Source organism: Paenibacillus sp. FSL R7-0163, assembly GCF_037969975.1.
GTDB lineage: Bacteria > Bacillota > Bacilli > Paenibacillales > Paenibacillaceae > Paenibacillus_AQ > Paenibacillus_AQ odorifer.
Genome location: NZ_CP150224.1, coordinates 980,414 through 1,038,084 on the forward strand (window position 1 = coordinate 980,414; position 57,671 = coordinate 1,038,084).

47 protein-coding genes, 2 tRNA genes and 1 other annotated feature (1 of these 50 cut by a window edge) are annotated in these 57,671 nt (G+C 46.0%); of the genes, 48 read left to right on the forward strand and 1 reads right to left on the reverse strand.

Annotated features, from left to right (window positions below; genetic code table 11):
• From NST45_RS04190 to NST45_RS04355, 34 genes are all read left to right on the forward strand, one after another.
• Positions 1-1,338, forward strand: the 3' portion of a protein-coding gene (locus tag NST45_RS04190) for a peptide ABC transporter substrate-binding protein (RefSeq protein ID WP_036683694.1). It extends 372 nt beyond the left edge of the window; 1,338 of the gene's 1,710 nt are visible here — the last part of the coding sequence; its start codon lies off the left edge, out of view; its stop codon occupies positions 1,336-1,338.
• Positions 1,339-1,559: 221 nt separating this feature from the next.
• Entirely contained in the window at positions 1,560-2,492 is a 933-nt protein-coding gene (locus tag NST45_RS04195) for an ABC transporter permease (RefSeq protein ID WP_036683691.1), read from the forward strand.
• Between the two features lie 3 nt (positions 2,493-2,495).
• Positions 2,496-3,431 (forward strand): ABC transporter permease, encoded by a 936-nt coding sequence (locus tag NST45_RS04200; protein ID WP_036683689.1) that lies wholly within the window; start codon positions 2,496-2,498, stop codon positions 3,429-3,431.
• A gap of 11 nt (positions 3,432-3,442) precedes the next feature.
• Complete coding sequence (locus tag NST45_RS04205) at positions 3,443-4,438, forward strand: ABC transporter ATP-binding protein (RefSeq protein WP_036683686.1); 996 nt, start codon at positions 3,443-3,445, stop codon at positions 4,436-4,438.
• Complete coding sequence (locus NST45_RS04210) at positions 4,435-5,355, forward strand: ATP-binding cassette domain-containing protein (protein WP_036683682.1); 921 nt, start codon at positions 4,435-4,437, stop codon at positions 5,353-5,355. Before NST45_RS04205 ends, NST45_RS04210 begins: the two co-directional genes overlap by 4 nt.
• 230 nt (positions 5,356-5,585) lie before the next feature.
• The gene (gene bshC / locus NST45_RS04215) at positions 5,586-7,217 is read left to right on the forward strand and encodes a bacillithiol biosynthesis cysteine-adding enzyme BshC (protein WP_036683679.1); all 1,632 of its coding nucleotides are present in this window, start codon (positions 5,586-5,588) and stop codon (positions 7,215-7,217) included.
• A 165-nt stretch (positions 7,218-7,382) separates the two neighbouring features.
• Entirely contained in the window at positions 7,383-8,654 is a 1,272-nt protein-coding gene (locus NST45_RS04220) for an adenosylhomocysteinase (protein WP_170914265.1), read from the forward strand.
• A 263-nt stretch (positions 8,655-8,917) separates the two neighbouring features.
• The gene (mraZ, locus tag NST45_RS04225; RefSeq protein ID WP_036683674.1) at positions 8,918-9,355 is read left to right on the forward strand and encodes a division/cell wall cluster transcriptional repressor MraZ; all 438 of its coding nucleotides are present in this window, start codon (positions 8,918-8,920) and stop codon (positions 9,353-9,355) included.
• Between the two features lie 36 nt (positions 9,356-9,391).
• Positions 9,392-10,345: a 16S rRNA (cytosine(1402)-N(4))-methyltransferase RsmH gene (gene rsmH / locus NST45_RS04230; protein ID WP_339824973.1), complete on the forward strand. Its 954-nt coding sequence runs from the start codon at positions 9,392-9,394 to the stop codon at positions 10,343-10,345.
• A 23-nt stretch (positions 10,346-10,368) separates the two neighbouring features.
• Positions 10,369-10,761 carry a septum formation initiator family protein gene (locus tag NST45_RS04235; RefSeq protein ID WP_036683668.1) on the forward strand — a complete coding sequence of 131 codons (393 nt, stop codon included), beginning with the start codon at positions 10,369-10,371 and terminating at the stop codon, positions 10,759-10,761.
• Positions 10,762-10,807: 46 nt separating this feature from the next.
• Positions 10,808-13,042: a penicillin-binding transpeptidase domain-containing protein gene (locus tag NST45_RS04240; RefSeq protein ID WP_076316807.1), complete on the forward strand. Its 2,235-nt coding sequence runs from the start codon at positions 10,808-10,810 to the stop codon at positions 13,040-13,042.
• Between the two features lie 79 nt (positions 13,043-13,121).
• Positions 13,122-15,047, forward strand: a complete 1,926-nt coding sequence (locus tag NST45_RS04245) for a stage V sporulation protein D (RefSeq protein ID WP_036683661.1) — start codon at positions 13,122-13,124, stop codon at positions 15,045-15,047.
• A 55-nt stretch (positions 15,048-15,102) separates the two neighbouring features.
• Positions 15,103-16,590, forward strand: a complete 1,488-nt coding sequence (locus NST45_RS04250) for a UDP-N-acetylmuramoyl-L-alanyl-D-glutamate--2,6-diaminopimelate ligase (protein WP_038572864.1) — start codon at positions 15,103-15,105, stop codon at positions 16,588-16,590.
• Positions 16,587-17,993: a UDP-N-acetylmuramoyl-tripeptide--D-alanyl-D-alanine ligase gene (gene murF, locus NST45_RS04255; protein WP_038572862.1), complete on the forward strand. Its 1,407-nt coding sequence runs from the start codon at positions 16,587-16,589 to the stop codon at positions 17,991-17,993. Before NST45_RS04250 ends, murF begins: the two co-directional genes overlap by 4 nt.
• A gap of 21 nt (positions 17,994-18,014) precedes the next feature.
• Positions 18,015-18,980 (forward strand): phospho-N-acetylmuramoyl-pentapeptide-transferase, encoded by a 966-nt coding sequence (gene mraY / locus NST45_RS04260; protein ID WP_036683653.1) that lies wholly within the window; start codon positions 18,015-18,017, stop codon positions 18,978-18,980.
• A gap of 3 nt (positions 18,981-18,983) precedes the next feature.
• Entirely contained in the window at positions 18,984-20,405 is a 1,422-nt protein-coding gene (murD, locus tag NST45_RS04265; protein WP_036683650.1) for a UDP-N-acetylmuramoyl-L-alanine--D-glutamate ligase, read from the forward strand.
• A 49-nt stretch (positions 20,406-20,454) separates the two neighbouring features.
• A complete protein-coding gene (gene spoVE / locus NST45_RS04270; protein WP_036683647.1) occupies positions 20,455-21,552 on the forward strand; it encodes a stage V sporulation protein E in 1,098 nt (365 codons plus the stop codon).
• 5 nt (positions 21,553-21,557) lie between these two features.
• Complete coding sequence (gene murG, locus NST45_RS04275) at positions 21,558-22,670, forward strand: undecaprenyldiphospho-muramoylpentapeptide beta-N-acetylglucosaminyltransferase (RefSeq protein ID WP_094902341.1); 1,113 nt, start codon at positions 21,558-21,560, stop codon at positions 22,668-22,670.
• 206 nt (positions 22,671-22,876) lie between these two features.
• The gene (gene murA, locus NST45_RS04280) at positions 22,877-24,160 is read left to right on the forward strand and encodes a UDP-N-acetylglucosamine 1-carboxyvinyltransferase (RefSeq protein WP_036683642.1); all 1,284 of its coding nucleotides are present in this window, start codon (positions 22,877-22,879) and stop codon (positions 24,158-24,160) included.
• Between the two features lie 64 nt (positions 24,161-24,224).
• A complete protein-coding gene (locus NST45_RS04285) occupies positions 24,225-24,980 on the forward strand; it encodes an FtsQ-type POTRA domain-containing protein (RefSeq protein WP_038572856.1) in 756 nt (251 codons plus the stop codon).
• 343 nt (positions 24,981-25,323) lie between these two features.
• Complete coding sequence (ftsA, locus tag NST45_RS04290; RefSeq protein WP_036683637.1) at positions 25,324-26,586, forward strand: cell division protein FtsA; 1,263 nt, start codon at positions 25,324-25,326, stop codon at positions 26,584-26,586.
• Between the two features lie 61 nt (positions 26,587-26,647).
• Positions 26,648-27,769 carry a cell division protein FtsZ gene (ftsZ, locus tag NST45_RS04295; protein ID WP_036683633.1) on the forward strand — a complete coding sequence of 374 codons (1,122 nt, stop codon included), beginning with the start codon at positions 26,648-26,650 and terminating at the stop codon, positions 27,767-27,769.
• A gap of 269 nt (positions 27,770-28,038) precedes the next feature.
• Positions 28,039-28,986, forward strand: coding sequence for a sigma-E processing peptidase SpoIIGA (gene spoIIGA, locus NST45_RS04300; RefSeq protein WP_036683940.1), 948 nt, complete (start codon positions 28,039-28,041; stop codon positions 28,984-28,986).
• 92 nt (positions 28,987-29,078) lie between these two features.
• Positions 29,079-29,801: an RNA polymerase sporulation sigma factor SigE gene (sigE, locus tag NST45_RS04305; RefSeq protein ID WP_036683937.1), complete on the forward strand. Its 723-nt coding sequence runs from the start codon at positions 29,079-29,081 to the stop codon at positions 29,799-29,801.
• A 78-nt stretch (positions 29,802-29,879) separates the two neighbouring features.
• Complete coding sequence (sigG, locus tag NST45_RS04310; protein WP_036683631.1) at positions 29,880-30,662, forward strand: RNA polymerase sporulation sigma factor SigG; 783 nt, start codon at positions 29,880-29,882, stop codon at positions 30,660-30,662.
• Between the two features lie 130 nt (positions 30,663-30,792).
• Positions 30,793-31,137, forward strand: a complete 345-nt coding sequence (locus NST45_RS04315) for a YlmC/YmxH family sporulation protein (RefSeq protein ID WP_036683628.1) — start codon at positions 30,793-30,795, stop codon at positions 31,135-31,137.
• A gap of 104 nt (positions 31,138-31,241) precedes the next feature.
• Entirely contained in the window at positions 31,242-32,099 is an 858-nt protein-coding gene (pgeF, locus tag NST45_RS04320) for a peptidoglycan editing factor PgeF (protein ID WP_076098551.1), read from the forward strand.
• Between the two features lie 3 nt (positions 32,100-32,102).
• Entirely contained in the window at positions 32,103-32,789 is a 687-nt protein-coding gene (locus NST45_RS04325; RefSeq protein WP_038572851.1) for a YggS family pyridoxal phosphate-dependent enzyme, read from the forward strand.
• An 11-nt stretch (positions 32,790-32,800) separates the two neighbouring features.
• Entirely contained in the window at positions 32,801-33,241 is a 441-nt protein-coding gene (gene sepF, locus NST45_RS04330; protein ID WP_036683619.1) for a cell division protein SepF, read from the forward strand.
• A 7-nt stretch (positions 33,242-33,248) separates the two neighbouring features.
• Entirely contained in the window at positions 33,249-33,515 is a 267-nt protein-coding gene (locus NST45_RS04335; protein WP_036683616.1) for a YggT family protein, read from the forward strand.
• A 9-nt stretch (positions 33,516-33,524) separates the two neighbouring features.
• Positions 33,525-34,307 (forward strand): YlmH/Sll1252 family protein, encoded by a 783-nt coding sequence (locus tag NST45_RS04340; protein WP_038572849.1) that lies wholly within the window; start codon positions 33,525-33,527, stop codon positions 34,305-34,307.
• A 227-nt stretch (positions 34,308-34,534) separates the two neighbouring features.
• The gene (locus NST45_RS04345; RefSeq protein WP_051491297.1) at positions 34,535-35,047 is read left to right on the forward strand and encodes a DivIVA domain-containing protein; all 513 of its coding nucleotides are present in this window, start codon (positions 34,535-34,537) and stop codon (positions 35,045-35,047) included.
• Between the two features lie 185 nt (positions 35,048-35,232).
• Positions 35,233-35,507: a binding site (T-box leader), on the forward strand.
• Between the two features lie 732 nt (positions 35,508-36,239).
• Positions 36,240-39,332, forward strand: a complete 3,093-nt coding sequence (gene ileS / locus NST45_RS04350) for an isoleucine--tRNA ligase (protein ID WP_036683608.1) — start codon at positions 36,240-36,242, stop codon at positions 39,330-39,332.
• A 329-nt stretch (positions 39,333-39,661) separates the two neighbouring features.
• Positions 39,662-39,958, forward strand: a complete 297-nt coding sequence (locus NST45_RS04355) for a DUF5665 domain-containing protein (protein WP_051491300.1) — start codon at positions 39,662-39,664, stop codon at positions 39,956-39,958.
• Positions 39,959-40,050: 92 nt separating this feature from the next.
• Here the strand turns inward: NST45_RS04355 and NST45_RS04360 are convergent, their stop codons facing one another.
• Positions 40,051-40,773, reverse strand: coding sequence for a TraR/DksA C4-type zinc finger protein (locus tag NST45_RS04360; RefSeq protein ID WP_036683605.1), 723 nt, complete (start codon positions 40,771-40,773; stop codon positions 40,051-40,053).
• Positions 40,774-41,019: 246 nt separating this feature from the next.
• Here NST45_RS04360 and lspA point away from each other — a divergent pair, with 246 nt between their 5' ends.
• The 14 genes from lspA to NST45_RS04430 all read left to right on the forward strand — a co-directional run bounded on the left by lspA (position 41,020) and on the right by NST45_RS04430 (position 57,631).
• Positions 41,020-41,532, forward strand: coding sequence for a signal peptidase II (gene lspA / locus NST45_RS04365; RefSeq protein WP_036683603.1), 513 nt, complete (start codon positions 41,020-41,022; stop codon positions 41,530-41,532).
• A complete protein-coding gene (locus tag NST45_RS04370) occupies positions 41,525-42,496 on the forward strand; it encodes an RluA family pseudouridine synthase (RefSeq protein ID WP_038572843.1) in 972 nt (323 codons plus the stop codon). The genes lspA and NST45_RS04370 overlap by 8 nt, the downstream gene beginning before the upstream one ends.
• Before the next feature lie 205 nt (positions 42,497-42,701).
• Positions 42,702-43,955: an LL-diaminopimelate aminotransferase gene (locus NST45_RS04375; RefSeq protein WP_076098555.1), complete on the forward strand. Its 1,254-nt coding sequence runs from the start codon at positions 42,702-42,704 to the stop codon at positions 43,953-43,955.
• A gap of 1,003 nt (positions 43,956-44,958) precedes the next feature.
• Complete coding sequence (gene pyrR / locus NST45_RS04380; protein WP_036683379.1) at positions 44,959-45,522, forward strand: bifunctional pyr operon transcriptional regulator/uracil phosphoribosyltransferase PyrR; 564 nt, start codon at positions 44,959-44,961, stop codon at positions 45,520-45,522.
• Between the two features lie 4 nt (positions 45,523-45,526).
• Positions 45,527-46,432 carry an aspartate carbamoyltransferase catalytic subunit gene (locus NST45_RS04385; protein WP_036683376.1) on the forward strand — a complete coding sequence of 302 codons (906 nt, stop codon included), beginning with the start codon at positions 45,527-45,529 and terminating at the stop codon, positions 46,430-46,432.
• A 109-nt stretch (positions 46,433-46,541) separates the two neighbouring features.
• Positions 46,542-47,825 (forward strand): dihydroorotase, encoded by a 1,284-nt coding sequence (locus tag NST45_RS04390; protein ID WP_339824985.1) that lies wholly within the window; start codon positions 46,542-46,544, stop codon positions 47,823-47,825.
• Between the two features lie 115 nt (positions 47,826-47,940).
• Complete coding sequence (gene carA / locus NST45_RS04395; protein WP_051491286.1) at positions 47,941-49,122, forward strand: glutamine-hydrolyzing carbamoyl-phosphate synthase small subunit; 1,182 nt, start codon at positions 47,941-47,943, stop codon at positions 49,120-49,122.
• A gap of 1 nt (position 49,123) precedes the next feature.
• Positions 49,124-52,351, forward strand: coding sequence for a carbamoyl-phosphate synthase large subunit (gene carB, locus NST45_RS04400; RefSeq protein ID WP_036683372.1), 3,228 nt, complete (start codon positions 49,124-49,126; stop codon positions 52,349-52,351).
• 111 nt (positions 52,352-52,462) lie between these two features.
• Positions 52,463-53,209 carry an orotidine-5'-phosphate decarboxylase gene (gene pyrF / locus NST45_RS04405; RefSeq protein ID WP_094903789.1) on the forward strand — a complete coding sequence of 249 codons (747 nt, stop codon included), beginning with the start codon at positions 52,463-52,465 and terminating at the stop codon, positions 53,207-53,209.
• Positions 53,206-53,844: an orotate phosphoribosyltransferase gene (gene pyrE, locus NST45_RS04410; RefSeq protein WP_036683370.1), complete on the forward strand. Its 639-nt coding sequence runs from the start codon at positions 53,206-53,208 to the stop codon at positions 53,842-53,844. Before pyrF ends, pyrE begins: the two co-directional genes overlap by 4 nt.
• A gap of 543 nt (positions 53,845-54,387) precedes the next feature.
• Positions 54,388-55,875 carry an extracellular solute-binding protein gene (locus tag NST45_RS04415; RefSeq protein WP_339824990.1) on the forward strand — a complete coding sequence of 496 codons (1,488 nt, stop codon included), beginning with the start codon at positions 54,388-54,390 and terminating at the stop codon, positions 55,873-55,875.
• Positions 55,876-56,234: 359 nt separating this feature from the next.
• Positions 56,235-56,311: transfer RNA gene (locus tag NST45_RS04420), tRNA-Met, on the forward strand.
• 44 nt (positions 56,312-56,355) lie between these two features.
• A tRNA-Ile gene (locus NST45_RS04425) sits at positions 56,356-56,429 on the forward strand.
• Between the two features lie 698 nt (positions 56,430-57,127).
• Positions 57,128-57,631, forward strand: coding sequence for a hypothetical protein (locus NST45_RS04430; protein ID WP_339824993.1), 504 nt, complete (start codon positions 57,128-57,130; stop codon positions 57,629-57,631).
• The last annotated feature ends 40 nt before the right edge of the window (positions 57,632-57,671 follow it).

Here is a 57,671-nt window from a genome sequence, read left to right on the forward strand (position 1 = left end):
GATTCACAATGGAGTAACGGCGATCCTGTAACAACAGAAGATTTCGTTCGCGCTTGGAAACGCGTGCTCGATCCTGCTGCTGCATCTGCTGCGCCTTACGCTTATCAATTGTACTACATCAAAAATGCTGAAAAGTACTACAACAAGGAAATTACTGATTTCAGTCAAGTAGGTGTCAAAGCGATTGATGAGAAAACTCTTGAAGTTACTCTTGAATCCTCCACTCCTTACTTCCTTGGATTGCTTTCCTTCTACACTTATTACCCTGTACACAAATCCATTGAGAGTAATCCTAAATGGGCAACAAGCAAAGATTCTATGATCGTTAACGGTGCTTTCACTCTTACTGAGTGGACTACTGGTCAAACTCTTGTTGTAACTAAAAACGATAAATACTGGGATAAAGATTCCATTAAACTTAGCGCTATCGATTTCTCCCTTGTAAACAGCGGTGCAACTGAACTGCTCAGCTACAAGAACGGTGAATATGATCGTGCGGGCGGACCAACTGGTGAAATTCCATCAGAACAAATTCCAATCGTACAAAAAGAACTTCCTAACGAATTCAGCCGTAAAGGTATTGCTTCCGTATACTACTACGAATTCAATATCACTGAAAAACCATTCACAAACGCTAAAATCCGTAAAGCTCTTGCAATGGCGCTTAACCGCCAAGCTTTGATTGACAATGTAGTTCAAGGTGGACAATTCCCAGCATTCGGTTTTGTACCTCCAGGTATCGCTGGTGCTGATGGTGAATACCGTACAGCAGTTAAAGATAGCTACTTCACTGAAGATCTAGAACAAGCTAAAACATTGCTTGCTGAAGGTCTGAAAGAAGAAGGTATGGATAAACTGCCTACATTCTCCCTGACTTACAACACAAGTGAAGGTCACAAGAAAATCGCTTTGGCGATTGCTGATATGTGGAAAAACAATCTTGGTATCGACGTACAAACCGTTAACCAAGAGTGGGCTGTATTTATTGAAAACCGTCAAAACCTGAACTACCAAGTTGCTCGTGCTGGTTGGACTGCGGATTACAATGATCCAATGACTTTCCTTGATATGTGGGTAACAGGTGGCGGTAACAATGATACTGGTTACGCTAACCCTGAGTATGACAAATTGATCAGCGAAGCTAAAACAAGCACTGACTTGGCAGTACGTCAAGAAAAGTTTGCTGCAGCTGAAAAATTGCTCATCGAGCAAGATATGGTTCTGATTCCTTTGTACTACTACACTAACAACTCCCTGACTAAAGAGTACCTTAAAGGTGTTACTCTTGACTTTAGTGGTGCAATTGACTTGACTCGCGGATACTTGCTTGAGCACTAAGATATTGCTTTAGTAATTACAACAGAATAGTTAGTTGACTGAAGTTGCAGAATACTTCGGGATATATATGTGGAATTCCATATATATCCCTTTTTTTTGTACTCCTGTCTATTTGTTAATTAATGTTATTAATAACATATATAGAAAATAGACAAAAATCCGTTTTTTTCATAAAATCATTATTATGTGTATCAAAAATTGTCGGAGGAGGTGTGATGGGGATGGTTCGTTATGTCGCAAATAAGTTTTTCTATATGTTGGTTTCTCTATTTGTATTGATTTCAGCTACCTTTTTCTTGATGAAAGCTATTCCGGGGGATCCGTTTACTTCTGAAAAGAAGGTACCGCCAGAAATTAAAGCACGTCTGATGGAACAATATGGTCTGGACAAGCCGCTCTCTCATCAGTATTTTAAGTATTTAGGTGATATTATCCAAGGTGACCTAGGTGTCTCAATGAAACGCCTAAATCAAGATGTATCACATTTGATCAGTCAAACCTTTTCAGCGTCGCTGAAGCTGGGACTCGTCGCAATCGTTGTGGCGGTTATTGTCGGAGTATTTCTCGGCATGTTGGCGGCACTCTATCACAGAAAGTTTATTGACAGCGCAGCTATGGTGCTGGCAGTTCTGGGGATTGCGGTTCCGAGCTTTGTAGTCGCGTCATTACTGCAGTACGTATTTGCTTTCAAACTGGGTTGGGTACCGGTTTCAGGTTTTAAAGGGCCAATCTATTATTTCTTACCCGTGGCCGCGCTCTCGGCACAGCCGATCGCCTTTATCGCCCGCTTGACCCGTTCAAGCATGCTTGAAGTTTTGAATGCGGATTATATCAAAACGGCTAAAGCAAAGGGATTGAGCTGGATGGCTATTCTGAGCCGTCATGTACTTCGTAACGGAATTCTACCTGTTGTTACTTATATGGGTCCAATGACAGCTAACATCGTAACTGGTTCGGTTGTTATCGAGCAGATCTTTGGTGTTGGGGGTATTGGTAAACAGTTCGTGGAAGCGATTGGTGTCCGTGACTATACCGTTATTATGGGGATAACCATTTTCTATGGCGTATTACTCATGGTTGCCCGCTTTATTACTGATATTGCTTATGTATTGATTGACCCACGTATGAAATTAAGTGGAGGAAAGGAGGGCTAAAGAGTGGCTACTGAAAATAACTTGCTAAATCTAAAACCGGAAGATTTTCAAAAAGTCGGTGTGGATGAAAAAGAAGCCGAAGTTATCCAGCGTGAGAGTCTCTCTGCTTGGAAAGACTCTTGGCAACGGTTGCGTCAAAATAAAATGGCGATGACTGCGCTCGGTATCCTGGGTTTGATTGTACTTGCAGCGATTTTTGCACCTTTTATCTCGAAATATAACTATTATTCTAATGATTTGATGAGCACCAACAAGCCCCCTTCCTCCGATCACTGGTTTGGAACGGATGATCTTGGTCGTGATATCTTTGTTCGTACTTGGTACGGTGCACGGATCTCCTTGATCGTTGGTCTTGCTGCGGCAGCCATCGACTTGTTCATCGGTGTTATCTACGGAGGCATTATGGGCTTCTTCGGCGGCCGTGTAGATAATATTATGAATAAATTCTCTGAAATTTTGTATTCTATTCCATATTTGCTGGTTGTAATCTTGCTCTTGGTCGTTCTTGAGCCAAGTCTTGGAACAATCATCCTAGCTCTAACCATTACAGGCTGGATTACGATGTCGTGGATTGTGCGTGGAGAAATTATGCAGCTCAAGAATCGCGAATTCGTATTGGCGTCCCGTTCCATGGGTGCTGGTTCTGCGAGACTGTTGTTCAAGCACCTTCTGCCGAACGCGGTTGGTCCGATTATCGTAACCATTACACTGTCTGTACCAAATGCTATCTTTGCTGAGGCCTTCCTAAGCTTCTTGGGTCTTGGTGTACAAGCTCCTGTTGCTTCACTTGGATCGATGATCAATGACTCACTCACCGGCTGGCTGTATTATCCATGGCGCTTCTTGTTCCCTGCGATCCTAATCAGCTTAACAATGCTTTCTTTCAACATTTTCGGTGATGGTCTTCGTGACGCGCTTGATCCTAAGCTGAAGAAATAGGAGGAATATGGATGGAACCTATTTTACAAGTCAAAGATTTGCATATTTCCTTTTTTGTTAAGGGCGGAGAAGTACAAGCTGTCCGTGGTATGAATTTTGAAATTGGCAAAGGCGAAACGGTTGCCATCGTCGGCGAGTCCGGCAGCGGTAAGAGTGTAACTGCTCAATCGATTATGCGGTTGATCCCTTCTCCACCTTCTAAAGTGAAAAAGGGAGAGATTATTTTTCAAGGACAGAATCTGCTAGACAAAAGCATGAAAGAAATGGAATCTATTCGCGGTAAAGATATTGGCATGATTTTTCAAGACCCGATGACTTCTCTGAACCCAACCATCAAAGTGGGCAAACAGATCACTGAAGTTTTGATTAAACATCAGAAAATGTCAGCGGCCGAAGCGAAAAAGCAAGGTATGGAGATGTTGAAATTAGTAGGCATCAAAAATGCGGAGGCTCGCTTTAACCAATATCCCCACGAATTCTCAGGCGGTATGCGCCAGCGTGTAATGATCGCAATCGCGTTAGCTTGCCGTCCGGCTTTGCTGATAGCGGATGAGCCTACAACGGCTCTAGATGTAACCATTCAGGCGCAGATCATGGAAGTTATGAGAGAGATGCAGCAAAAACTAGGTACCTCCATTATTCTGATTACACATGATCTCGGCGTAGTTGCTGGCATGTGTGATCGGGTGATTGTAATGTATGCAGGTGAGGTTGTGGAGACCGGAACAAGATGGGAAATCTTTAAAAATCCACAACATCCATACACCAAAGGTCTGCTGCGCTCAATGCCGCGTCTGGACCAAAAGAAAGGCGAGCCGCTTATTCCGATCATCGGCACACCGCCAGATCTGATCAAGCCGCCGATCGGCTGTCCGTTCACTGCTCGTTGCAATGAAGCGATGCATGTGTGCGAACAAATCGATCCCGGCGCCACAGAATTCAGCGAAACGCATATGGCGCGTTGCTGGAATCTGCATTCGATGGCCAAGGAGGTGCAGTACTCTTGAGTAAGAACCTAATAGAGGTAGAAGGTCTTAAGAAATATTTTAATGTAGGTAAAGGTAAGGTTCTTAAGGCTGTTGATAATATTAACTTCACGATCCGTGAGGGCGAGACACTTGGGATGGTAGGTGAGTCCGGTTGTGGTAAGACTACTGCTGGACGTACGATTCTTCGCTTGTATGAGCCAACTGCTGGAAGTGTGAAATATAATGGTACAGACATTTATAAATTACCTGGAAATCAAATGAAGGCTATGCGCCGTGACATGCAAATGATTTTCCAAGATCCGTACGCATCGCTTAACCCGCGGTTTACGGTTTCTGATATCATCGGCGAGGCACTGGACATTCACGGAATGGCTGGCAGCCGTGCAGAACGTAAGAAACGGATTGAAGAACTGCTGGATATGGTTGGTCTTAATCATGACCATGCAACCCGTTATCCGCATGAATTCTCCGGTGGACAACGTCAACGTATCGGGATTGCCCGTTCGTTAGCGGTTAATCCTAAGTTCATCGTTTGTGATGAGCCGATTTCCGCACTTGACGTATCCATTCAAGCTCAGGTCGTTAACTTGCTTAAAGAATTGCAAGATCGTCTGGGATTGACTTATCTTTTCATCGCGCATGATCTGTCCATGGTTAAACATATCAGTGATCGCGTAGCAGTTATGTACTTGGGTAAAATGGTTGAGTTGGCGGAAAGTGAAGAGCTATATGCAAATCCTATCCACCCTTATACTAAATCCCTATTGTCGGCTATTCCAGTTCCGGACCCGGAAATTGAAGTCAACAAAAAACGTATTCACTTGCATGATGAGCTTGGCAGCCCTATTTATTCTGCTAACGATAAGACCAATGACAGTGACTTTGAATTAGTAGAAGTATCTAAAGGCCACTTTGTCAGCAAAAAATTCGCATAATTTATACTTAGGTTTTCAAAGGCGGGAGCATTATGCTCTCGCCTCTTGTATGTATTTAGGATATTATTTAATGATTTTATAGTATAATTGAACAGTTGGCTGTACCTGTGTTGCTGATATCAAGACATGTTTTGCTTTGACGCGGCTCCTGACTTTGGATACAATCATAGAGAGTTTTTACGAACTTGGATTTACATATAACTGCTTAGTAGAACTGGAGGCACTAGCGAATGAATATTGTAACGGAACCGCTCAAGGGTGGATCTGCACTCTCGCGCGACTATATAGATCATTTTGAAAAGGTTAGTCATTTGTACGGTGGGGATTTCCGCAATAAAGAAAGTAGAAGTAGACGGGCCGATTGGCTAGATAGCAGAGAAAGCCTTCGTGCCGACCGGACTCAGATTGCTGGGTGTCTACGACAATATAATGAAAAGCATAATTCGCATGATGCGGTGATGGCTTCGCTGGCGCTCTTAGAGCAGCCGGGGACATTAGTGGTGACAGGTGGGCAGCAAAGCGGACTATTTACTGGACCCCTGTTAGTGGTATATAAAGCTGCAACTACCATTATGGCGGCAAAAGAAGCAGCTGAACAACTCGGCCGACCTGTAGTTCCTTTATTCTGGATTGCAGGTGAAGATCATGACTGGGATGAAGTGAATCATACGTATGTACTGAATCGTACGCAGGAGATTACTAAGATTAAGATAGAAAAGTCAGAAGAGAAACGCTCCTCAGTAAGTGATATTCGTGTAGAAGAGGAAAGCTGGCAGCAGGTAGTAGAACAGTTAGACGGTCTGCTTCAGGAAAGCGACTTTAAGCCGCAGATCATGGAATTCATTCGCACTTCTTCTTTTAGAGCTGATAGTATGACGGATGCATTTGCCAAGCTGATGGGTTCATTATTTGGTAAATTTGGTCTGATTCTGCTTGATTCTGCTGATCCCAACTTACGTAAGTTAGAACAGCCATTTTTCACTTCGCTAATTATGCAGAATGATGCACTGGAAACAGCGTATATGAATTCTGCTTCTGATATTGTGGGCGCTGGATATGAGCTTCAGGCTGATGTTACAGCTGGCAATGCCAACCTCTTTTATATTCATGAAGGTACACGGCTTCTGCTTCACAAGAAGGACGGAATCTTTACGGATCGCAAGGGTCAGGTATCCTTTACCCGTGATGAATTACTTGAGGAGGTGCAGGCACATCCGGAACGCTTTAGCAACAATGTGCTGACACGTCCACTTATGCAGGATTATGTGCTGCCTGTTCTGGCAACGGTGCTGGGTCAAGGTGAGATTGCTTACTGGGCCATTCCGCGCCGTGCGTTTGAGACCATTGGGGGAGAAATGCCGTTAATTATCCCTAGAATGTCTTTTACTGTCGTAGAAGGTACGCTGCACAAGCATATGGACAAATATCAACTTAGCTTTGAGGATGTAAGACAAGGACTGGATCATAAAAGACATGAATGGCTGGCCGCACAGGATGAGCTGGGGATTGAACGTCGTTTTGAAGAAACCAAAACCTCATTCGCCGCCATGTACGAACCGCTGATTGAGCAGCTTGGAACGGTTCAGGCAGGTCTGCTTAAGCTGGGGAATAACAATAAAGAGAAGATTCTAGATCAGATTACTTTTTTACAGGCGAAAGCCCAAGATGCAATGGCAAAACAGAACGAAGCTGCAATCCGGCAATGGGAGCGAATCGAGCTGTCATTAATGCCACTGGGTAAACTGCAGGAAAGAGTGTACAATATCATGTATTACTTGAACCGGTACGGGCTTGCTTGGCTGGATGAGCTAATGACGGTTGAACCGGATTACAGTGGAACACATCGCATCATTTATATGTAATGGAAGTATCGCTTTCCACAAAACTAAGCTTATGCTTACGAAGTGAGTTTTGTACGAAGTAGATCAATGTAGTAACGCTCACAAAACAAAGCGTATGCTTACGAAGCAAGTTTTGTACGAAGTAGATTCAATGTAGTAACGCTCACAAAACTTTTAGGAGGTTTCATAATGAGTTCATCTAAACAAAATAGTATCGTGGCTGATATGTCACTCGCACCGGAAGGGCATTTGAAAATCGACTGGGTTCGCCAGCATATGCCGGTACTGAACCGTATTCGTGAGCAGTTTGAAGCAGAACAGCCATTTAAAGGTCTAAAAGTTTCGATTACATTGCATTTGGAAGCTAAAACCGCGTATTTGGCGAAGGTTGTCAAAGCTGGTGGTGCAGATGTAACCATTACAGGTTCGAATCCACTTTCTACACAGGATGATGTATGTGCAGCGCTTGTGGAGGATGGAATCACAGTATTTGCTAAATACAATCCGTCTCCTGAAGAATTTAAAGCCCTTAATATCAAGGCACTGGAGAGCAAACCGGACTTGATTATTGATGACGGTGGGGATTTTGCTACATTGCTGCATTCGGAGCGTCCTGATCTGATGGAGAATATTCGCGGGGGTGCTGAAGAAACAACTACCGGGATTATTCGTCTAAAAGCTCTGCAAAAGCAAGGCGTATTGAAGTTCCCAATGGTCGCGGTTAATGATGCCTACTGCAAATATTTGTTTGATAACCGTTATGGCACTGGCCAATCGGCATGGGATGGAATTATTCGCACAACCAACCTTATCGTAGCGGGTAAAACAGTAGTTGTTGTCGGTTACGGCTGGTGTGGTAAAGGTGTTGCCATGCGCGCCAAAGGGCTTGGAGCAAAAGTGGTTGTCACAGAAGTTGATGCGATTAAAGCCGTTGAAGCACATATGGACGGTTTTGAAGTAATGCCAATGCTGGAAGCAGCTAAGGTTGGTGATTTCTTCGTTACAGTAACTGGTAACCGTTATGTAATTCGCGGTGAACATTATGATGTGATGAAGGATGGAGCGATCATGTGCAACGCGGGCCATTTCGACGTTGAAGTGAATAAGCCTGAGCTGTCGGAAAGATCCGTATCCCAACGTACCGTTCGCAAAAATATCGAAGAGTACCAGCTTCGTGACGGACGTAAATTATATCTGCTTGCCGAAGGCAGACTTGTAAATCTGGGTGCTGCTGATGGTCACCCTGCTGAAATTATGGATACAACCTTTGCGCTCCAGGCGCTGTCGCTGAAATATGTAAATGATAATTATAAGAGCATTGGCGTAAAAGTTGAAAATGTTCCTTATGAGCTGGATGAGCAAGTAGCACGCTATAAGCTGGAAAGTCTGGGCATTAACATAGATAGCCTGACTCCGGCACAAGTGGATTATTTGGACAGCTGGAATTTGAACGATTAATAACTGAACGTATAACAATAAAGTGTATTAACCAGTGTACCTTGAACTGAAGCAACTTTTTTAACAAAGCCATGCAACGGACAAGATTCCGATTGTATGGCTTTTTTCTGTGGAGAAATGTTTTTCGGGAAACGAGCTATCTGATTTAGGAAAAATTTCCTTGGCCAGAAAAAGGTTTTTGATTTTTAATGGCGAATCTATTATGCTTAAGTGGTGAAAAGTGGGGTAAAGTGGGGATTCGGGGATTAGGGGTGGGAAAAAGGATGTTCATGGGAGAGTATCAACACAGCATTGACGACAAAGGCCGAATCATTATTCCGGCTAAACTCCGTGAATTGCTCGGAACCTCCTTCGTGACGACCCGCGGCCTAGACTCCTGCCTGTTTGTTTATCCCATGGAAGAATGGGCAATCATGGAACAAAAGCTTAAAAGCCTTTCGCTGATGAAATCAGATGCCCGCGCATTTAGCCGCTTTTTTTTCTCAGGTGCAACTGAATGTGTTTGGGATAAGCAGGGAAGGGTAAATCTGCCGGCTAATTTACGGCAGTATGCCAAACTGGACAAAGACTGTGTCATTCTGGGCGTTTCGAACCGGGTGGAAATCTGGAACAAAGAGCTTTGGGAACAGTACTTCGAACAGTCCGAGGAATCGTTCAACGAAATCGCTGAGAAATTGGTGGATTTCAATTTTGATCTATAAAACACAATAACGAATACTGTCCTGGAGGGATGCAGCTTGTTTCACCACATCACGGTGCTTAAGGAAGAAGCGACAGAAGGGCTGCACATCAAAAAAGACGGAATCTATGTAGATTGCACTCTCGGTGGAGCGGGACACAGCTCACTTATCGCTTCCAAGCTTAGCGGCGAAGGCCGTTTAATCTGTTTGGATCAAGATGATTGGGCTTTGGAGAACGCAAAAGAAAGATTAGCGGAATACGGAGACAAGGTTGTGACTATTAAGACTAACTTCCGTGATCTGGAGAGTGTACTTAAGGATGTGCCCTTTGTGCCACAAACAGATGGTATTCCCCAAGTAGATGGAGTGCTCTTTGATCTTGGCGTATCCTCTCCCCAGTTTGACGAAGGGGAACGAGGCTTTAGTTACAATCATGATGCTCCGCTGGACATGCGCATGGATCAGTCAGCATTTTTGACGGCTGCTGAAATTGTGAATACATGGTCCGAGCAGGAGATTGCCCGTGTTCTTTTCCAATATGGAGAAGAGAAATTCTCGCGGAGAATCGCTAGAAAAATTGTAGACAGAAGAGAAGAAGCTCCTATTGAGACAACAGGAGAATTAGCAGAACTGATCAAGGAAGGTATCCCAGCAGCTGCTCGAAGAACAGGAGGGCATCCCGCTAAACGTAGCTTTCAAGGATTAAGGATTGCTGTGAATGACGAATTGGGTGCTTTTGAAGAAGGGCTACATAGTGCAGTACGTTGCCTTGCACCAGGAGGCAGAGTATCCGTCATCACCTTTCATTCGCTCGAAGACCGAATTTGCAAGCAAATTTTTAGCAGCTATTTAAGCAGATGTACATGCCCGCCTGACTTTCCGTTTTGCGTATGCGGCGCGAAAGGCACGCTTAAGTTAATCAATCGTAAACCGCTTGTGCCTTCTGAAGAAGAGCTTGAGCTTAATACCCGAGCCCGCTCAGCTAAGCTGCGCATTGCAGAAAAATTGTAATTGACGATAAAGGAGAGTCAGAGATGGCCTATACCCGCGGCAATTTAGCAGTTCAGCCCAAAAGAAAAGAAGAGGTAAACCCCCTTTACCGCGAGAAGACAAAAGTAGTTACCAGACGAAGAGTACTTCCGCTGCAAGAGAAACTTTTGTATATGCTGACGCTAGGAGTATGCGTTCTGGTGGCGATCACCCTGATTTCACGTTACGTCCAAATTTATGATTTGAACTTGCAGGCTCAGAAATTAGATCAGGATATTGCAACAGCTAAGAAGCAGATTTCTACGTATCAGATGGAAAAGCAGAATCTAGAGCAGAAAGTCGCCCAAAAAGCACGGGATCTTGGTTATGTGTCTCCGGATGAGAATGCAACAATCTATATTCCGGCAAGCTCGGCAACGACTCCAGGTGATAATTAGTGAGCGATTGGCAAGATCGCAATAAAAAAAGTTGTGAGGTTCGCTTATGCTGAAAAGAATAAAACTTCGCACGCTGTTTATAGGAGGGTGTATTACCCTCTTTTTTCTTGTTTTGATCGTTAGAGTGTTCTGGATTCAAGTTATGCAAGGTGAGGAATGGCAGGAAAAGGCCGCCACACTTTGGGCGCATACCTCAACTATCAAAGCGGAGCGAGGTACGATTTCTGACCGTAACGGAAGTGTGCTCGCTAGCGATGTCCCTGCTTATACCGTGGTGGTGAATCCTGAAGTGATTCAACAACAAGGCATCGGGGAAGAGGTCATTACAGGATTACACGAATTGCTCGGCAAACCAGAGGATGAGCTGCGTAAGTTGGTTGAAGCCAAGGACGAAGAGACGGGTGCTTACCTCAAGAACCGTGAAATTCGTAATGAAGGCTGGAAGATTGATCAGGAGCTTGCCGATAAGGTGAAAGAATTTTATGTAGCCCTAGGTAAAGAACATAAAATTCAAGAGACCGGTATTGGGCTTGTTAGAGAGCAGAAACGATATTATCCAAAAGATGAATTAGCTGCACATATCTTAGGTTATACAGATAGGGACGGCAATGCTATCATGGGACTGGAAAAATACTTTGATACGGAGCTTAAGGGTGCCGATGGCAAGCTGCTTTATCAAAGTGACGGTCAAGGGGTAAAATTGCCGGATTCACAAGATACCTATAAGCCAGTAGTAAATGGAAGTAATTTCAAGCTTACAATCGATAGTACGATCCAGCATTATATAGAAGAGGCCATGCAAAAGGCGTATGCGCAATATAAGCCAAAAAGTATGAGTGTCATTGCTGCTGATCCGAACACGATGGAGATTTTGGGATTAGCCAATATGCCTACCTATAATCCAAATGAATTTTGGAAGACCGGGGCCGATGGGGCGGGATTCTATAATCATGCTATTAAATCTAAATACGAGCCTGGTTCCACTTTCAAAATTGTAACGCTTGCCGCCGCAGTAGAAGAGAAGCTTTTTGATCCTGTTGCGACATTTTTGTCCGGGTCCATCCGGATAAAGGGATATAGTAAGGCACTGCATGATATTAATCATGCTGGATGGGGGCAAATCAGTTTTCTTGAAGGTGTGAAACGTTCTAGTAACGTTCTATTCGTTAAGCTATATGAAATGCTCGGACAGGACAAGCTATTACAGTATATCAATGATTTTGGCTTCAATGAGAAAACGGGAATCGATCTGCCAGGAGAAGTAAGCGGGGTCGTTAACCCTAACCTTGGACGTCCTATAGAAATTGCGACACTCGCATATGGACACGGAAAAGTGCTAGTAACCCCACTTCAGCAGCTCGTTGCCGTATCTGCTATCGCTAATGGGGGGAAGTTGATGACTCCGTATGTAGTTAAGGAGGTCACAAACCCTAACACTGGTGAGACAAAGGTTACTCAGCCTAGTGTAGTGCGTCAGGTGATTGATGAGGAAAGCGCCAAGAAAACGGGTGAATATTTGGAGCAGGTTGTTGCTGACCAAGTAAAAGGAACAGGCCGCAACGCTTATATTGACGGCTATCGCGTGGCAGGAAAGACAGGAACGGCTATCAAGGTTGAAGGTAAGGATTATGTGAAATCCAAAGTACTTGTCTCCTTTATTGGTTATGCTCCTGTTGATGATCCAAAGATCGCTGTTATTGTCATTATTGACGAACCTAACGTTGAGGTTGGCGGCGGTAAGGCAGCTGCTCCAGTATTTAAAGAGATTGTATCCCAGTCTCTGCAATACATGGGAGTACCTAAGCTGGCGTCTGAGGCTAGTGATAGCAGCAGCAAAAAGCCGGCTAAGACTGAAACAGTCGCACTTCGGACTACACCAGATCTAACAGACAAGACGATGAAGGAAGCAAGAGAAGCACTTTTGGATCAAGGCTTCGATTATGTAGTGGTCGGAGAAGGATCTGCTGTAGAGAGTCAATATCCTGAGGCAGGTACGAAGCTTGCTACAGGGCAACGGATCTATTTATTAAGTCCGCAGGGGGCTCAGCCTACCATTCCAGATTTAAAAGGGGAATCCCTGCGTGATGCACTTGAAATTCTAACTCTACTAAAAGTAGAGATTGCGGTAGACGGAGAAGGTTACGTCTCAGAACAGATTGTAGGAACACAAAATGGCAAGACCTTGGTCACTTTGAAAATGAAGCCATTAAATGATTATGGCGAAGATATTCCCGTGGCCCCGCCTGCTGATGAGGGGACAGATTCCGAGAGCGGAACATAGCTTGTTCTAACCCCTGTTTGTCCCGAATAGTCATGAAGATAAGAGCTCATGTCTATTGTTGAAAGTGGGGGAGAACGGAATGAAGGTTTCCAAAGTCGTAACACGGCGGAGAATGCTGTGGACATTGCTGGGACTGGCAGTGTTATTCGGTTCGCTGGTCGTGCGTCTTGCGTATGTGCAATTATCTCAAGGCGAGGAATTGACTGCGAAGGTAGAAGATTCCTTGCGCCGCAATATTCCTTTTACCGCTAAACGTGGTGAAATTATGGATCGTGAAGGTGTGCCGCTCGTTTCTAATATCACCACACCTACAGTGTATGCAGTACCGGTGCAGGTAAAAGAGAAGCAAAAGACAGCACAGCAATTAGCTCCACTGCTTGGGATGACTGAGGAGAAGCTGATGACATTGCTGTCCAAAAAAGAAATGTCGGTGAAACTTCAGCCCGGCGGCCGCAAAATTACGATGGATCTTGCCGCGAGCATCCGTGATTTGCAGCTGCCGGGCATCGTTGTCGCTGAGGATAGCAAAAGATATTACCCTTACGGCGATTTAGCCGCGCATATTTTAGGCTTTACAGGTATAGATAACCAGGGTATTACAGGAGTAGAGAGTATATATGACAATCTGCTCAAAGGCATAGCCGGCAATATTTCTTATTTGTCTGATGCAGGCGGAAGACTTATGCCTGGCTCATCTGAGAAATATTCTGCCCCTCAAGACGGACTTAATCTGGAGCTGACGATTGATAAACAGATCCAGTCCATTATGGAACGTGAGCTGGATCAGGCTATGGTAAAATATCAGGCGCAGGGTGCTTGGGCTATAGCTATGAATCCGAAGAATGGTGAGATACTTGCCATGGCTAGCAGACCGGGGTATGAACCAGCATCATACAAGGAATATGATGCGCAGATTTACAACCGGAATCTGCCTATCTGGATGACCTATGAACCTGGTTCAACGTTCAAAATCATTACTCTGGCTGCTGCGCTGCAGGAAGGTAAAGTAGATCTTCAGAACGATCATTTCTATGATCCGGGTTTTATCGAGGTAGCGGGCGCAAAGCTGCGCTGCTGGAAAAAGGGCGGCCACGGTAGTCAAACCTTTTTACAGGTAGTTGAGAACTCCTGTAACCCTGGGTTTGTCGCCTTAGGGCAACGGCTGGGAAAAGAATCACTTTTCAAATATATTCGTGATTTTGGTTTTGGCAGTAAAACGGGAATTGATCTGAATGGGGAAGCTAATGGCATTCTGTTCAAGCTCAGTCAAGTAGGTCCGGTAGAGCTTTCGACTACAGCCTTCGGCCAAGGGGTTTCGGTTACGCCTATTCAGCAGATAGCTGCGGTATCCGCAGCTATCAATGGTGGCAATCTCTATAAACCACATGTAACAAAAGCATGGGTTAACCCGGTTACGGGAGAGACTGTATCAGAGGTGAAGCCAGAGCTTGTGCGGCAGGTCATTTCGGAGGAAACATCCAAGAAGGTGCGGGCAGCACTTGAGAGCGTGGTTGCCAAAGGCACAGGACGGCCGGCTTTTATTGACGGCTATCGTGTAGGTGGCAAGACGGGTACTGCACAGAAGGTTGTAAATGGACGTTATTCTCCAACAGAGCACATTGTTTCTTTTATTGGCTTTGCGCCAGCGGATGATCCTCAGATCGTTGTGTACACTGCCGTGGATAATCCGAAAGGGATTCAATTTGGGGGTGTGGTTGCAGCTCCAATCGTGCAAAATATTTTGGAAGACTCGCTGCACTATATGAAGGTTCCGGAGCGCAGTGATCAGCTTCCCAAAACTTATAAGTATGGCGAAACTCCGATAGTGACCGTACCTGATCTTACCGGAGCAACGGTGCAGGATATCTATGAGGATTTAAATATGAATTTTAATCTTGCACGTTCAGGCACAGGAAATACGGTCATCAATCAAGCTCCTAAGGCTGGGGCCAGAGTAGAACAGGGCTCAACCATCAGGATTTATATGGGAGCATCTAGTGAATAATGATTTAGGTATAAGGTTTCAGCTCGTATCCGAAAATGTAGAGTGAGGGATTACTATGAAAGTTAACGAATTATCTGCTTGTCTTGCTACTTCGCAACTATACGGGGATGGAGATGTGGAGATTACTGATCTTCAGACGGATTCCCGCCGTGTAGGCCCGGGAGATCTATTCATCTGTTTGCCTGGCCACACCGTGGACGGGCACAAATATGCGCCGCAAGCAGTAGCCTCCGGAGCGGCGGCTATTGTATGTGAGCACAAGCTGGAGCTTGATATCCCGCAGATTGTTGTGGATGACTGCCGGTTTGCGATGTCTGTCATGTCGAATGCTTTCTTTGGCTCACCTAGCAGCCGGATGAGAATGATCGGGGTGACGGGCACAAACGGCAAAACAACAACGACTTATCTCATTGAGCGGATTATGCAGGATCAGAATATGAAGACAGGTCTGATTGGAACGATTCAAATGCGCTATGACGGCAAAAGCTACCCTATGTCAGGCACAACTCCGGAGTCGCTAGATCTGCAGCGGTCCCTTCATGATATGGCTTCCAAAGGTGTGGAATGTTGCGTAATGGAAGTATCCTCTCACGCACTTCAGCAAGGACGTGTGAAGGGTGCGGACTTCCGTACGGCAATTTTTACGAACTTAACCCAAGATCATCTGGATTATCATCATACAATGGAGGAGTATCGGGCGGTTAAAGGGCTCTTTTTCTCCAGATTAGGAAATGTGATCTCTCCGTGGAAGGAAGAACGCAAATATGCGGTGTTGAACGCGGATGATGAAGCCAGTCAATATTTTGCAGCCCAAACTGCGGCGGAAGTGATTACATATGGCATTGATAACAACGCTAATGTCCGAGCTTCGCAAATATCGATCACTGCAAAAGGAACTTTTTTCCATGTGGATACGTTTAAGGGGAAGACGGACATTTCGCTCCGTATGGTTGGAAAGTTCAATGTCTACAATGCACTCGCGGCGATTACAGCTGCTTTATTGGAAGATGTCTCTCTGGCTGATATCAAGACTAGTCTTGAGGCAATCGATGGTGTAGCTGGACGGGTGGAGTCAGTGGATGAAGGTCAGGAATTTGCTGTTATCGTTGACTACGCACATACACCAGACGGGCTAGAGAATGTATTAAAGACGGTCTGCGAATTTGCTACCGGCAAAGTGCTTACAGTGTTTGGCTGTGGCGGAGACAGAGACCGGACGAAACGTCCATTAATGGGGAAGATCGCTGCACGATATAGCGACATGGTATTCGTAACTTCTGACAACCCTCGGACGGAGGACCCTCAACTAATCTTGAAGGATATAGAAGCAGGACTAGTAGAGGATGGAGTCACCTCTGACCGGTATCATATGATTGTTGATCGCCGAGAAGCTATCGGGAAGGCTATTGAAATGGCAAGCCCTGGCGATGTAGTATTGATTGCGGGGAAAGGTCATGAGACCTATCAACTGATTGGCGGAGTGGTTCATGATTTCGATGACCGCATCGTCGCTAAAGAAGTTATAAGGGGCCGAAACTATTGATTACAAGAACGCTTGAAAATATTGCTGCCATGTGCGCAGGGGAACCTGCTGCTGTCGAAGCTATGAATACAACCCTTACGGGAGTCGTTACCGACTCCCGTAAGATCACACCCGGCTGCCTGTTTGTGCCTCTATCTGGAGACAAATTCGATGGTCACCACTATGCTGCCGCAGCACTGGCTGCTGGTGCTGGCGCAACCTTGTGGCAACGCGATAAAGGACCGGTACCTGAAGGTGGCGGAGTTATTATTGTTGAAGATACGCTGGAGGCTCTCCAGAAGTTGTCCGCTGCTTATCTGAAGGAAGTGGCTCCGCAGGTTGTCGCTGTTACGGGCAGCAACGGGAAAACAACAACAAAAGATATCATTATGTCTCTGCTTGAAGTGCAGTTCAAAGTGCACAAGACAGCGGGGAATTTCAATAATCATATCGGTCTTCCGCTTACTATTTTATCCATGGCTGAGGATACAGAGATCGCTGTACTTGAAATGGGGATGAGCTCGCGGGGAGAAATTGCTCTGCTGGCTTCTTTGGCTGAACCTGACGTAGCGGTAATTACTAATGTAGGCGAGTCGCATTTACTGCAGCTGGGGTCACGTAAAGAAATAGCCCGCGCCAAGCTGGAGATTGCCGAGGGGCTGAAGCCGGGGGGACTGCTGATTTATAACGGTGACGAACCGCTGCTGACTGAGGTAATGCAAGAGTCCACTTTTAAGGCTCCAGAAGGGATGAGAACCTTCCGTTTTGGTCTAAATGAGGATAATGATGATTATCCAACAGGGATGATGTCCCATACTGGTGGCATGACGTTCACGTCAAGCCGTCATAAGGAACATGCTTTTACATTACCGCTGCCAGGTCAGCATAACGTTGTTAACGCTCTGGCTGCACTAGCGGTTGCTCGTCATTATGGGGTTACGGAGCAGAATATGAAGGACGGTCTAAGCAAGCTCAAGTTGACGGGCATGCGGATTGAAGTGATTCGGACTTCCTCCGGACTTACGCTTTTAAACGATGCTTATAATGCCAGCCCTACTTCTATGAAGGCGGCTATAGATGTCCTGCAATCTATGAAATGCAGTGGCAATAAAATCGCTGTGCTCGGGGACATGCTGGAACTTGGGCCGGAGGAAGTAGAATTTCATCAAGAAATAGGCTACTACCTTGACCCTTCATTAACTGATTTTGTATGTACTTACGGACCATTATCCGTTCATATTGCCAAAGCAGCAGAAGAGAAATTCGGCAAAGAGCGCGTAAAAGCTTTTACAGATAAAGCGGAACTAACCGCTGTCCTTCTAGAGAAATGCAGTGCTAAGGATATTGTTCTATTTAAAGGATCAAGAGGAATGAAGCTCGAGGAAGTGCTTCAGAGCCTAAATAAAGATATTCAACAGACCTAAATCATTGGAGGGGGTGTACCCATGGATTATCAACTATTGTTATTGACTATTGCTGTTTCCTTTATCCTTGCGGTCATTGCCGCTCCGCTCTTCATTCCGCTTCTGCGCAGGATGAAATTCGGACAGCAGGTGCGAGATGACGGACCGCAAACCCATTTGAAGAAAGCGGGAACGCCGACTATGGGCGGTATCGTGATTATCGTAGCTTTTACCTTGTCTTATCTGAAATTTTCTGTGGTGAATACAGATTTTTACGTACTGCTCGTAGCTACGCTTGGTTTTGGATTGATCGGGTTTTTGGATGACTATATCAAAATTGTATTTAAGCGTTCCTTAGGGCTCACAGCACGTCAAAAGTTATTTGGACAGCTGCTGGTTGGTGCTCTGATGTGCGGTCTTCTGATTTATGCCGGACACAGTACAAGTATCAGCGTACCAGGTACTGATTTCAGCTTTGATTGGGGTGGCTGGTTCTATTATCCATTCATCATTATTATGATGATGGCAGTGACGAATGCCGTTAACTTTACAGATGGAGTCGATGGACTGTTGTCTGGTGTCAGTGCCATTGCCTTGGCCGCATACGCGGTGGTGGCAATGCAAGCTACGTCTATTGCGGCAGGTGTATGTGCTGCGGCAATGATTGGTGCTGTATTAGGCTTTCTTGTGTTCAATGCCCACCCTGCTAAAGTGTTTATGGGGGATACGGGTTCGTTTGGTATTGGTGGTGCTATAGGTGCTATTGCTATTGTCACGAAGAGTGAGCTGCTGTTTCTCATCATAGGCGGTGTCTTTGTAATTGAAATGTTATCCGTTGTGATTCAAGTGGTTTCATTTAAAACCCGTGGCAAACGTGTATTCAGAATGAGCCCGATTCACCATCATTTTGAGCTTGGTGGCTGGTCGGAGTGGCGTGTGGTAATTTCGTTCTGGGCGGTTAGTTTGGTGTTGGCTGCTGTGGGACTATTTATTAGCAAGGGGTTGTAGAGAATGAAACATCCAGATATGTATCGTGGTGAAGAAGTTGTGGTTCTTGGGCTTGCTAAAAGCGGTGTCCAGGTGGCTAAAGTGCTGCATGAACGCGGCGCTATAGTTACGGTTAACGACAAAAAGGAAAGAGATCAAAGTCCCGAAGCTTCCGAATTGGAATCTTTGGGAATTTGTGTTATATGCGGCGGGCATCCGGAAGGACTTATTCATGAAGGTGTAAGTCTGGTAATCAAAAATCCAGGCATTCCTTATTCTGCGCCCCCTGTACAAAAGGCAATTGAGCTTGGAATTGAAGTGGTCACAGAGGTAGAGGTGGCTTATCGACTTTGTGCAGCGCCGATGATCGGCATCACAGGCTCCAATGGCAAGACGACAACGACGACCTGGGTAGGCCATATGCTGGAAGCTGCGGGAATGAACCCTATAGTTGCGGGCAACATTGGTACGCCTCTTTGTCAGGCTGCACAAGAGGCTACAGAGGATAACTGGATGGTGGTCGAGCTTAGCAGCTTTCAACTCAAAGGTACGGAGACCTTCCGGCCAAAGATAGGCTGTCTGCTGAATATTGCAGAGACTCATCTGGATTATCATGGAAGCATGAAAGATTATGTGGATTCCAAAACCAAGCTGTTCGCTAATCAATTAGCTACGGATACAGCAGTGCTGAACTGGGATGATCCTGTCTGCCGGGAACTTGTGCCCTATGTGAAGGCTTCGATTCTTCCATTCTCCTTGTTTGAGGAGCTGCCTCATGGAGTATTTGTTAGCCCGTCCTATATTACGGGGCAAGATGATGAGCTGAAGCGCCACATTATCTATCGCGAATCTGCGGACAAGGAAACGATAATCGCGGATGTGGATTCCATCGCTCTTCCGGGTCGCTTTAATGTGGGGAATGCGCTGGCTGCCTGTGGAATTGCTATTGCCGCTGGAGCTGACCCCTCTCTATTAAGCGAAGTGCTTTCTTCTTTTCGTGGTGTGGAGCACCGCCTGGAGTATGTAGCTGATAAGGCTGGAGCCGCTTATTACAACAATTCCAAAGCAACGAACTCCAAAGCGACAATTACGGCTTTGACATCGTTTCAGCGTCCGGTGGTATTGATCGCTGGCGGATTAGACCGTGGCTCCGATTATATGGAGCTGCTGCCTGTCCTGAGCGGACGCGTCAAAGCTTTGGTGGCGTTAGGACAAACCAAGGACAAGCTAATAAATGTAGCACAGCTGGCAGGATTAAAGCAGATTATCTCCGTCGATAATGGGGAGAGCGCCGCCGCCGTGCTGCAAGCAGCTGTGCGGGAAGCTTCCGCTCTGGCGGAAGAAGGAGATATCGTTCTCCTGTCTCCTGCATGTGCTAGTTGGGATATGTTTACATCCTATGAAGAGCGCGGGTGTATTTTTAAAGAGGCGGTGCATAACCTTTAAGTAGGGGGGTGGATAAGCCCCTACTACGGATGCAAGAGGTGTGCTCCTGATGAACAAAACTCGTCATGCTCCCGATATTTGGCTGCTGATTCCCATTCTTTCTTTGCTGGTGATCGGCATGGTGATGGTATACAGCGCCGGATCTGTCTTGGGCTTCCGCAATTATGGAGATTCGTTTTACTTTGTAAAGAGGCAGCTTTTGTTTGCAGGACTGGGACTTGTTGCAATGTTTGTTACAGCGAATACAGACTACAAAGTGTTAAAAAAGCTGGCTAAGCCGGCACTGATTGTCTGCTTTATCCTGCTCGTTATGGTGCTTATTCCCGGCATTGGTGTAGTTCGCGGGGGAGCGCGCAGCTGGCTCGGAATCAGCTCCTTCGGGATTCAGCCCTCCGAGTTCATGAAGATGGGGATGATTCTATTTCTGGCGAATTGGCTGGGAAAAGAAGAGTATGATATCACCTCCTTCACTCGTGGCTTACTTCCACCGTTAGCGCTTATCGGATCAGCCTTTGCACTGATTATGCTCCAGCCGGATCTGGGTACAGGTACCGTTATGTTTGGCGCAGCCTTGATGATGGTCTTTACAGCTGGGGCAAGAATGAAACATCTACTCTCACTAGGAGTAGCTGGCGTGGCTGGGTTTGTTGCTTTGGTTGCCGCAGCACCTTACCGGTTGCAGCGGATAACCGCTTTTCTTGATCCTTGGTCCGATCCCCTCGGTGCAGGCTACCAGATTATTCAGTCGCTATACGCGATTGGCCCTGGAGGGCTTGGGGGTCTCGGACTTGGAATGAGCCGGCAGAAGTACAGTTATGTACCTGAGCCGCAGACCGATTTTATTTTTTCTATATTGGCCGAGGAACTGGGGTTTATCGGTGGTTTGGCTGTGTTGATCCTGTTTCTTATTCTAATCTGGCGCGGAATGAAGGTGGCGATGAGTCTGCCTGACCGTTTTGGAAGCTATTTGGCCGTTGGCATCGTCTGTATGGTGGCTGTGCAAGTCATTATTAATATTGGTGTGGTCATCGGTCTAATGCCTGTAACAGGCATCACACTTCCTCTGATTAGCTATGGAGGTTCTTCGCTTACACTGATGTTAACCTCCCTGGGCATTCTATTGAACTTATCCCGTTATGCGAGGTGAAAGACATGCGTATCGTATTAAGCGGCGGAGGCACGGGTGGTCATATCTATCCCGCAGTCGCTGTTGCTAGACAACTGGAAGCAGAAGATAGTGAATCTACCTTCCTGTATATTGGTGGAACGCGTGGCTTAGAGAGCAAGCTTGTTCCCCAAGAGAATATCCCTTTCAAATCTATCGACATCACTGGCTTTCGGCGCAAGCTGTCCATGGACAACATCAAGACGGTGATGCGTTTTTTAAAGGGCGTTAAGGCTTCCAAAGAAATGTTAAGAGAGTTTAAGCCTGATGTTGTAATTGGTACAGGCGGTTATGTATGTGGTCCGGTCGTTTACGCTGCATCCCGGCTGGGTATCCCAACCTTGATCCATGAGCAAAATGCTATCCCTGGTTTAACAAATCGTTTTTTAAGTCGTTACGCGAGTACAGTGGCCGTAAGCTTTGAAGGGACAGAATCTGCTTTTCCGGGGAGCAAGCACGTAATCTACACAGGTAATCCTCGGGCAACGACGGTTACTACGGCTAGTCCACAACGGGGGTTTGCCTCGCTGGGCATTCCGGATAACAGCACGGTTGTTTTGGTTGTTGGCGGCAGTCAAGGGGCTAAGGCTATTAATAAAGCCATGATTGAAATGGCCCCATTTGTGGGTAAGGGTAATGGTGTTCATTATGTTTACGTTACAGGTGAGCCTTATTTTGAGGATACCCGTGCTGAATTGCGTCAGAAGCTGGGTAGCACACCGAACTGGCTGCATGTCCTACCTTATGTTCACAATATGCCGGAGGTCTTGGCTTGTACCTCCTTAATCGTAAATCGGGCGGGGGCATCCTTTCTCGCTGAGATTACAGCGCTGGGTATTCCTTCTGTACTTATCCCTTCTCCTAATGTGACGAACAATCACCAAGAGGCGAATGCAAGACAGCTGGAACGCGAAGGGGCCGCTGTGGTGCTGCTTGAGAAGGATTTGAATGGTAAGGCGCTTTATGAAGCTGTGCAAGCAATCATTGGAACTGAAGCTGTACGCCAAAAAATGTCCGAGGCTTCCAAACGACTGGGCAAAAGGGATTCTGCTGCCATTGTCACTAACGAACTCCGAAGACTAGCCGGTAAACAGTCTTAAGCCATTTACCTTTGAGAGGTATTTTCCTTATTGGCAGCTCTCTGTCACACACTTGGAGGAACGAACATAGGATAATCCTATAATCGTGACAATCACCCAGAACACTTCCTAACCTGAAAGGTAGTGCAGGATAATCTTGTACATTTCATATGACCTTGTATCGGAAGTGTTTGTGGTGGGTGAGCGGTAATCTCGGAGGTGATACATTGGACAAATTGGTGATTGAGGGTGGAAGTCCCCTGTCAGGCACCATTCGTATCCATGGAGCAAAAAATGCGGCGCTGCCGATTCTAGCGGCAAGCCTGCTGGCCGAAGGAGTTCACTCACTGCATAATGTGCCGAAGCTGCTGGACATCGAGACTATGCTAGACATCTTGGATCGGCTGGGCTGCAGGTGCGTGCATCAAGAGGATACGGTGACGATAGATACGTCAGCCGTGGGGACATCTCATGTACCTGAGGATTTGATGCGGCAGATGAGATCTTCCATTTTTTTAATGGGACCGCTGTTATCCAGATTTGGTGAGGTAACGATCTATCAGCCTGGTGGCTGTGCGATCGGGGAGCGTAAAATCGATCTTCATTTGCAGGGTCTTAAAGCACTGGGGGCGGAGATCGAGGAAAGCAACGGACGAATATCCTGTCGGGGCTCAAAGCTTGTAGGGAGTGATATTCATCTCGACTATCCAAGTGTTGGAGCCACGGAGAATATTATGATGGCTGCCGCCAAGGCAGAGGGGACAACGACGATATCGGGAGCAGCAAGAGAGCCGGAAATACAGGATCTACAGCAATTTTTGAATAGTATGGGTGCTCAGATTATCGGTGCAGGCACGGATACCATTACGATCCAGGGTGTCAAAAACTTATATCCCTGTACGTACGAGGTAATCCCAGACCGGATAGTGGCTGGAACTGTAATGATTGCTGCGGCAGCTACACGTGGGAATGTGACCTTGACACATACGAACGCCGGGCATCTGACTTCGCTTATTCATGTGCTTAAGCGGGCTGGTGTTCAAATCACAGTATGCAATGATATAATTAATGTCAGCTGCATGGGACGTCCGCGTGCGGTTGAGAGAATCGTAACCTCTCCTTATCCTTCTTTCCCGACGGATCTGCAATCTCAGGTCATGGTGCTGCTGTCGCTCGCCGATGGTTTTAGTGTGATCAAGGAAACGGTGTTTGAGGGACGGTTCAAACATGTGGAAGAAATGGCCCGGATGGGTGCTGACATCTCTATCGATTTGAATCGTGCGTTTATTCGCGGCGTTCAGAGATTGTATGGTGCTACTGTGGAAGCTACTGATTTGAGGGCGGGTGCAGCTCTGGTCATTGCCGGGCTTGCTGCACAAGGGACTACGGTCGTTGAGCAAGCGCATCACATTGACCGTGGTTATGATGGAATAGAGAAGCTGTTTCAGAAGCTTGGCGCGCGTATAAGCCGTAAGGTGCCTGTAACGGATCCACTTGATTTGGCCAATTAAAGCTCCCTGTCTCCTTCCAGATCTCTCAGAGAAGGAGACAGGGCCTTATTACGGAGATATGAGAATGACTACAACCCGATTACCTCTTCTTAAAGAGGACAAGCCTAAGAAAAAAATGAGCCGTAAGATTACGGCGATCCTGCTGCTGCTGTTCACTGCGCTTCTTGCTGTGATTTTTTTCAGATCGTCTATTAGCCATATTACAGTGATAGATTTTCAAGGTAGCAAGTATTCTACTAGTGAAGAGTTACTCTCACAAAGTGGAATTAAAATAGGTGGGCAATTCTTTGCTGTATCAACTAAAGCTGTGGAAGAATCTCTGCTGAAGCTTAAGACGATTAAAGACGTCAGCGTGCAGAAGGATTTCCCCGGGGTGATCACAGTAAAGATTGAGGAATTCCCTGCGGTAGCTTATGAACTGGAACAGGGAGGCCTCTTAAAGGCGATTCTGTCCAGTGGAGCTGCAGTGCCTGTTAATGAGACTGGAATTGCTGTTGAGAAACCTATATTAACGAACTGGGACCCGGAAGATCCGAATAAGGCTAAGCTTTGTCAAGCATTAGCAAGCATTCCTAATGAATTGACAAGTGATATCTCTGAGATTGTTCCCTCGCCAACCTTGTCTTTTCCAGACCGGATCAAGCTCTATACTAGATCCCGTTTTGAGGTGATTACAGCCATCTCTTTGCTAAAGAGCAAGGTGTCCTATTTGAATCAGATTATAGAGACTGAACAGCCTGGACTCATTAAAATGCTAGAAGCCGATTCATATGTTCCTTTTCAGGTGGAAAGCGATGAAGAAGATGTTGCGCAAGAGTAGTGTGGAGGTAAATAGTCCCTACTAATAGAGTTAAAAAAATGCTACAATCGGAGTTACGGGCAAGAAGCTATATCCCTCTTTTTTCTTCGATTTTTTTGAGATATAGTACTATATTTGGTTGAAATGACCAATTAGGCCGATATTTCTTGTGATAATTGCTATTTTTACAATAACATATGAGTAACTATTCACATTTGGGGATGTTGGAATATTATTCCGTTCAAAAAATTTGTAGAAAAAAGAGGGAAAGGATTAGGTATGTTGAATATGTACAGAGAAGTTTCCCGGGACCGGGATAAGGTAATGCAATTAATTATGATTATAACAGGAGGTGCCATAGGACTTGAGCAACAATGACATCATTGTTAGTTTGGACATCGGTACATCCAAAGTTCGGGCAATAATTGGGGAAGTTACCAATGGAACCTTTAATATTATTGGCGTTGGATCTGCTGATTCGGAAGGAATACGTAAAGGCGCGATTGTAGATATCGACCAAACTGTGCAATCGATCAAAAGTGCTATAGATCATGCAGAGCAGATGGTGGGTATTCAAATATCAGAGGTTTATGTAGGCATTTCCGGTAATCATATTGGCCTGCAATCCAGCCACGGTGTTGTGGCCGTTCAGAATGAGGATCGTGAAATCGGCGATGATGATATCGATCGCGTAATTAAAGCTGCGGAAGTCATTGCTATGCCACCGGAGCGTGAAGTGATTGATGTTGTTCCCAAACAATTTATCGTCGATGGTCTTGAAGGAATTCAAGACCCGCGCGGAATGATTGGTGTTCGTCTGGAAGTTGAGGCAACAATCATTACGGGTGCTAAGACGCCAATACATAATCTACTACGCTGTGTTGAGAAATCAGGGCTGAAGGTAAAGGATCTTGTGCTGATGTCTCTTGGAGCTGGTGGATTGGCGCTGTCCAAGGACGAGAAATCGATGGGATCTGTTCTGGTTGATATTGGTGCGGGCTCAACAACAATAGCCATATACGAAGAGGGTTCTCTTAGTGCAACCTCCACGATTCCGATCGGAGGAGAATTCGTAACCAATGATATTGCCTACGGACTTCGGACGCTTACTGATCAAGCGGAGAAGGTAAAACTTAAATATGGTTGCGCATGGATTGACGATGCAGCCTCAGACGTTGTCTTCAAGGTATTGCGCATTGGCAGTAACGTGGAGAAGGAATTTAACCAAGAGGATCTGGCGGCAATTATCGAGCCAAGGGTGCAAGAAATATTCCACCTGATTCGTCAAGAAGTTAAGCGGCTTGGTTACAGTGAACTGCCTGGAGGTTATATACTTACAGGTGGGACTGTCTCGATGCCGGGTGTATTGAAGGCTGCTCAGACCGAGCTGGCTGCATCTGTACGCATCGCCGTGCCGGATTATATCGGTGTACGGGACCCTGGGTTTACCGGCGGTGTCGGTATTCTGCATAATGTTGTCCGTAGTTTCCGAGCAAGAAACAGTGGTGGAAGCAGCAACAAAAAGACGGTCAACCGGAGCAAGCAGAACGCCACTCCGAGTCAGGAAACTGTTCAGAAGCCCGGATTTGTGGAGCGTCTAAAAAATATGTTTAGCGAGTTTATATAAGTGTAAGTCCAGATATACTTGGACCGGCCATCCAAGCACATTGAGGGGGAGATGGAACAATATGTTAGAATTTGATTTTGAAATGGAGAGCTTGGCGCAAATAAAAGTCATCGGCGTGGGCGGCGGAGGTAGTAATGCTGTCAACCGGATGATTGAAAACGGCGTTCAGGGTGTAGAATTTATTACGGTTAATACAGACGCCCAAGCGTTGCATATGGCCAAATCGGAGCACAAGCTGCAGATTGGGGACAAGCTGACCCGCGGTTTGGGTGCAGGCGCCAACCCTGAAGTCGGTAAGAAAGCAGCGGAGGAATCCCGTGATCTGATTTCGAATACCCTTAAAGGTGCAGATATGGTATTTGTTACTGCAGGAATGGGTGGCGGTACAGGTACAGGTGCGGCGCCAGTTATAGCTGAAATTGCTAGAGAGTGTGGAGCCCTGACTGTGGGTGTAGTTACTCGCCCGTTCACTTTTGAAGGAAGAAAACGTTATAACCAGGCAATGCTTGGAATCGAAGCTTTGAAAGAAAAAGTCGACACGCTAATCGTCATTCCAAATGACCGTTTGCTTGAGATCGTTGATAAGAAAACACCGATGTTGGAAGCTTTCCGTGAAGCAGATAATGTTCTCCGGCAGGCTGTTCAAGGTATCTCTGACCTAATTAAGGTTCCTGGTCTGATTAACCTTGACTTTGCGGATGTAAAGACGATCATGACAGAGCGCGGTTCAGCGCTTATGGGAATTGGTATAGCAAATGGTGAGAACCGTGCGTCTGAAGCAGCACGTAAAGCCATCATGAGCCCACTCTTGGAAACGTCTATTGAAGGCGCCCGCGGCGTAATCATGAATATTACGGGAGGATCTAACCTCTCCCTATACGAAGTCAATGAAGCGGCTGAGATCGTTACATCCGCCTCTGATCCTGAAGTGAATATGATCTTTGGTGCGATAATTGATGAAGGCCTGAAGGATGATATCAAAGTAACAGTAATTGCTACTGGCTTTGAACATAAACCATCGCCTGAAGCTCCAGGACGTCGTCCGGTCTCGACGAATAACGAGCCAGCGGCAGCACCGGATAAGAACGCTGCTAATCTGCGTCCGTTCGGGAATCAGAACACGTCAGATCAGTTGGATATTCCGACGTTCCTGCGTAACCGTAATCGTAGCAACAACGACTAGTTAAATATTTTTATCAAGAAGATATGAAAGCACCGTATTATCCAGCTAATAGAGCTAGGGTACTGCGGTGCTTTTTTTATGTGAAATGCTGTTCAGAAGGAATAAAACCCTCCCACGCTATAACTCGACAAAAAAACCTCAAGAATGCCCCCCAAGTTTAGACAGACTTTGAAAGCGAGACTTTTTATACTAATCATATCGTCCAAAAAACAGAGCCTGATCCATTTTGGCTACAGGATAGATTCCGCCATAGTAGGCAGGTGAATGCACTGGTTGTTTATATTGACTTGATATTCGCCGCCAATCTAGTGATCGACGGAATTCTATTGTGGCTGACAGGCTGGATGGTCAAGCTGAGGATATCATGGTGGCGGCTAGTCCTCTCAGCTCTGGTTGGTGCGCTCTATGTGGTGATGATGTTTGTGCCGGAGTTGTCTTTCATGTATACCTTCCTCATTAAGTTTGGATTGTCGGTGGTTATGCTATGGATTGCCTTTGGTTTTGGGAGTCTGCAAAGCTACCTTCGCACTATGGGAGCTTTTTATATTATCAACTTCGCAGCTGCTGGTGGGATTGTAGGTATTCACTATTTGCTGCAGAGCTCCGGTGATATTTGGAATGGTATTATGTTCACTGCTTCAGGAGGGCATGCTTACCGCCTAAAGATTGGTTTTTGGTTTGTAATTGCAGTATTTCCCCTGGTGTTAATCTGCTTCAAGGCAGTGCACTCCTCACGAATCAGAAGGGAGCAGCTTGAAACCTATATCGGTGAGGTGGTAGTAGAAATTGATGGAGTGACTGTTTCCTGTCCCGGCCTGCTAGACACAGGTAACCGGCTTTGTGATCCTTTGACCCGCATACCGGTGATGGTTATGGAATCTTCGCTCTGGGAGGGACATCTGCCTGAAACATGGAAAGGTAGACTCACTCAGGACGGAGCGGACAAACTTTTACTAGAAACGGACGGGCAGTCGTTTGCTTGGCAGGACAGGATGCGACTGGTGCCTTACAGGGGAGTTAACCGGGGGGCATCATTTATGCTTGCACTGAAGCCTGATCAGGTGACGATAAAGCTTGGTGAAGATATCTTTTATTGTAAAAGAGTCTTGATCGGGCTGGATGGTGGGACATTGTCGGGGGATGGAGCCTATCGGGCTGTAATACATCCTGATTTGACTCAAAAAGAGAGCGCTATTGATGCAGCACTGCCTTCCTAATCTTTAAAGCTAGCTGAACCAAACTTCTGATGGCTGAAAGCGGGATTTGAAAGCTTCACACGCGAACCGTGCACTTCTTGGAGGAGGAACAAATAATGGTCAAATGGAAAATTGCTCTGCAGCTGCAATATTACCGCATGCTGTTTCTACTAGGGCTGAAGAGTCAGGAAATCTATTATATTGGCGGGAGTGAGGCACTTCCTCCACCGCTGACACGGGAAGAAGAAGAATATCTGCTTCAGCGGCTGTCTAGCGGCGATGCAGCTGTTCGTGCGATGTTGATTGAGCGCAATCTTCGCTTGGTAGTATATATCGCTCGTAAATTTGAGAATACCGGCATCAATATCGAGGATCTGGTTTCGATTGGCGCTATTGGCTTAATTAAGGCTGTGAACACTTTTGATCCTGAGAAAAAAATAAAACTGGCTACTTATGCATCCCGCTGCATAGAGAATGAAATCTTGATGTATCTGCGGCGGAACAGCAAGACACGGAGTGAGGTTTCTTTTGATGAGCCGCTTAATATTGATTGGGATGGCAATGAATTATTGCTTTCTGACGTATTAGGAACGGAAAATGATACCATTTATCGGAACATAGAAGAACAGGTTGATCGCAAGCTGCTGCAAAAGGCACTGGAAAAGCTGAGTGACCGGGAAAGACTCATTATGGAGCTGAGATTTGGCCTGCGCGGAGGCGAAGAAAAGACACAAAAAGATGTGGCCGATCTGCTTGGCATCTCCCAATCTTATATTTCGCGGCTGGAGAAAAGAATTATCAAGCGGCTGCGCAAGGAGTTTAACAAGATGGTGTAAGGTGAAATTAGCAAGGAATAAAATGGCGAGCCCGGGAGATAATGTACAGTAATGTTTCTCCTTGGGAGGTAAATCATCATGACCCGTAATAAAGTCGAGATTTGCGGTGTGGATACTGCTAAGCTGCCTGTTCTAACGAATGTGGAAATGCGGCAACTGTTCACTTCGCTGCAGCAGCAGGGCGAGCGATCCGCCAGAGAGAAATTGGTAAACGGTAATCTTAGACTTGTTCTAAGCGTTATCCAGAGGTTCAATAATAGGGGAGAATTTGTTGACGATTTGTTCCAGGTGGGTTGCATCGGTCTGATGAAAGCCATTGATAATTTCGATTTATCACAAAACGTTAAATTCTCCACATATGCAGTTCCGATGATTATCGGTGAGATTCGGCGTTACCTGCGTGATAACAACCCGATTCGGGTATCACGTTCTCTCAGAGATATCGCCTACAAGGCGCTCCAGGTACGTGATAGTCTGACCAATCAGAACTCGCGGGAACCGACGATATTCGAAATATCAGAAGCGCTGGGTGTGCCGAAGGAAGATGTTGTATTTGCTCTTGATGCCATTCAGGATCCAGTGTCCTTATTCGAGCCGATCTATCATGACGGCGGCGATCCTATTTATGTAATGGACCAGATTAGCGACGATAAGAATAAGGATGTGTCGTGGATCGAAGAAATTGCATTACGTGAAGCGATGCGTAAGTTAGGACAAAGGGAGAAACGAATTTTATCCATGCGGTTTTTCGAAGGGAAAACACAGATGGAGGTCGCAGACGAGATTGGCATTTCACAGGCACAGGTCTCACGTCTGGAGAAATCTGCGATTCAGCAAATGCAAAAACACGTGAAATCTTAGAGCAGTAGCCATGAGGAGATATTCCAGAATCCGGGTTAAGGATTTTGGGCGATCTCCTCTTTTTAATGAATGTAGACAAGCTTCCGTATCATATATTGGACTATAGGTCGGATTGTACAGGGGTGGTGAGATGAACGAGGATTATCAAGGGTCTGCCAAAAAAATGAAAATCTCTGATTTTCAGACGAAGGATGTTATCAACATTGTAGATGGCAAGCGGCTGGGGCAGATTAGTGATCTGGAGCTTGATTTGCGCCGTGGTGTCATAGATGCCATCGTTATACCCGGATACACTCGGTTTATGGGATTGTTCGGAGGCGGGACAGATCTGATTATTCCATGGCGGAATATAGTCAAGATCGGGTCCGATGTAGTGCTCGTGAAGATTGAAGAGTCACGGATGTCTCCGGGACAGGAAGAGCGGGAAACGATGTATCTGGAGCGGGGAGATCGCAGCGAACGGCGCACTTATTAATTAGGTGCGTTTTTTGTTTTTTTATTTAAGAATTTAGGCGATCTGGCTTAAGCGTCACTTTGTACGGGTATTTACATGTGGTACACTAAGGCGGAGGTGAGGAAATGGAACCGTTTGTGCAGGGGAAAGAAATGCTTATGCTGCTCCATCTGGAGCCGTGGCGAGTGGAGCATAACGAGATTACAGCGGGGTTTACTGGTAGACAGGGAGGGGCTAGCAAGGCGCCCTATGACAGCCTGAATTGTGCGTTTCACGTTGGGGATGCTCCTGAAGCTGTCCTGAGCAATCGGAGAGCGCTTGCCGAAGCTCTTGATTTCAAACCGGAAGCATGGACCTGTGGAGAACAAACCCATGGGGCAGAGATAGCTGTGGTAAGGGAAGTAGACCGTGGGCGGGGACAACAGGACAGAGCATCGGCATTTCAAGCCACGGACGGTCTGCTGACGGATGTGCCCGGGGTTTTGTTGACTTCTTTTTATGCGGATTGTGTGCCCCTTTATTTTTATGATCCCGTGCGTAGAGTCGTCGGTCTTGCGCATGCAGGCTGGAAAGGGACGGTGGCTCAGATTGCCGCAGCCATGGTGAATAAGCTGCAAACGGTATACGGCAGCAATCCACATGATATTGTGGCAGCGATCGGTCCATCCATTGGCGACTGCTGTTATGAGGTGGATGATTATGTGATGGAGCATGTTCGCCAGTTGGAGGGCAGCTTGAATGAGGGTATAGAAACTTTCGATGCTGTGGAGCTTTACAGAGCCTCAGAGACTGATCAGAGTAAATACTTGCTAAACTTGAAAGAAATGAATCGACGCATTATGATAAAAGCAGGAATATTGCCGACTCATATCGAATGTACAACATGGTGTACAAGCTGTAATCGTGATTTGTTTTTTTCATATCGCAAAGAAAACGGTATTACAGGCAGAATGACGAGCTGGATCGGAATAAAGGAGAGTTGAAAGTTGTCTTTAACACTGCAGGAGAGAATTGCTGAGGTAGAGGAACGTGTAGCACGTGCCTGCGCGGCAAGCGGCCGGGATCGTAATGACGTCAAGGTAATTGCAGTGACGAAATATGTTTCTCTGGAAATGGTATCCTCCGTATTGGAGGCAGGACTAGAGCATATTGCCGAGAGTCGCTGGCAGGATGCTGAGCACAAATGGAAGGTTTTAGGGGACAAAGGGACATGGCATTTTATCGGGCATTTGCAAACCAATAAGGTTAAAGACGTTATTGGAAAATTTCAATATATACACTCTTTGGACCGGATGTCTCTGGCGCAAGAATTACACAAAAAGGCGCTTGCCGCCGATCAGGAAGTGAATGTGTTTCTTCAAGTGAATATCTCTGGCGAAGATACGAAGTTCGGTCTGTCACCTGAGGCAGTACCTGGATTTTTACGTGAAATCGCTAGTTTGGACCGCGTTAAGGTAATTGGACTTATGACGATGGCACCTTTAGAAGGTGATCCAGAGCTTACCCGTCCTGTATTTCGCGGACTTCGTGAGCTGCGCGATGAGCTTAATCAACTTGCTTTGACACCTGAGCCGATTACGGAGCTGTCCATGGGAATGTCGAATGATTTTGAAGTGGCGATACAGGAAGGAGCTACCTGGGTACGCCTGGGTACGGTGTTAGTAGGCCATTAGGAGGGATCGTGATGAGCGTTATGAACCGATTTATGAGTTTTTTGGGCTTGCAGGAGGAAGAGGAAGTTGTGGAGCGGGAGCAAATCCACGAAGAGGATGAGTATGAGCCGGCCCCTGTAGAAACCCGCAAAAATCAAAGGGGCAACGTTGTCAGTATCCATTCGCAAAAAAATGTCAAGGTTGTATTATATGAACCACGTTCATATGATGAGGCACAGGAGATTGCTGATCATCTTCGTTCGCATCGGACGGTAGTAATTAACCTGCAGCGTGTTCGCAATGATCAAGCAATGAGAATTATTGATTTTCTCAGTGGAACTGTTTATGCCCTTGGGGGAGGAATCTCTAAAATTGGGGGCAATATATTTATGTGCACTCCAGATACTGTTGAAATTCAAGGCTCCATTACAGAAATCCTAGGTGACGATCAAGACTATAACAGAATGAGGTGAATGGGCTTTGCTTCAAATTGATTACATTATCGATATTTTGTTTAATATTTATTTTTACATGATTATTTTCTATGTGCTAATGTCCTGGTTACCCAACGTTCGTGATAACTTCATTGGAGAACTGCTAAGCAAACTCGTAGAGCCGTATTTAACACCTTTCAGACGGTTTATTCCACCGCTCTTCGGTACACTTGATATCTCTCCAATCATTGCATTACTTGTCTTGGAATTCGCAGCAGGCGGACTTAAATCTATCCTGCATTTGATTTTTTAGGCATCTGTGATGAAGAACGAAGTTTACGGGCATTTTCATCCCGATGAACGTCAATTTGTGGACAAGGCCTTTGAATGGGTTACCAACGCTGGAGAATATCATGAGACTAAATTAACTGAATTTCTCGATCCCCGCCAAGGTTTTATTCTGCAAACTTTAGTTAACCGCCATCCTGACGTGATTGTTAAATGGGAGGGTGGACATGCTGAGGCAGAGCGGAAGCGAGCGCTTGTCGCCCCTGATTATCGTGATCTGGATCAGGAAGACATGGAGCTGAAGGTGCTTGCGATAACCTCAGGGGAGCAGAAGTTTCTGGCCTTGGAGCACGGGGACTACATGGGTTCTATTCTGGGGCTGGGCGTTAAACGAGGCAAAATCGGTGATATTCATGTTCTGGACGATGGTTGTCATGTTGTAGTCGCTGCTGATATTGCAGATTATTTAGCTATGAATTTAACTGGAGTGCACCGGATACAGGTAAGTACGGAAGTATTACCCCTTTCCGCCTTGCGTAATAGTGAGGTTAAGCTGGAAGTGATGGATTTGACTGTAGCGTCCCTGCGATTGGATGGCATTGCCGCAGATGTAACACGGCTTAGCCGAAGCAAAATTCTTGCTCCCATCAAGGCTGGACGCGTTCGGGTAAACTGGAAAGTGGAGGAAGACCCATCCTGCAGTCTTAAGGATGGTGACATGGTATCTATTCAAGGTTTCGGTCGCTTCAAGGTGCTAGAGGTCGGCAGTTTGACGAAAAAGGGCCGATACCGTGTTCAGATTGGTAAATTTGTGTGAATCCCTTGCAGGAATACGGTCTTACTTGTCGAAATTGATTATTTCGAGGGAATCAAACATTTTTAAAGCTGGACGCCGATACTTTAAAGAAGAGGCGGACCATAAATGGCAGGCGGAACACAGAAACACCTTCTGCCTTTACTTGAAGTACAGTCTTTCTTCTTTGTCTGCCGCTTAGTTGCGATTTAGAGATAAAGAAGGTCCGAAATTTCTAGGAGGTGCACAGCATGCCATTAACACCGCTCGATATACATAACAAGGAGTTTTCTCGGAGACTTCGCGGTTATGATGAGGACGAGGTCAACGAATTTCTAGATCAAGTGATCAAGGATTACGAAAGCGTCATCCGTGAGAACAAGGAACTGCAGAATCAGCTTTTGTCTATTCAAGAGCGTCTGGATCATTTTGTGAATATTGAAGAAAGTTTATCAAAGACGATCTTAGTCGCTCAGGAAGCGGCGGATGATGTGAAGAACAACTCCAAGAAGGAATCCCAGCTCATTATCAAGGAAGCGGAGAAAAACGCCGATCGGATTATTAACGAAGCGTTATCCAAATCCCGTAAGGTTGCTATTGAGACTGAAGAATTGCGTAAGCAAGCTTCGATCTATCGCACTCGTTTCCGGACATTAGTGGAAGCTCAGCTGGAGCTGTTATCACAGGATGACTGGAATGCCTTAGAGAGTCGTGAGGCGAGCGAGAACGTAGCCTTCAAGGATGATGTTCTTCATCGCATCTAAAGGTTTCAGACGATAATTGGCTAAATAGAGGGAGCTATTCCCTCTATTTTTATTTTCCGATAAAATAGACCATAATAAAGTGAACTCCATGCGCAAGTACGTCCTTAATAGCTAGATTGGGCGAATGGCTGTTGACATTTAGATTCAAAAAGTCTATAAATAGAACATATCTGTATAATGTTTATATGTATTCGATGACGGGACAAGTACGACAAGGTAACGTTCTCCAGAGAGTCGGCGATTGCTGAGAGCCGATTGTTCGAGCCCTGCCGGAAGATCTTCCCCTAGAAGTTAAGCTGAAGCGTTGATCGTGCGTAAGCTTAACCGTCTGCCGGACGTTACACCGGACCTGTGCACAAGATTTACGCGCAGGACTGAGATTGTGCTGAATACACTCCCCTTAAGGATGTGCTCATGCGCAGAATTAGGGTGGTATCGCGAGCGTCGTCTCGCCCCTTTGGGGGTGGGATGACGCTTATTTTGTTGTTCCGGGGCGGCCATCCCCCTAAATCCCCCTTTCTAAGGGGGACCCCAAGGGCTGCCGCCCTCTGGACACCCGCAAAGTAAAGCCTCGTGCAAATAGGTACGGTGGTGGAAACGAACGGACTCATGTGGCTGAACGAGCGGCCCTTCTTAGGCTCCCCTGGCGGGTTCGCCTGCGGGGCCTTAACTGCAAGAGCGGTGTGCGACCAGCTGCGCAAGGTCGCGCATGGCGCCCCGAGCGATTGCTGCCCTGCGGGAACGCGGCTCGGGAGCCAGGGCAAGAGCGGTGCGCGACCAGCTGCGCAAGGTCGCTCATTGGCGCCCCGAGCAATTGCTGCCCTAACGGGATCGCGGCTCGGGTACCAGGGCAAGAGCGGTGCGACCAGCTGCGCAAGGTCGCGAAATGGCGCCCCGAGCGATTGCTGCCCTACGGGATCGCGGCTCGGGTGCCAGGGCAAGAGCGGTGCGCGACCAGCTGCGCAAGGTCGCTCATTGGCGCCCCGAGCGATTGCTGCCCTAACGGGATCGCGGCTCGGGTGCCCGGAAAGAAGGGGCAGTTGCTGCGCAATGCCGCCGAAGCCCCCGAGCGATTGCTGCCCTACGGGATCGCAGCTCGGGTGCCAGGGCAAAGAAGTGGCAGCTGCTGCCAGGATCGCCCAAGGATCGAAAAGAGCTTTATAGACTAATCCATGAAAGGATTGACCATCACATGCAAAAAGTAGATGTCAGAGAAAAGGCGCGGGCAAGAGATGTCCGCATATTGAAGAAATGGAACGAAGAGAATACGTTCCGCAAGTCCATGGAGAACCGTGAGGGACGTCCAAACTATGTATTCTATGAAGGTCCGCCAACAGCAAACGGTGCGCCGCATATCGGACACGTGCTGGGACGGGTAATCAAGGATTTCATCGGTCGTTACCAGACAATGAAAGGTTACCGCGTAGTACGTAAAGCAGGCTGGGATACACACGGTCTGCCAGTAGAACTAGGCGTACAAAAGAAGCTTGGCATCTCCGGTAAACAAGAGATTGAGGAATATGGCGTAGAAAAATTCATCCAGGAATGTAAAGACAGCGTCTTCGGTTATGAGAAGCAATGGCGTGAATTTACAGAAGCGATTGGATACTGGACAGATCTAGATAATCCTTACGTAACCTTGGATAACACCTATATCGAAAGTGTATGGAACATCTTGGCTACAGTGCATGAGAACGGGTTGCTTTACCGCGGACACCGTGTTAGCCCGTATTGCCCGAGCTGCCAGACTACATTAAGCTCGCATGAAGTTGCCCAAGGCTACAAAACCGTTAAGGATCTCAGTGCAACTGCGAAGTTCAAGCTGGATGACAGCGGAGACTACGTATTGGCTTGGACGACAACACCTTGGACCTTGCCAGCCCATATGGCGCTAGCTATGAACCCGGACATGGATTATGTACGTGTGCAACAAGAAGATGGTGTGTACATCGTTGCTAAAAACTTGGTCGAAGAAGTAATGAAAGGCGAGCACACAGTCCTTTCTACACATAAAGGTTCCGAGTTTATCGGTAAAACTTACGCACCTCCATTCGGATATATTAAGGCAGAGAAAAGTAATGTTATCGTAGGTGCTTCTTTCGTTACAGATTCCAGTGGTACAGGGATCGTACACATGGCACCAGCACATGGTGAAGATGACTACAAGACTTGCCGTGAGAATGGCATCAGCTTCGTAAATGTGGTTGATAATTCCGGTAAGTATACGGATGTAGTTTCTGATTTTGCGGGACGTTTTGTTAAGGATTGCGATCTGGATATCATTAAGGTTTTGTCTGAAAAAGGATTGCTTTACGGTAAAGAGAAATACGAGCATAGCTATCCGTTCTGCTGGCGTTGTGATACACCACTTTTGTATTACGCAACAGACAGCTGGTTCATCAACACTACAGCGATCAAAGATCAGCTGATTGCTAACAACAACAGTGTGGCTTGGTACCCTGAGCATGTACGTGAAGGTCGTTTCGGGAAGTTCTTGGATGAACTGGTTGACTGGAATATCAGCCGTAACCGTTATTGGGGTACACCTCTCAACGTCTGGGTATGTCAAGAAACGGGCAAAGAGTTTGCACCACACAGCATTGAAGAGCTAAGAGCGATGGCGATTGGTGATGTTCCTGAAGATATCGAGCTGCATAAACCTTTCGTGGATAAGATCAAGCTGCGCAGTCCGTTTAGCGAAGGTGCAGAGATGGTTCGTACATCGGAAGTGATCGACGTATGGTTCGACAGTGGCTCAATGCCTTTTGCACAAAGCCATTATCCATTTGAGAACGAGGATAAGCTGAATGATCAGTACCCGGCAGATATGATCTGTGAAGGGATCGACCAGACCCGCGGATGGTTCTACAGCTTGCTTGCAGTATCCACCTTGTTTAAGGGTAAAGCTCCATATAAAGCAGTTATTGCTCACGGTCATATCCTCGATGAGAATGGTCAAAAAATGTCCAAATCCAAAGGCAATGTTATTGATCCTTGGGAAATCATGAACGATTACGGCACGGATGCATTCCGTTGGGCTATTTTATCCGACAGTGCACCGTGGAATAATAAACGTTTCTCGCGTGGTCTTGTAGGTGAGACAAAATCTAAAGTAGTGGATACGCTGGTGAATACACATGCCTTCTTAACGCTTTATGCGGGCATCGATGGATACGACCCAGCCGATCATCCTTTTAAGGTATCAAAACATAAGTTGGACCGCTGGATCCTGTCCCGTCTGAACAGCTTGATTCTTTTGGTGGATAAAGGACTTGCGGTAAATGACTTCGTGAATACGTCTAGAGCGATTGAGAACTTTGTGGATGAGCTGAGCAACTGGTATATCCGTCGTTCCCGTGACCGCTTCTGGGGTAGTGGTCTAGGTGAAGATAAATTGGATGCTTACCGTACGTTGACTCATGTGCTTTTGGCGACAGCGACTTTGATGGCTCCATTTACACCGATGTTGTCCGAAGATATCTTCACGAACCTTGGCGGCGGAGAAAGTGTGCATTTGGCAGACTACCCGGTTGCTGACGAGAACTTGATCGATAAAGAGCTGGAAGAGGATATGGAAAGTGCAAGACAGATCGTTGAGCTGGCGCGTAACGTACGTAACGAAACAGGCATTAAGAATCGTCAACCGTTGTCCGAGCTGATCGTTTCGATGAACCGTGACTTCCATTTGTCTGAGTATGAAGAGATCATCAAAGACGAGATCAACATCAAGAACATCGTGCTGGAGAACAGTGACAGCGGATTTGTTGATTTCACACTCAAGCTGAATCTTAAGGTTGCCGGTAAAAAATACGGTAAAAACGTAGGCTTCCTGCAAGGCTTTCTGAAAGCTATGGATAGTGACTCTACCCGTAAAGCGGTGCAAGACGGCTCAATCGCGATTGCGACACCTGAAGGTGAAGAGCTTGTAATCACTTCTGAAGAGCTGCTTGTTGAAAAACAAGCCAAAGCAGGTTTCGCCGCAGCTTCCGGATATGGAGTTACGGTTGCGCTCAATACCGAAATCACGCCTGAGCTTGAACAAGAAGGCTGGGTTCGTGAGATCATTCGTGCGGTTCAAGATTACCGTAAACGTCTGGATCTGCCGATCGAGAAACGGATCGCACTCACTTTGAAGTTAGACGATGAGCTAAAAGCAGCTGTTACAGCATTTGACAATGTACTGCGAGACAATGTACTTGTGACTACGGTTGATTTTGATGGAGAACATGCTTTTGAGACGGTAGAAGTCGGTGATAAATCCATCGGTATCCATATCGAAGCATAATTCTGCATTACCTGTCCCAAAACAGCATATACTAGCGGCATAAGTGTAAACGGAGATCTTCCGTTTATGCGGGAAATATAGTCTTTATATTTCGGCGCAAAACTAACGAGTCCCGAGCTTAAGGAGATGAATTCTCTTTGGCCGGGCTCGTTTACTTTGTAGCGAAGGAAAGACATATGAGAGGAGCCGTAGCTGTGGAGGGAAACAAGAGGAGAATCTCCATTAAGACATCCGGCAATAAGAATAACCCAGACAAGGAAAAGGAGAATAAGGCTTTTCCTGAAGTTAATCCTGAGTATCTAACAGCAGATCCGCGTAATCCCGAGGATATTCCGCTGGAAGAAAAAATGAATACAATGTACCGATTGACCTTTGAGTGGGCTCATATTTTGGAAAAATCCCGAATTTATCAATATACGGATCTACTATATTCACCTTGGCGGTTGATTTGGAGAAATATTTTATTTGGAGCAGCTCGGGGAGTTGGGATCGCACTGGGTTTTACTTTTTTTGCGGCAACGATTATTTATATCCTTCAGGGACTAGGCGCGCTCAATCTACCGATCATTGGGGATTATATTGCGGATATTGTGCGGATCGTACAGCGTCAGCTAGAATTCAAATAGCCATCGAAACGTTAAGATTAAAAACAGCGAACCATTCCGTAAAACTGGAACAGTACGCCGTTTAAATGATTTTGTGTATAGGACATCTGTGTTTAGTCTTCCTCGAGAGGATCAAGACTATGGGTTGCCTCGTCACTGTCCAAATAACGCTGGTAGCTCCGTCCCGGCACTACAATCAGATTGTTGCCCGTGATATCAGTGGCGATAAAGTTCTCCCAAGGTTCTACGCAGCCTTCCAGCTCATCGGCTTCAATCTCCATATCATTATAAGAATCAATATTGTTGCCCTCCGCCATGGCGGGAGAATTCGAGGTACCCCAGCTTTCAACAATCTGCCAGGCATCCTCGCCGTCAAAACCGTTTTGATCGTCGCGCTCATCCAGACTGGTGCGTCCAAAAGGTGGAGATAACAGCTCCTCTTCCACTGGACGAGTGAAAGGTGCGTTTTGCCGCGGGTTGTGCTCTTTACAATAAAGTGTGGAAGGGATGGCAGATAAACGTTCAAAAGGGATCGGCTCACCACTAGCCTTGCATATCCCATAAGTGCCATTATCCATAGCGGATAAAGCAGCTTCAATATCGTCCAGCTCATGCTCGTCCCGTTCTAACAGTGAAATGTCCATGGAGCGATTATACAAATCGGTGGCTGCATCTCCTGGATGGTTGTCATTCTCGGAAAGTTCTCCGGAACCATCCCGCATGGATTCATCTAAGCCGTAATGCTCATTATTCTGAAGCCTGCGCTGAATCGTATCCCGATCTTTTTCCAATCGTGCACGTAGCTCTGAGAGCTGCTGTACTGTCAGGTGCGTCATAATGAGAAAGCTCCTTTCTGTACCTTTTATAAGAATCATTCCGACTTGCCGGATAACACCGGATGGTTCTTCTGTTAGGTTGACCGGAGAGCAGGGATTTTACCGCTGGAAAATAGTCCCCAAGATTGAACTTAGCGGATGTCCCGCAATAGACGATTCTTTAAGGGCTGTGCTACAATATACAAGTCTTTAAACAGTATTCGTACCGCATTTAGCGGGAAAAATAAGAACGGAGTGACAACTTCTGTGGTGTACTATTTGATTGCTCTTATTGTATTTTTGGTGGATCAAGGGACAAAGTATCTCATTGCTACACGTCTGGAGATCGGAGAACAGATTTCTGTTATCGGAGATTTTTTCCTGATTACCTCTCATCGCAATCGCGGGGCTGCTTTTGGGATTCTCGAAGGTCAGCAATGGTTCTTCTTTCTAGTTACGGTTGTAGTGGTTAGTGGTATCGTTTGGTATTTGAACAAGACTAGACACTCGCGGAAGCTGTTATCTGTTGCCCTAGGGCTTGTACTGGGTGGAGCTATCGGTAACTTCCTGGACCGGATAATCAATGGTGAGGTTGTTGATTTCCTTCTGTTCAATTTTGGGAGCTATAGCTTCCCGATTTTTAATGTGGCGGATTCTTGTATCGTCATTGGGGTTGGATTGATTCTTCTGGATTCTTTTCGTGACCTTAAAAACGGCGAAGAAATTACAGAAATAAAAGAAGTAAAAGAAGCAAAGGAAGTAAGAGAAGGGAATGAATGATTTGAATAAAGACGTCAATCACCAAGCGGCATCTACGAGCGAAGAAGAGAGGGACGTCACGGAATGGACCGTTTCGGCAGAGAACGCGCGGGAGCGAATCGATAAATATATTACGGAATCATGGGAAGAAGAAATTTCCCGTTCTCAGGTGCAGCTGTGGATCAGCGGCGGTAACGTTACGGTTAATGGCAAGCCAGTGAAAGCCAACTATAAGCTATCGGAAGGCGACGTGGTTAGCGTTGTTGTCCCTGAAGCAGAAGTAACGGATTTGATCGCGGAGAACATTCCTCTTGAAGTTGTATATGAAGACAGCGATGTCATTGTGATTAATAAACCCCGGGGCATGGTTGTGCATCCAGCTGCGGGACATCCGTCAGGCACCTTAGTAAATGCGCTGATGTATCACTGTAAGGATCTGTCCGGCATTAACGGTGAGATTCGTCCAGGTATTGTACATCGGATCGATAAGGATACCTCTGGTCTTATCATGGTGGCTAAGAATGATGCCAGTCATGCCTCACTTGCCGCACAGCTTAAAGAGCATAGTGTTACGCGCCGATATATTGCAGTCGTACACGGCAACTTGTCGCATGATAAGGGCACTGTTGACGCACCGATTGGCAGAGATCCACATGATCGCAAGCTATACACAGTAACCGAAAAGAACAGCAAAAAATCCGTGACCCATTTTACAGTAATGGAACGCTTCGGAGATTGTACACTGCTGGAGCTGCAGCTGGAGACTGGCCGCACGCATCAGATCAGGGTACATATGAAGTTCATTGGCCATCCACTTGTAGGCGATCCGATATATGGACGCAGCAAGGGCACTACGATGAATGGACAAGCGTTGCATGCGGCGGTGCTCGGATTTATTCATCCTACCACAGGTGAATATAAAGAATTCAGCAGACCTATTCCGGAGGACATGGAAGAAGTCTTGTTCACACTACGCAGCAGATAAGTACAAATGAAGTGATAATTAGTCTATGGTATTGAACACTACTTTACGGCATATTTAAAAACATAAGGATAAAGAAAGGGTAATGCCTTATTCTTTATCCTTATTTTTATAATGAAACGGATATCCGGAAACATACGCCATCCAAGGGACGGCGAAGCCGTTTCTTTTAAAAGTAGAATAGATATTCAGGAGATGAGATGACAGTATGAGTATTGAACAATACCAAGATAGCTTCATTCAGACTAATTTTGCAGACCGCATCGGCGGTGCCAATTATGGCAAAGACACTTCGATTTATAAATTCGAGAAAATCAAACGTGCTAAAGCATCCGCAAAACAGGATTTTCCTAACATTGAACTAATTGATATGGGCGTAGGCGAGCCGGATGAGATGGCTGATGCGGGTATCGTAGCTAAGCTTGCTGAAGAAGCAGCGAAGGAAGAAAACCGCGGATATGCGGACAATGGAATTGCCGAATTCAAGACTGCTGCTGCTGAATATTTGCGGGAAGTTTTCCGGGTGGAAGGAATTGATCCAGACACGGAGGTAGTTCACTCCATCGGATCGAAGCCTGCGCTGGCAATGTTGCCATCTTGTTTCATCAATCCAGGTGATATCACGATTATGACCGTGCCGGGTTATCCAGTCTTGGGTACACATACTAAATATTTGGGTGGACAAGTATTTACAGTGGAGCTGAAGAAGGAGAACAAATTCCTTCCAGATCTGAATGAAATTCCGGAAGACATTGCTCGTAAAGCTAAGCTTCTTTATCTAAACTATCCAAACAATCCAACGGGCGCTAGTGCCACTCCTGAGTTTTTTGCTGAGGTCGTTGCATGGGCGAAAAAATACGATGTAGTGGTTATTCATGACGCACCTTATGCTGCCTTGACCTATGACGGTTTGAAGCCACTTAGCTTCCTCTCCGTTCCAGGTGCAAAGGATGTGGGTGTGGAGCTGCATTCTCTTTCTAAGTCTTACAATATGACGGGCTGGAGAATTGGTTTTGTGGCTGGTAATCCGCTAGTGGTTAAAGCCTTCAGCGATGTGAAGGATAATAACGATTCCGGCCAATTTATCGCGATTCAAAAAGCAGCGGCTTATGGTCTTGCTCATCCAGAGATTACTGAAGCGATTGCGGATAAATACTCCCGTCGTCACAACCTGCTGGTTGATGCACTGAATAGCCTCGGCTTTAAAGCTGAGAAGCCAAAAGGCTCCTTCTTCCTGTATGTCGCTGCACCTAAGGGAATCAAAGACGGCCGTCGCTTTGAATCCGGTGAAGATTTCTCCCAATTCCTGATTCGTGAGAAGCTGATCTCCACTGTGCCTTGGGACGATGCAGGTCCGTTTGTTCGTTTCTCCGTTACCTTTATTGCTAAAGGTGAAGAGGAAGAGAGACGTGTCATCTCTGAAATTCAAAGACGTCTTAGTGATGTGGAATTTGAGTTTTAAGCATTGTTATTGAAATTAATGAGGCTGTCTCAAAAGTAGTGAATTCTACTTTGGGGCAGCTTCTTTTTTATGGAATAGGAAATGTTGTAGATGTTACTGTGCTCTATGACTATATGCCACGTGTTGTGCATTGTAGTGCATTTTAGTGTAGTGTTCTGTTATTCGGGTGGGTGGTGGTTGAATGCAATATTTGATTTTCGTACAGCTTGCAGTAGATGATTTGTGGTAGCTGTGACGGTGGAATTTGTGCAGTGAACTTGTGTGGCGGGCTTGTGTGGTGAGCGATATGCGTTCTGTGTTTGTGCGAAGTAAAGAGTGGGTTTTAAACTAATTAGGGAAAAAATCCCTGAAATTAGCCGATATTCGCTCTAAATGTACGAAATCAGGGGAAAACTCCCTAATAATTAGGTGGTTTTCTATATTAATCACTGAATCGGCCAACAATTAGGGAAGTTTTCCCTAATAACAAGTCTGATGAACAGAAATCACTGAATTTCAGGGAGAAATTCCTTAATTACTATATAAGTACCTCACCGATTGCATCATTTTCAGCATTACTAGGTGCGCCTTTTGAATCATTTGGACATTAAGTAGTGTTAAGAACATAAACGAGGCTGTCCAAAAAGCGATGAAAGGCTATTTGGGACCAGCATCGTTTTTTATGCAGATATACTGAGTACCGCTTCCCCCTTGTTGTTAATAGAAGTAAGGAAGAGAAGTGCAAAAGTTTAGGCAGAGAAAGTTGACATGAGGGGGTTGTTCTGTCATAATTCTTGTTAAATGAATAGCGCCTTTAATTCAGTCCTGTGAGGCTGGCAAGGTAACGTGAATCGAGGTTCGCGACTCTTAGAAAGGTATCCGTGTGTAAATACGGAACTGTCTTTTTATGCGCGCGGCCGTCATCTTCCTCATCTGCGGATTTCACTCCTTGCCTGTTATAGGCAAGGAGTTTTTTGATTTCCGGGAACTTGAATAGGCGAACAAGCTGGAGGGTGACAAGATTATGGTTACTGAGAAAAATGTCATTATGGATGAAACGGCGATCCGCCGGGCCTTATCGCGTATTGCTCATGAGATTTTGGAGAAGAACAAAGGTATCGAGAATTGTCTGCTGGTCGGCATTCGGACACGAGGTGTGTATCTGGCACAACGTATCGCTGAGCGCATCAAGGAGATTGAAGGCGTCGAGATTCCATACGGTGAGCTGGATATCACACATTACCGGGATGACCGTGAAGTGGAAGGCAGTGAAGCAGTAGTGAAGAGTAACGTCGTTATTACTTCAGGAAGTGCTGGCATCCATGATCAGAAAGTCATTTTGTTCGATGATGTACTTTACACCGGACGCACCATCCGCGCGGCGATGGACGCTTTGATGGATTGCGGACGCCCACGAATGATTCAACTGGCAGTACTGGCTGACCGCGGACACCGCGAGCTGCCGATCCGGCCGGACTACATCGGTAAGAATGTACCTACCTCAAAGCACGAGCAGATTGAAGTGGCGCTGAAGGAATACGACGGCAAAGATGAGGTCTACATTATTTCAAACCGGGAGGAACGATAACATCATGACACTTACCAAGGTAAAGGAACGTAGTCTGCTGGGAATCAAAGAGCTTGACCGGTCGGAAATTATCCAACTGCTTGACAGAACAGCATTTTGGGACAATCAAAGTGAAAAGCTAACGCCCATCTTGAACTCCCATTTTATTTCTAACATGTTTTTTGAGAACAGCACACGCACACGCTTCTCTTTCGAGATGGCAGAGAAACGACTAGGTGCGCAAGTACTTAATTTTACGGCTGCAGCTTCTAGTGTAGAAAAAGGGGAGTCGATCTACGATACAGTGCGCACACTGGAATCGATGGGGATCGATGCCGGAGTTGTGCGTTTGAAGCCTGCAGGTGTGCTGCAGCAGTTAGCTGAGAAGGTGTCCATACCGCTTATCAATGCGGGCGACGGCAACAATGAACATCCAACGCAGGCGCTGCTTGATTTATACACCATGACCAAAACCTTTGGGGAACTAAAGGGCCTGACAGTCTCCATCATTGGGGACATTATGCATAGCCGCGTAGCGCGCTCTAATCTCTGGGGGCTTACGAAAATGGGAGCGAAGGTGCAGTTCTGCGCACCGGATAATATGAAGGCTCCTGAGCTTATGGAGTATGCGCCTTACGTAACTATGGAAGAAGCTCTTAAAGCGGATGTAGTAATGATGCTTCGAGTACAGCTTGAGCGCCATACTTCCGGCATTAAGCTGTCTGCTGAAGATTACCGTAGCCACTATGGTCTAACAGAAGAGCGGGCAGCTAAGCTCGCCAAAGACACAATCATTATGCATCCAGCTCCGGTTAACCGGAATCTAGAGATTGATGATGCAGTAGTAGAGTGCAGTCAATCGCGGATTTTCCCGCAAATGTCTAATGGCGTACCGGTTCGGATGGCGGTTCTCGAAAGAGCTTTACTATAAGCTTACAGAATGCTAACGTATAGAGACTAATAAATATACACAAAGATGAATTTTTATTATATAATAACGAGAGGGCCCGCAGCTGTGATCTGAGGGTAAAGGTAGAATCATGACAGTGATTATTAGAAACGCCAGCGTATTGAATAAGGAGGGCTTGCTTGAGCGCAAACACATCGAACTACAGGATGGTGTAATCTCGGCTATAATCGACGGAAATGAAGCTATCGGAGAAGCCACGGAGATCATTGATGCTGAAGGTAAGCTGCTTACTCCGGGACTCATTGATATGCATGTGCACTTGCGTGAACCGGGATTTGAACACAAGGAAACAGTGGAAACCGGAAGTCGCTCAGCTGCTAAAGGCGGATTTACAACCATTGCATGTATGCCAAATACTCGTCCGGTGACAGATAGCCCGGAGATCGTGCAATTTGTGAAAGACAAGGCGCGTGAAGCAGGACTAGTTAAAGTGCTTCCTTATGCAGCCATTACGAAAAATGAGCTCGGACGTGAGTTGACGGATTTTGCGGCGCTCAAAGAAGCTGGAGCTATTGGTTATACAGACGACGGTGTGGGCGTACAAAGTGCTCAAATGATGAAAGATGCAATGAACATCGCAGCATCGCTCGATATGCCAGTCATTGCTCACTGCGAAGATAACTCGCTGGTTGAGGGCTGCTGTGTAGCTGAAGGTGAGTTCGCTAAGAAGCATGGCCTCAAAGGAATTCCGAATGAGTCAGAGGCGATCCATGTTGGACGCGATATTTTGCTGGCAGAAGCGACAGGCGTTCATTACCATGTATGCCATGTCAGTACTGAACAGTCGGTGCGGCTGATTCGCCAAGCAAAAGAGATCGGCATTAAAGTAACTGCTGAGGTATGTCCGCATCACTTGCTTCTTGCTGAAGACGATATTCCAGGCCTTGACGCCAATTGGAAAATGAACCCGCCGCTGCGCTCCCGCCGCGATGTTGAGGCGTGTATCGAAGGGTTGCTTGATGGCACACTAGATATGATTGTTACAGATCATGCGCCACATAGTGAGGAAGAGAAAGCGAAAGGAATGCAGCTGGCACCTTTTGGTATCGTTGGATTCGAGACAGCTTTCCCACTCTTATACACGGCGTTTGTAGAAACCGGAAAATGGGATTTATCCTTACTAGTACAAAGAATGACTGCCGATCCTGCACGGGTATTCAGATTGAACACCGGGGTTATGGAGATCGGAGCTCCTGCAGATTTGACACTCATCGATCTGGAGCAGGAAAAAGAAGTAGACCCAGGTTCCTTCGCAAGCAAAGGACGCAACACACCTTTTGGCGGCTGGAAGCTTAAGGGTTGGCCAGTAAAAACTTGGGTGGACGGCAAAGCCGTATGGACTGAGAAAAACTAGCGGACTGGTGAGGCGAAATTGCTGATCTTTGCGGATCAGCAATTTGAGCGCGTACACTCCGGAAGGCATGCAAGGCATACGTATTAGACTACAGAACATGAAGGAGTGGAAGGGAATGCAGGCGAGATTGCTGCTTCAAGACGGAACTTTATTTACAGGTACCGCATTTGGCGCTGAAGGTGAAAAGACAGGCGAGGTTGTTTTTAACACAGGAATTACAGGATATCAAGAGGTGCTGTCTGACCCTTCATATTGCGGACAAATCGTTACCATGACGTACCCATTGATCGGGAACTACGGGATTACGCGGGATGATTTCGAATCTGTTCGACCTTTCGTACACGGTTTTGTAGTGCGTCGTCATGAAGAAGTTCCAAGTAACTGGCGCGCAGAATACAGTGTGGACGACCTGCTAAAAGAATACGATATTCCTGGAATCAGCGAGATTGATACCCGGATGTTGACGCGGATTATTCGCCACTACGGAACAATGAAGGCAATCCTGACTACCTCTAACAAACGTGTAGAGGAATTGATGGAAATGATGGGCGACACTTCAATTGAAGAACTGCGCAATCAGGTAGCTCGCACATCTACTCCAAGCATGTACAATAGCCCAGGAACTAAAGAACGCATCGTGCTGGTAGATTACGGAGCGAAGGCTGGTATCTTACGCGAGTTGAACAATCGCGGTTGTGATGTTGTAGTTGTACCTCATGACGTAACTGCTGATGAGATTCGTCGCCTCAATCCAGATGGTATCCAACTGTCCAACGGCCCTGGGGACCCGAAAGACGTTCCACACGCAGTGAAGACGATCTCAGAATTGCTTGGTGAATACCCAATCTTCGGTATCTGCTTAGGTCACCAGCTGTTTGCACTGGCTTGTGGCGCGGATACAGAGAAGCTGAAATTCGGACACCGTGGCGGTAACCATCCGGTTAAAGAATTGGAGAGCGGACGTTGCTTCATTACTTCTCAGAACCATGGCTACACAGTGAATGAAGACTCTGTGAAGAGCACGGATCTAGAGGTTACTCACATTAATAATAATGATAAGACCGTTGAAGGACTTAAACATACCCGTTATCCTGCGTTTTCAGTACAGTACCATCCAGAAGCAGCACCGGGACCTCATGACAGCAGCTACTTATTCGATCGTTTCTTACAGATGATCGCTGATCATAAAGCTAACACACCTGTAAGCTCGCGCCAGGCGCAGCTTGCGGCAAACGCCAGAATCACGGCGCCAAAACCTACAGTAAAACAGCTTGAAGCCGTGAAAGGAGCTCTATAACATGCCTAAGAATGAAAAGCTTAAAAAAATATTAGTAATCGGTTCTGGACCGATTGTTATCGGGCAAGCCGCAGAATTTGACTATGCCGGAACGCAGGCCTGTCAGGCCCTGAAAGAAGAAGGCGTCGAAGTTGTGCTGATCAACAGTAACCCAGCGACTATCATGACTGACACCAATATGGCTGATAAAGTTTATATCGAGCCGATTACCCTTGAATTCGTAACTGGCATCATCCGTCAGGAGCGCCCAGATGGCTTGTTGCCAACTTTGGGAGGACAGACAGGTCTTAATATGGCTGTAGAATTGGCTCGTGCAGGAGTACTAGAGCAAGAGAATGTTAAGCTTCTAGGTACCCAGCTTGAGTCCATCGAAAAAGCAGAGGATCGCGATTTGTTCCGTGATCTGATGCGCGAACTGGAACAGCCTGTACCAGAGAGCACTATTATTACCACAGTAGATGAAGCGATGAAATTCGCTGAGGAAATTGGTTTCCCTCTAATTGTACGCCCGGCCTATACGCTTGGCGGCACCGGCGGCGGGATCTGCGACAACGAAGAAGAGCTGCTTGAGACTGTCAAAGCAGGTATTCGTTATAGCCCGATCGGACAATGTTTGGTGGAGAAAAGTATTGCCGGCATGAAGGAAGTTGAATACGAGGTTATGCGTGATGCGAACGACAACTGTATCGTTGTCTGCAACATGGAGAACTTCGACCCGGTAGGTGTGCATACAGGTGACAGTATCGTTGTGGCACCTAGCCAAACTTTATCCGATCGTGAATATCAAATGCTGCGCAGCGCTTCACTCAAAATCATTCGTGCGCTGAATATCGAGGGTGGCTGCAACGTGCAGTTCGCACTGGATCCGCAAAGCTATCAATATTATGTAATCGAAGTAAATCCACGTGTCAGCCGCTCTTCGGCTTTGGCTTCGAAAGCAACCGGTTATCCGATTGCCAAAATGGCTGCCAAAATCGCGCTTGGTTACACACTCGATGAAATCGTCAATCCAGTTACTGGACAGACCTATGCTTGCTTCGAGCCTACACTTGACTATATCGTAAGCAAAATCCCACGCTGGCCGTTCGACAAGTTCATTCATGCGAACCGTAAGCTGGGCACACAAATGAAAGCAACTGGAGAAGTTATGGCCATCGGTCGTACCTTCGAAGAGTCCATTCATAAAGCAATTCGTTCCCTGGAAATCGGTGTACACCGTTTCCGCCTGCCGGGCGCTGAAGATTTGGAAGAAAGCGTCCTGCGTGAACGTCTGGCAAAACCTGATGATGAGCGGTTGTTCTTGATCGCGGAAGCCTTCCGCCGCGGATTTGGCTTGCAAGAGATCCAAGATATCACTAACGTGGACTGGTGGTTCCTGTCCAAGATCGAGGGATTGATCAACTTTGAAGAGGTTATCCGTGGGGATGAAAGCTTATCAGCAGAAACCCTGTATCAAGCTAAACGCAGAGGTTTTACAGACCGTGCGATTGCTGAGATTCGTGCAGAAGGACAAGCGAACGTTAAATTCATCAAAGAAGCTGATGTACGCGCGCTTCGTTTAGAGCGAGGATTAACGCCTGTATTCAAAATGGTAGATACCTGTGCGGCTGAGTTCGAAGCTTCTACACCTTACTACTACTCTACTTATGAGACTGAAAATGAAGTCATTCATTCCGATAAACAAAAGGTTATCGTGCTTGGATCGGGTCCAATCCGGATCGGTCAAGGGATTGAGTTCGATTACTCCACTGTGCATGCAGTATGGGCGATTCAGAAGGCAGGTTATGAAGCGGTTATTATCAATAATAACCCTGAGACTGTATCTACCGACTTTAATACTTCGGACCGGTTGTATTTTGAACCCTTGTTCTTTGAAGATGTAATGAACGTAATTGCGCAAGAGAATCCGATTGGGGTTATCGTACAATTCGGAGGCCAAACAGCCATTAACCTTGCTGCACCATTAAGTGCCGCTGGCGTTAAGATTCTCGGAACTAGCCTAGACAGTATTGACGAAGCTGAAGATCGGAAGAAATTCGAAGCTTTGCTGGCTCGTCTGGATATTGCCCAACCAAAAGGGAAGACGGTTATCAACGTAGATCAAGCAGTAGAAACTGCACAATCGCTTGGATATCCAGTCCTGGTACGTCCTTCCTATGTACTTGGTGGACGCGCAATGGAAATTGTATATAATGATGCGGAATTGCTTAGCTACATGGTAGAAGCGGTTAAGGTGAATCCGGAGCATCCGGTATTGATTGACCGTTACATGCTTGGTAAAGAGGTTGAGGTAGACGCAATTTGTGACGGTGAGACGGTAGTTATTCCAGGGATTATGGAGCATGTTGAGCGTGCAGGCGTTCACTCCGGTGACTCCATCGCTGTATATCCTCCGCAATATCTGGATGAAGGTCTGAAAGCAAAAATTGCAGAGATCACAATCAAGATTGCTAAGGAACTGAAAACGATTGGTCTGGTCAACATCCAGTTCGTCATCTATCAGAATGAAGTGTACGTCATTGAAGTAAATCCACGTTCATCGCGTACGGTTCCATTCTTGAGTAAAGTAACTGGAATTCCAATGGCGCATCTGGCAACCAAAATCATTCTCGGCGGCAAGCTGAAAGATGACGGTTATACAGAAGGTCTATGGCCGGAAAGTGATTATGTATCGGTTAAAGTGCCGGTGTTCTCTTTTGCCAAGCTGCGTAGAGTAGAACCAACGCTCGGACCTGAAATGAAATCGACGGGTGAGGTTATGGGCCGCGATAAATTGTATGCAAAAGCTTTGTATAAAGGTCTAATCGGAGCAGGAATGAAAATTCCAGCAACCGGCGCTATCATCGTTACAGTGGCAGATAAAGATAAAGCAGAAGCTGTGGAGCTTATGAAAGGCTTCCACTCGCTGGGTTACAAGATCATTGCTACCGGAGGAACCGCTCAAGCGCTTGAAGAAGCAGGTCTCAACGTAATGAACGTGAACAAGCTGGATGAAGGTGCACCGAACATTCTCGACTTGATTCGTGGTGGGCAAGCCAACTTCGTCTTTAATACACTGACTAAAGGGAAAACACCAGAGCGTGATGGATTCCGTATCCGTCGTGAAGCGGTTGAGAATGGCGTCGTATGTATGACATCACTCGATACAGTAACGGCACTGCTCAGAATGCTGCAAACGATCAACTTCTCGTCACAGTCCATGCCTGCTTTTGTCGGACAATTAAACTAATCTCATAAAGATGCATAGGGCGGTTTGCGTTTACGCAGACCGTTCCGCTATGCCTAGGGGCTAATAAATGAAGAGTGTGGATTTAAGTCTGCACTGGATGGGAGAACGGTTATGGGACAGGGAGATGCAAAGTGGAATGAAATGGCGAATCGCTTGATGATCGCCTTGGATTACCCTGATGTTGCTGGGGCAAGAACCTTGATTGACAAGCTGGAAGGGATTCCTTGTTATATGAAAGTGGGAATGCAGCTCTTCTATGCAGCAGGACCGGAATTCATTAATGAACTGAAATCTCGGGGGTATTCTGTATTTGCAGATGTCAAAATGCATGATATTCCTAACACGGTAAAAGGCGGGGCAGAAAGCCTTACGAACCTCGGTGTAGATATGTTTAACGTACATGCCGCTGGAGGCTCGGCAATGATGGCTGCAGCCCGTGAAGGCGCTGCTTCAGTAGTTAATGGGAATGCTGCGCTTAAAATGCCTTTGATTATCGCAGTTACACAGCTAACCAGCACGAGCCAAGAAGTGATGAATAACGAAATTGGAATCGCAGGAGACGTAGCAGATACTGTAGTCAGATACGCTAAGCTGGTAGCCGCTGCAGGTCTGGATGGAGTAGTGGCTTCACCGCAAGAGTCCTCAGCGATCGCAGAGGCTTGTGGGCCCGCATTTTGTACAGTTACACCTGGTATCCGGCCAGCAGGTGCATCCCTAGGTGACCAGTCCCGGGTGATGACGCCGGGCAAAGCCATTCAGCAAGGCAGCCACTTCCTGGTGGTGGGACGTCCTGTTACAACTGCAGCTGATCCACGTCAAGCAGCACTAAATATTATTGAGGAGATGACCCTAGCATGAGTACATTAAATAGAAGTGAACAAGTAGCAAGTTATCTGCTTACGATAGGAGCGGTGGCACTGCGACCGCAGGAGCCTTTTACCTGGACCTCTGGTATTAAATCCCCGATCTATTGCGATAACCGTCTGACTATGGCTTACCCAGAGGTACGTAACTATATTGCTGATGCCTTTGCTGAGCTTATTAAAAGCCAGTATCCAGATGCAGAGGTGATCGCAGGTACAGCAACCGCAGGCATTCCTCACGCAGCTTGGGTAGCTGATAAACTCAATCTGCCAATGGCTTATATCCGCGATAAAGCTAAAGGTCACGGCAAGCAGAATCAGATCGAAGGCCTAATTAAGCCGGGGCAAAAGGTAGTCGTTATCGAGGACTTGATCTCCACTGGTGGAAGCTCCATCAAAGCAGCTCAAGCTGTGCAAGAAGCAGGCGCAGAAGCGTTGGCTGTATTGGCAATCTTCAGCTACGAGCTGGATCGTGCGGTCGATGCTTTTGCTGCCGCTGAAATGCCATTACAAAGCTTGTCCAACTACAGCACATTGATTGATGTGGCTCTTACACAAGGCGAGATCGCAGCTACGGATGTGGAACTGCTGAAATCTTGGAGAAAAGATCCGTCCGCATTTGGCGTTTAAAATAAATATTTAAGTATAGATTGGACGGGCCTCTCACATTTTGGTGGGAGGCTTTTCTTTTTAACTGCACCGAGTGCAATTAAAAGGAAAAGGTGCTCTGACACTCTGGAATACTATACTCTGCCCCGGTGATTCCTCGCGCTGTCGTCACACACGCAGAATAGTTGCAGTTCGTGCACTTAAACTAACCTTCCTTAGAGGATATGGCGATATAGTTGCACTTTGTGCAATTATATCCACCAGAAATCCGCCGAAAGCTCCTAATAACGTTTTTTAACTGCACATAGTGCAATTAAAAGGAGAAGCGCAACACACACAGCTGTAATAGTTGCACAAAGTGCAATTATCTTACCGTAGAAAGGCATATCAGGATCCTCAGAAAACTCCCGGAATGTTTTTTATAGAAATAATATGAAGAAATCGTAGCATAACTTTAAACAGCCTGTAACTTCCCCTCCTGAATAAAGCTATATACTGTTACTAGAATTATGGGTAATTATTCATAAGGTGGATGGATTGAGTATTTTATGGGAGGGTTCAAGAATGAATCATATAAATAATAATAGAAGGCTATGGCGGCGCTGGTTAAGCTTTGGAGTATGTGCTGCACTGCTATTGCCTTTAATTTCTGAAAGCAGGCACACAGCTTGGGCGGAGGCTTCTAAGCCATCTACAGAACAGCGTGTACTACGTATTGGCAGCCTCTGGTCTGGAGAGGACGATTCTTCTTTTCGTCAGCAGTTTACAGATATGTATGAATTGCAGCATCCTGAAATCAAACTTGAGATTATTCCAGCCATCAATATGAATGAGCTTCGTTTTGACAGCACCTATCCAGAGGTTAACCCAGATAATCTGGAGAATATCCGAACAATTATGGGCGGTGCACAGCCAGTTGATGTAATCGTCGGTGATAGTACATTGGTGAAGAGTTTGGTGAAGCATAATCTGGTGCAATCGCTGGAGCCGCTTATCGCACGAGATCAATATGATTTAAGCAATATGGCACCTACAATGTTAAATGGAGTACGTGAGCTGGGTGGAGGAAGTCTTTACGCGTTAGCGCCGACCTTTATGTCGAGTGCGTTATATTTTAACAAAGGTATTTTTGATGCTGCTGGTGTAGGTTATCCGACGGACGGAATGACTTGGGATGAAGTGTTCGCGCTGGCCGAAAAGGTGACCAAGAAATCGACAAATAAAGATAAGCGTATATATGGATTTTCGATGAACCGTAATATGAGCGATCCTTTCTGGGATATGCAGACCTATGTCTCACCGCTTGAGCTTGCTATGTATGACAACAAGGGACATAAGATGGAGGTAAACCAAACACAGTGGAGTCAAGCTTGGACGACCTACAGCCAATTGGTGAAAAAGCAAATTACACCTGGGTTAAACGGTATGGATTTTATAGAAACAGAACGGAGCACCTATAGTCCTGTCCAAGGGGATCTATTCCTTACCGGAAAAGCTGCAATGGTAATTGGAGAATACGATTATCTTAATGAGCTTGCAGGTGTGAGCCGCAATGCAGCAAAAATTAAAAATTACAGTCCCGTCGATTGGGGTTTCGTTACCGTACCTACTTTTAAGGAGAAACCAGGAGTGGCTGTAGGTACTTGGGTAGGTAATATGATGGCTATCAACACTATGGCTGCTAATAAGGAAGATGCTTGGGATTTGATCAAGTTCGTCAACAGTAATGAGGTAGCCAAAATTAAAGCTCATACCCGCGGGGAACTAACTTCCCGTAAGGATTACATTACCACGAAGGTACCTTCAGTAAATCTGGAATCCTTCTATACGCTCAAACCATTACCAGCCAATGATCCTTTGATGAACGTCCTACAAACACAGAAGCCTGGAATTAGCCGTATTAACGATGTTGGGCGCCAACTATTCACAGAGGTTTATCAGGGCAAAAGAACGGTGGAGAGTGCCCTCAAAGCTTGGGAGAAGCAAGGGAATACCATGCTGGGTACGCTCGAAAAAGATCCCACATATTATTTCGACTCTATAGGGGATTAAGTTTTGGAATATGTAGCGGCCACCGGATTTCCGGTGGCTTATTTTGTGGAACTTGGGCATGATAAGTTCAGAGCAGCGTGAGATTAATTTGCGAAAAGGAGAAGAGGGCATCATGAATTGGATATACTTCGCGAAACTGTTCAGAACGAGATTTCAAGCAGGTTGTTTAGCAAAAAGGTTGGAGCAAGATGGCTGGATTTATGGCTACCATGACCCAAGTTTTGTGGAAATTTATCGATCCCGCAAAGGAAGATATGGGGTTAGATTTTTGCCTTGAGAACTTTTACAAATTCATCCTTGACGTAGACCCATTTTGTACTGTATATTATTTATTGTCGCTGTTTGAATATTATTTCTGACGCGGGGTGGAGCAGCCCGGTAGCTCGTCGGGCTCATAACCCGAAGGTCGCAGGTTCAAATCCTGCCCCCGCAACCAATTTTATTACAACAGCAATTGTACATTCGGATATTTTTAGATCCGGGCCCTTAGCTCAGTTGGTTAGAGCGGTCGGCTCATAACCGATTGGTCGGGGGTTCGAGTCCCTCAGGGCCCACTTATCAAAAACCCTTACTTTGTAAGGGTTTTTTGCTGTCTATAAGCTTAGCAATATAAGAAAGTAGAATGGATAAAGAACAGAATTTTGAGTTTGCTAACGGATTTGCTAACGGGAATTATTTTTCTGCAGTTTCGAGCTGTTTTTCAGCGTATTTATTCAGTTCTGCTTCAATTTTATCAACGGCCTCTTCTTGCATGATTGGGAGTAGGTGTGAGTATTATTCGTTGAACATCGCTGGAGTCATACCCAGTCGTTCAGCAGCTACCTTTAGCTTTATATAGCTCCGACCAGAGTAGCAACATACTAAGTCAATTTCCTTGTATGAGTCCTCGTATTCTTTTTTTTAGCCCCGATTTGCGTATAGCGTTCCTTAAGACCATCAATAATATTCTGAAAAACCTTGCAAAGTACCACTGGTTATCATTGTAGCCAATCTAGAATATTTCTAGTGTCGTTTGTAGAGTACGGCAGTTTACTTCTCTGCCACTGCCGCTCTTGTTAAGGCGCATGCAGGTAGCTGTTCTTTGTTAGTAGGGGGATTTAATAAATTTTAGTAGAAGTTCTGACATTCATTTTAAATAAATGTTATAATTATTAAATCAGTGTGTAGAGATATTGGTCTTTTTTGTTGGGCCAAAAATATATGTCTCATGATACGTCTGCCATCTGAAATATTATTCACGGAGATGACAAACATGCATGGAGACAAAAGACTGCCCAGAAACGGAAAAGAAGGTATACTATTTTTACTCATTATTTCAATCATTTCAGTAAACACTATTGCCCCTATTATTGTGGGGTTGGAACGTGGCTTCAGTAAGGAAGTGTATATAGATACACTAAAGGTTATTCCGTTTATGTGGATGATCGTAGTTTTATCTGTAAGATTAGTTGCAGGACCGATTGTTGGGAAAGTGATGCCGAAATTCATGGGACAAACAGATGGATTTAATGCAAGGATTCTGTTGAATACTTTATTGAATGTCACGGTGTTATCTATCTTACTATCAATTATCGGCACATGGGTTGGGACGAAACAAATAAACCTGGATCCACTTAAAAATTTCCTTCACATCTGGCCAAGAAACTTTGGTATAGCATTTTGGATTGAACTGTTGGTTGCGCAGCCGATAGCAAGATTTGCGATGAAAACATTACACGCAAGACAGGATCGAAAAACGGAAAGTGTAAATGCGTAACTAGCTAGAATTTTGTAGACGAATAAGAAAAAAAGGAGCG

Excerpts from the sequence above, each read along its gene's own strand:
- NST45_RS04195 (WP_036683691.1), top strand. The coding sequence starts at position 1,560 with ATGGTTCGTTATGTCGCAAATAAGTTTTTCTATATGTTGGTTTCTCTA.
- NST45_RS04205 (WP_036683686.1), top strand. The coding sequence starts at position 3,443 with ATGGAACCTATTTTACAAGTCAAAGATTTGCATATTTCCTTTTTTGTT.
- bshC (WP_036683679.1), top strand. The coding sequence starts at position 5,586 with ATGAATATTGTAACGGAACCGCTCAAGGGTGGATCTGCACTCTCGCGC.
- mraZ (WP_036683674.1), top strand. The coding sequence starts at position 8,918 with ATGTTCATGGGAGAGTATCAACACAGCATTGACGACAAAGGCCGAATC.
- NST45_RS04235 (WP_036683668.1), top strand. The coding sequence starts at position 10,369 with ATGGCCTATACCCGCGGCAATTTAGCAGTTCAGCCCAAAAGAAAAGAA.
- NST45_RS04240 (WP_076316807.1), top strand. The coding sequence starts at position 10,808 with ATGCTGAAAAGAATAAAACTTCGCACGCTGTTTATAGGAGGGTGTATT.
- NST45_RS04245 (WP_036683661.1), top strand. The coding sequence starts at position 13,122 with ATGAAGGTTTCCAAAGTCGTAACACGGCGGAGAATGCTGTGGACATTG.
- NST45_RS04250 (WP_038572864.1), top strand. The coding sequence starts at position 15,103 with ATGAAAGTTAACGAATTATCTGCTTGTCTTGCTACTTCGCAACTATAC.
- mraY (WP_036683653.1), top strand. The coding sequence starts at position 18,015 with ATGGATTATCAACTATTGTTATTGACTATTGCTGTTTCCTTTATCCTT.
- murD (WP_036683650.1), top strand. The coding sequence starts at position 18,984 with ATGAAACATCCAGATATGTATCGTGGTGAAGAAGTTGTGGTTCTTGGG.
- spoVE (WP_036683647.1), top strand. The coding sequence starts at position 20,455 with ATGAACAAAACTCGTCATGCTCCCGATATTTGGCTGCTGATTCCCATT.
- murG (WP_094902341.1), top strand. The coding sequence starts at position 21,558 with ATGCGTATCGTATTAAGCGGCGGAGGCACGGGTGGTCATATCTATCCC.
- NST45_RS04285 (WP_038572856.1), top strand. The coding sequence starts at position 24,225 with ATGACTACAACCCGATTACCTCTTCTTAAAGAGGACAAGCCTAAGAAA.
- ftsZ (WP_036683633.1), top strand. The coding sequence starts at position 26,648 with ATGTTAGAATTTGATTTTGAAATGGAGAGCTTGGCGCAAATAAAAGTC.
- sigG (WP_036683631.1), top strand. The coding sequence starts at position 29,880 with ATGACCCGTAATAAAGTCGAGATTTGCGGTGTGGATACTGCTAAGCTG.
- NST45_RS04315 (WP_036683628.1), top strand. The coding sequence starts at position 30,793 with ATGAACGAGGATTATCAAGGGTCTGCCAAAAAAATGAAAATCTCTGAT.
- pgeF (WP_076098551.1), top strand. The coding sequence starts at position 31,242 with ATGGAACCGTTTGTGCAGGGGAAAGAAATGCTTATGCTGCTCCATCTG.
- sepF (WP_036683619.1), top strand. The coding sequence starts at position 32,801 with ATGAGCGTTATGAACCGATTTATGAGTTTTTTGGGCTTGCAGGAGGAA.
- NST45_RS04340 (WP_038572849.1), top strand. The coding sequence starts at position 33,525 with ATGAAGAACGAAGTTTACGGGCATTTTCATCCCGATGAACGTCAATTT.
- NST45_RS04345 (WP_051491297.1), top strand. The coding sequence starts at position 34,535 with ATGCCATTAACACCGCTCGATATACATAACAAGGAGTTTTCTCGGAGA.
- ileS (WP_036683608.1), top strand. The coding sequence starts at position 36,240 with ATGCAAAAAGTAGATGTCAGAGAAAAGGCGCGGGCAAGAGATGTCCGC.
- NST45_RS04360 (WP_036683605.1), bottom strand. The coding sequence starts at position 40,773 with ATGACGCACCTGACAGTACAGCAGCTCTCAGAGCTACGTGCACGATTG.
- NST45_RS04370 (WP_038572843.1), top strand. The coding sequence starts at position 41,525 with ATGAATGATTTGAATAAAGACGTCAATCACCAAGCGGCATCTACGAGC.
- NST45_RS04375 (WP_076098555.1), top strand. The coding sequence starts at position 42,702 with ATGAGTATTGAACAATACCAAGATAGCTTCATTCAGACTAATTTTGCA.
- pyrR (WP_036683379.1), top strand. The coding sequence starts at position 44,959 with ATGGTTACTGAGAAAAATGTCATTATGGATGAAACGGCGATCCGCCGG.
- NST45_RS04385 (WP_036683376.1), top strand. The coding sequence starts at position 45,527 with ATGACACTTACCAAGGTAAAGGAACGTAGTCTGCTGGGAATCAAAGAG.
- NST45_RS04390 (WP_339824985.1), top strand. The coding sequence starts at position 46,542 with ATGACAGTGATTATTAGAAACGCCAGCGTATTGAATAAGGAGGGCTTG.
- carA (WP_051491286.1), top strand. The coding sequence starts at position 47,941 with ATGCAGGCGAGATTGCTGCTTCAAGACGGAACTTTATTTACAGGTACC.
- carB (WP_036683372.1), top strand. The coding sequence starts at position 49,124 with ATGCCTAAGAATGAAAAGCTTAAAAAAATATTAGTAATCGGTTCTGGA.
- pyrF (WP_094903789.1), top strand. The coding sequence starts at position 52,463 with ATGGGACAGGGAGATGCAAAGTGGAATGAAATGGCGAATCGCTTGATG.
- pyrE (WP_036683370.1), top strand. The coding sequence starts at position 53,206 with ATGAGTACATTAAATAGAAGTGAACAAGTAGCAAGTTATCTGCTTACG.
- NST45_RS04415 (WP_339824990.1), top strand. The coding sequence starts at position 54,388 with ATGAATCATATAAATAATAATAGAAGGCTATGGCGGCGCTGGTTAAGC.
- NST45_RS04430 (WP_339824993.1), top strand. The coding sequence starts at position 57,128 with ATGCATGGAGACAAAAGACTGCCCAGAAACGGAAAAGAAGGTATACTA.